This is a genomic window from Cohnella boryungensis (genome assembly GCF_042651945.1).
In the GTDB taxonomy this organism is placed as follows: Bacteria; Bacillota; Bacilli; order Paenibacillales; family Paenibacillaceae; genus Cohnella; species Cohnella boryungensis.
Map to the genome: position 1 here is coordinate 1 of NZ_JBHSED010000071.1, position 57671 is coordinate 57671.

Here is a 57671-nt window from a genome sequence, read left to right on the forward strand (position 1 = left end):
GCTGGAACAACTGACTTCACGCCTTTCGCTGTAATACTTTAATTATACAGCAAAGAAGGTACTGCTCTCTCAATGTAATTGAGGAACGTTACCTTCTTTTGGTTGAAAGACTTTTTCAGTGGCCTCGGCGTGCTGCCGGGACTGGCGGCTCTTCTTCGCATCAATCGAACAAGTCTCCGAACATGTCCATGACGCTCTTCTTTTTCTTCTTGTACGGCGAGTAGGGAGAATGGCCGTGCGGGTGCTGCGGATATTGCTGGTGCTGGGGCGGATAAGGCTGCTGCGAAGGAGGGTAAGGCTGCTGTTGAGGCTGCGCCGTTCGGGCTCCCTCCTGTCTGCCCTGTGAGTCTCCGTAGTACCATTCGTTGTAGTCCTGGCGAACCTCCCGAACATCCTGCATCAGCTTGTCCAATTCTCCGCGATCCAGCCATACGCCTTTGCACGTCGGGCAGATATCGATGAGAATTCCGTTCTTCTCTACCTCTCGCATGCGCGTGTCTTCACAAACCGGACAATTCATCCCTATTCCTCCTTAGTTATCGTTTGCCTTCCCAGTAATACGAGGAAGCTCAGGCTTGGTTTCTGGAAAAAGTGGACGGTCCGACTTGCGCGGACTGCCTGGCTATGTGGACAAAAGGAGCGTTATCCGCCCCCTCTTCGCGCCTTGCGGCACCTCAAATCGTAGCATCTTCCGTACCCCCTCGCGTAACGCACGATTCTCCGCAGCATGGCCTTGTCGGACAGCTTCGTAAACGGACATGGATCGGGACGCGTATTCACTTCCAGCACCCAGCATTTTCCTGCCCTGTCTACGGCAATATCGAGCCCCAGCTCTCGCATTCGGGGATAGGCATGCGAGAATCGAGCGGCGGTCGCCCTCGCTAAAGCTTTGAACTGTCCGAGCGTCCGCGCCGCCCGTTTGGTCCCCGTAACCCGCCTCAGCAGCGTGCGCGCGCCGTAAATGGTTCCTCCCTGGCTCCCGTTCGTGACGGCCTTGCGGGGAGGAGCGACTCTCGCTGCCGTTCCGGTGACGGTCCATCGGGTCTTGCCGCCCTTCTGGATCATTACGCGAAAGTCGATCGGCCTTCCCCGCCAGCGAATCACGCGAACTCCCCGCTGCGCGAGATAGGGCCTGCCATTCGTTGACGAGCGAAGCCACTGGAACAGGGCGCGATAAGCAGGGAACGTTCTGCGCCGCGCTCCCGAGTGGACAATCCATCTCCGCCGGGTTTGCTCCAGCTTCATGACGCCTACTCCGCAGGAGCCCGTGTCCGGCTTGACATACACCATCCCGTACCGTCGCAGCATTCGCTTCAGGGACTCCCCCGACAAGCGCCGTGTTTGCGGAATATGCGCGTTCAACAACGCGGATCGGGTTAGCAGCTTTGTTTTCGTCCATTTGCTCGATACTGCCGTGCGATTGTCCATTCGTTGCCTCCAGTTCCTCGCTCTCGGATAGAGCAATGTTCGTCTAGGATAAGGTATGGCAATCCCGGCAAGAAGGCAGGGCGGCAGCCTAAGCGGACGGAAGAACGCCAGCCTACGGCGAACATATATATAATTATCACCGTCTTTCAGGCGGACGAGGGAGGAACAGGCCTTGCGCACATCGCCCTTGCACGACAAGATCGACCGAGCCGTCGCTTTCTTCCCTTGGTACGGACAGCTCCTGAAGGAGAGCGGAATTGACAGGAGCGCCATTCGATCGATCGAGCAATTGCCGCTTGTGACATCCGAATTGCTGGAGCGATTCTACTATGGCCGAGACCGGCCTTACTCCGAGCCTTCCGGGGAGCTGGAGAACACGGCCGGCCGAGTGTCCTGCTACCGTACTTCGGGAACCAGCGCCAACCGCCGCAAGACGATCTACTATTCCCCGGAGGATGAACGGAAATATATTCGGATAAAAGCCGATCTGTTCCGGCGCCTTCTCGCGGATTCGAATATCCGCACCGCGCTCTCGGATATGGGAACAGGGCATGCAGCCAGCACGGCTATGGAGGTTTTCTCCCGCCTCGGCGTGAAGGCCGACTCGATCCCGTTCGAGCTGCCCATCGCCCGCCATCTCGAACGGCTGAAGACGCTGCGTCCGCAGGCGCTCTATACGATGCCTTCCATTCTGGATCGTCTGTTGGCCTCGCCGGACGAGGATGCCGCTTCCTGCGGCATTCGCCGAGTCATCCTTGTCGGAGAGATCGCCGCTCCTTCCTGGCAACGAAGCGTCGCCGAACGGCTCGGGCTGACCGATCGCGACATCGTCGACACGTACGGCTCGATTGAAATCGGTACGATCGCTTATTATTCGCACGAGCACGGCCGTTACTTGTTCGTCGAAGGAATCAAGCCGGAAGGCATTCCCGCGCACGCGCTGGGGGGCGATCCCGAACCGCTGCAGGATGGGGAAGCCGTGCTCGTTCTTACCTCGTACGCTCGCGAGCTGTTTCCGGCGCTTCGTTACGTCACCTACGATATTGTGCGCGATCTGCGGCCGATTCGCGTCGATGGCGTATGGAGGCAAAGCTTCCAAGCCATCGTGCGGCGAATCGGTCCGGAATTGAAGCATGGCGAGAAGATTAGCGTCTACGATATCGAGGACGTCGTCTACCGGCACTTGCCCGAAGCCCATGCGAGCATTCGCGTGCGCGGGCGCAAGCTGGCCGTGCTTGTGGATGGCGGTCAAGGAAGCTCCGAGCTCTTCGAGCGTATCGAAAGCGAGCTGATGGACCGGATTCCGGAGATCGGAACGATGATCCGGGGAGGGCTTCTCGACGCCATTCAGGTGCTTCCGGCGGATATTCCCCTGGAGGACAAGTCGATGAAGCAGAAGAAGGTTTTTTACGACTGAGGGGGCGGTGCAGGTGGACGACGGCAACCGTTGTGACGGCTTGGGCGAGGACAATCCAAGGAGTGCGAACAGAAGAGGAGAACATTCGAAAACAGTAAGAACAAGCGCTGCCGACAACGGGTTGGAGCTATTGCTGGAAGATCTGGACGAAGACGAGAATCAGACCGAAGAGAGCCGCGACGGCTGGGCGGCGCTGGAGATCGTCAGCGGAATCGGCGGGACGATCGGCCGCACCCCTCTCGTGCCCTTGCTTCGGGCGTTCTCCGACGTCTCCTTTCGCGTCTTCGCCAAGCTGGAGATGTTTAATCCCGGCGGCAGCGCCAAAGACCGCCCGGCCTTGCGCATTCTGCGGGAGGGCATTCTGACGGGGGAAATCGGACGCCGAACGACCGTCATCGAATCGAGCTCGGGCAATATGGCCGTCAGCCTTGCTCACCTGTGCCGATATCTGGGGCTGCGTTTTATTTGCGTTGTCGATCCCCGCACGACGGAGCTTCATCTAAAGCTGATCCGAGCCTTATGCGGGGAGATCGAACTGGTGGAAAAGCCGGACCCCGACAGCGGAGATTACTTGCCCGCGCGAATCAAGCGCGTGAAGCAGCTCCGGGAGGAAATCGGGGATTGCTACTGGACCAACCAGTACGGCAACCCCAATAACTATCTCGCTCACTATGAAACGACCATGCCGGAGATTCTGCTGGCGCTGCCGCAAATCGATTATTTGTTCTGCGGGGTCAGCTCATGCGGAACGCTTCGGGGCTGCGCCGAGCGGCTCAAGGCCGACGGGCTGTCGACAAGGATCATCGCCGTGGATGCGGTCGGAAGCGTCATCTTCGGGGGCGCCAAAGGCCCGCGCCGATTCCCCGGCCTTGGCGCGGCGATGGTTCCCTCTCTTGCCCGCCGCTCGCTCGTCGATCGGATCGTCTATGTGTCGGAGCAGGACTGTGTCGCCGGCTGCCGCGAGCTGTTGCATGCCGAAGCGATTATGGCAGGCGCCTCCTCCGGCGGTGTAATCGCGGCAATTCATTCGATGCAGGATGAAATCCCGGCCGGCTCGGTGTGCGCGGCCATTCTGCCCGATCGCGGAGAGCGTTATCTGGACACCGTCTTTGACGACGAATGGTGCGAAAGCATGCAATAAGCCATCAATCGAACAGCCGAGCTTCATCATTGGAGAAGGGGAAAGGGAGCGCGGATAAGCGATGATTTATTTGAATGACCGGGATATCCGGCAGATCGGCATTTCCTGGCCTCTGCTGGCGGAACGCATTGAACGAGTTCTGGCTTTAAGCGGCTCGGACGAGGTCGTCCAGCCCTTGAAGCCTTATTTGCGCTTCGGGAAGCCGGGCAACCGGATTATCGCCATGCCCGCCTTCGTGGGCGGAGATGCGCCTATCTGCGGCATCAAATGGATTGCCAGCTTTCCGGGGAATCTGGCCGATGGCCTGCCGCGGGCGCACGGCACTATCGTTCTCAATCACCCCGCGAACGGAGTCCCGGCAGCGATCCTGAACGGAGGCTTGCTTAACGGCCTGCGCACGGCTGCCGTGAGCGCCGTCATGCTTCAGGCCTTTCTTCGTCTGCGACGGCGAGCAAGGTATCGGATCGGGCTGATCGGCTGGGGCCCGATCGGGCGCAGGCAGCTGGAAATGACAATGGCTCTGTTCGGAGACGCGGTGGAGGATATCCGGCTATTCGACATTCGGGGGATCGAGGAAGACAGCTTGGACGAGAAGATCCGTTCCTCCGCGACCCTGTGCGCTTCCTGGCAAGAGGTTTTTCGCAACAGCGACATTCTGTTCACCTGTACAGCGGCGACCGAAAGCTATATCGACGAGCCTGCCCTGACCGGTTCGCTTCTGATGAACGTCTCTCTCCGCGACTATAAGCCGGGAAGCGTTCGGGACGTTCAGCCCGTCGTCGACAACTGGCAGGAGGTGTGCCGGGAAAATACCGATATCGAGCGGCTGCATCTGGAAGCCGGACTCGCGGAGAACGATGCGCTTACGCTAAGGAGCGTTGTTCATGAAGACGCCCTACACACGCTGGACCCCGAGCGGCCGATCTTCTTCAATCCTATGGGCATGGCGGCCTTCGACATGGCGATCGCCGCTTATTACTGGAGGGAAGCCTTGCGGCTGGGCATCGGGACTCGGCTTGAGTAAGCAGGCGCGTTCCCCTTCCTTTGGGTTTCGACCGAAAATTTGCTACACTACTCTTTGTGTTGCAGCACAATCGAAGGGGGATTACCGTTATGATCGTTGCCATCAATACGATTAAGATCAAATCCGGACACGTGGCCGAGATTGCCGAGCGCTTCAAGAATCCGAAGGGCGTTCAGCATGCGCCGGGCTTCGTTCGCATGGAGCTGCTGACCGAATCGCTGGAAGAGCACGACGAGCTCAAAGTATGCACGACCTGGGAAAGCCGGGAAGCGTTCGACGGCTGGGTGAACAGCGATGCGTTCAAGCAAGCGCATGCGCACTCCCGTCCCAAGCCGGAGAGCGGCGCTTCGGAACAGCCGCCGAGCCATGACGGACAACCTAAGCCGGGCGCAGGAATCATGCTGGGCGCCAAGCTGAGCGTTCATGACGTCGTTTTCGCCTATCCGCAGCAATAAAGCATACGGCCATTCCTCCGAAATCGGCCCTTAAGACCGACAAAACCGGCCCGCTATGCGGGCCGGTCGGTTTATCCTCTTCCATTCTTGTTCTCCGCAATCTGCTCCGCGAGCTCGTTCAGCTCCGTCCAGCGCTCCAATAAGCGATCCAGCTCGGCCTCCAGCGCATGCTGATCTCCCAGCAGCTGCTGCAAGCGAGACGAATCGCTCGACGCGGCATCCATCTGGGCCGCGATTGCGCTTAGCGCCTCTTCCTTCTCGGCGATCCAGCCGTCAATCTGCTCGAAGTCCTTCTGGTCCTTGTAAGACATCTTCAGCAACGGACGTTCCTTGCGCTCCGGCGCTTTCGCCTCCGTCGTCTTGGCCGGCTGCTGCGAAGCCTGCCGTTCCGCTCCTTGCCGCTGCACATAAGCTTGATAATCGGAGTAATTACCCGTGTGCTGCGTGACAACGCCGTCTCCCTCGAACGCCAGAATCCGCTCGACAGTCCGATCCAGAAAATATCGGTCATGCGACACGACGATGACGACGCCCGGAAAATCGTCCAGGTAGTCCTCCAGCACCGTGAGCGTAGCAATATCGAGATCGTTGGTCGGCTCGTCCAGCAGAAGCACGTTGGGCGCCTCCATCAGCACGCGAAGGAGCTGCAGCCGCCGCTTCTCTCCGCCGGACAGCTTGGAAATGGCCGACCACTGCGCCGCCGGAGCAAACAAAAACCGCTCCAGCATCTGCCCGGCGGAGATGGTCGTGCCGTCCGCCGTCTTGACCTGCTCGGCCCCCTCGCGAATGTATTCCATTACCCTCAGCGACTCGTCCATCTCTTCATGCTCCTGGCTGAACCAGCCGAGCTTCACTGTCGCGCCCAGCTCCACGCTGCCTCCGTCCGGCGCAAGCTTGCCGGCGATCAGCTTCAGCAGCGTCGACTTCCCGCTCCCGTTGCGACCCACGATGCCGACCCGATCCTCCGGCACGGCAATATAGCTCAGGTCTCGAATCAACGCGCGACCCCCGAGCTTCTTCGACAGATGCTCGATCTCGATAATCTTCCTGCCCAGCCTCGTCGAAGCAACCGCCATGTCCAGCTTGCCTGACGACGCTTTCGGTCCCTGCTCCTTCAGCGCTTCGAATCGGTCGATCCGCGCCTTCTGCTTCGTGGAACGCGCCTGAGCGCCCCGACGAATCCAGGCCAGCTCGTTGCGCAGCAGATTTTGGCGCTTCGCCTCGGAGGCCGCCTCGCGTTCCTCTCTCTCCAGCTTCAGCTCCAGAAACCGGCTGTAATTCGCTTCATAGAAAAATGCCGTCCCCCGATCCAGCTCGATCACCCGATTGCTGACCCGATCCAGGAAATAACGGTCATGCGTAATCATGATCAACGCGCCTTTGCGCTTTTGCAGCATGCCCTCAAGCCATGCCACGGAGTCGTTGTCGATGTGGTTGGTCGGCTCGTCCAGAATGAGCACATCGGACGGTTGAAGCAGCGCCGCCGCCATCGCCACCCGCTTGCGCTGACCGCCTGAGAAGGTTGCCACCTTGTCCATCACGTTCGGGATGCCCAGCCTCGTCAGGGCCGTCTTGGCTTCGCTTTCCAGCTGCCATGCATCCAGCTCGTCCATACGCGCGTTTGCGGCGATCAGCCGCTCCTGCAGCCCCGCATTCTCGGGATTCAAGGCAAGCGCCTCAAGCACCTCGGCATGCTCCCGCACCGCCTGCAGCCGGGGGGTATTTCCCCCCAGCACATGCCCGAGCGCTGTCTCCTCCGGCTCGAATACCGGATCCTGGGCCAGCATGCGCATCACGACTGAACGGCCGACAGAGATTTTGCCCGAATCGGCAGGCTCCAGTCCGGCGATCACCTTGAGCAGCGTCGACTTCCCTGTACCGTTGACGCCGATGATGCCGATCTTGTCTCCGGCCTGCACGCCGAACGTCACGTTGTCGAACAATACTTTTTCGCTATAGCTTTTCGATATATTTTCAACAGATAACAAATGCACTTGTATCTACCCACTTTATCGCCAGAATACGGACCCGCTCTCCGTATCATACCATATTGCGCGAAGCCTTTACTTCAGCTTGGAAGCCCGGACCAGATAGATGCCCATTATTCCAAAGATGACCGCCATAAGAAAAAGTACAAACGCCCAGCCCAAAGAGGCGCTTCCCCCATTAGCGGAATCTACGGTTTGCCATTCTATCCAGACGAACGTCACTGCAAGCGCCAGATTCACCCAGGCCAGCATTTTGCGCGAAAGCAAATACTGTCTTGCCGCATTCTCCATAGTAATCCGCACCGGATAATTATAGTGATGGGGATATCGGCTGAGCAGCGCCATACCTGCGCACAGAACGACGCCGATCAGCGGAAGAGCGGTCAACGTCCATTTGCTCCCCCACCCGTCAGCCTCGCCCTTGCCGTTGAAATGAATCGGAATCCGATCCGGCAAGCTCGACCACTGCATCAGCAGATAGACAATCCCGCACGCAATCGTCAGGAAGGTCAGCGTATTCAGCAACCGTTCATGAACGGTAACGGGAAGGTTAAGCTTTGGTTTGTCGGCGTTTGTCGGCAATGCTTCCGCTCCCTTCTGTTACTGGCTTATTTTGATTAACTATACCAAAATCTCCGATGAAGGGCATGTCAACGAATGGAAAAACCGTCTTGGATGCACAATATTCTGCAGATGCGGCAAGAGGGCTGTCTCGCGGTGCCAAACGGAGCCGCTTCCGGTTTAGCAGACGCCCGGATCGGGTTATTGATCATTACGACAACCGACAAGGAGGGGTTTCATGCTTTTTAATCATATTCTCGTGGCATACGACGGATCTGAACCATCCGCCAAGGCGCTGGACAAGGCGAAGCAAATCGCAGCGCGCGAGCCCGATACGAAGCTCACCGTAGCCCACGTCATTAATCTGCAGCCGGTCACCATTGCGGATGTGACCTTCGTTCAGCCCGACTTTTATCAGGAGCAGATCAAGCATCAAGGGGACGCGCTAATCGAGAAGGTCAAATCCCTGACCGGGGATACGCCCCGCGCGATTATCGTTGTGCTGACTGGCTCGCCTGCGGAAGCGATTCTGGACTATGCCGACAACAGCGATTGCGATCTCATCGTGATGGGCAGCCGCGGCTTAAGCTCCTTCAAGGAATTCATGGTCGGCAGCGTGAGTCATAACGTCATCCTGCATTCGCGCATTCCCGTAATGGTTATGAGGTAGCCGCTCCATAGGCTCCATCCCATACAGCTCCCGAAGTCCCTCTGACGATCAAGGTCAGGGGGACTTTTTTCGAAGCAAAGAGGCAGACTCCGGCTGCAGGTTCAATATCCAATCCATCCAATAAAACGCATTGAAGGAAAATAGCGGAGTTCGTCGAATGGTAGTATGAAGAAATTATTCCGAGGATTGGATTGGATACTATTGATCGCATCTACAGCCAGACGAAGGATTCGTCCCGATCTGCTCATTGCCGCGCTGCTCCTGCTTATCCCTGCAGGCGTCGCAACCTTCTGCTTTCTCCCCCGTTATTACTCCTTCTATGCTCCCGGAGAGATCGTCTCGGTGCAGGAACTGGGCGTGAACGGCTCCGTTCGGTTCTGTTATGTCAGGGAAGGAGTGACCCGGAACCTGTACGAACGCTGGAGCGTTCAGCGGGCTTATCCCGGTACGCAGTTCACCGCTATCGACCGCTCTTCGCTGGATGAGCTTGAAGACACCAAGGAACTTGGCGCCCTGCTGAGAGACGAGACCATTCGCAACGCGCTCGTCAACGCCGATGAGCTTGCGGCTGAGCCGCACGAAGAAACGCAGACGGATATGCGTCTCGCCGAGCTGATTGCCGAAGCTGAGGATTACTACGGGGATTCGTTGGGGCTTATGCTGGCCATCGGCCTGGTCGAAGAAGCCCGGCAAGAGGATTTATCCGGTGGAGGACGGTATGTCATCTCGGGAACCGGAACGATGGAAGCTGACCATACGGTCGGCTCGGTAGGCGCCATCCGAGAAAAGCTTCAGACCGCCGAGCAATACGGCGCCGATTATTTTTTGATTCCCGGAGATCGGGACCGATTCTACTATGAAGGCATAAGCAATGAGGAGGAAGCTCAACTTGCGGTTAAGGAGTTAGGCTTGAGCCTCAAGCTCATACCTGTGGATTCGTTGGAAGAGGCCCTGGATTTTCTAAGAAATTTAAATTAACGCTGGAAAGGAAAAAGCGACAATGCCGAAGCTGTACTCCGAGGTTCTATCGGGCGTGCTCAAAATTTTGCTCATCTCGCTGGTGACTCTGGCTTCATTAAGCTGGCTGGGAACGCTGGCCTACAGCTTAAACGAAGCTTTCTATGTGAACTACGTTTACTCTGTGGACAATTTCATCCAAATTTTCGCGAACGTTCTGTACTATATCGTACTCGTCCTCTACCTGATCTGGATTTATCGCGTACATATGGATTTGAACCGGCTGTTCCCCCTCTACCTGCGCTCTCCCGGCATGGCGCTCGCCTGCAACCTGATCCCTTTCTTCAGTTTTTACGGCATCCCTTCGGTATACAGCCGAATCGGCCATGCCTTTCAGGGTCAGCCCTCCACCTCGCGGGCGGGAAGCCAAATCCGGGGCCTGGCCGGTCCCTTGATCATTCTGCTGATCGCCTCGAACCTGACGAATCGCTTGGCAGGGAACCAGAACGATCCTACCGTCGCCGGGCTGCTCGTGGCCGGGGGGCTGAGCATCCTTCTGTATGTCGTATTCCTGACTCTCTGCCTGCTCGTGTCGAGGAGCGTGAAGACCGCATCTCTGAGAAGCGCCTATTCCCCGGTCCCCGATCCGGAAGCCGAGGAATGGGCCGACGACAGGCTTGGGAGCAACACCGGCTCTCCTCTACAAGGATAGCCGCACGCGCACGGCCCCTGGCTATGGCTTCTCTTGCGCATAGGGAACGGCCGACGCTATTTGCGGCTGTTCCTCATTCCCGCCAGCACCTTCAACCGGGCATCCTCTCCGCCGGCAAAGCGGTCATACGCCTCCGACTCCCGCGCAACCAGCGCAACCTTGCCTTCCTCGTTGAAGTGCAGCCCCCACCCGTATTTCTTGGGCAGCATGGACGCGCGCATACACGCCATCGGCTTGGAGAAGAACGCGCTGCGAATCTCTGTCCCGCGAAGCGCCAGCTCCTCCTCGGAGATCCCCTTATGCAGCACGTGAGTCTGGAACATCAATTCCTTCTGCGTGAACGTGTAGGGCTGGTTATGCACCATCTCATATTCGATTCTCGGCTTCGACTTCCCGTTCTTCTTCTCCGGCGGGATCAATCCTCTCTCGGTCGGACAGTCTCCCGATACGGTAATGAACGTATTGTAATAATTCCATTCCACGGTTTACGCCCCCTCTCGCATTAAAGAATCGCTACATCCGCTCGTCTTCGTCCACCAACTGGAGCAGTTCGTTCCAGTCTACGATCCGAGGCATATTCAGCTCCCGGTTATAAGAGTTGTCCTTCACGTACACCGCCAGTTCAAGCTCTCCAAGCGTATCCAGAACCTTCGGCTTATCGTCGAAGTAATAATCCAGGCCGAGCTTTTTGATAATGTGCACTTTCTCCAAATCTCCCATGCCGCAGAAGAAGCGTCCTTCCCTAACGGGAAATCCGATCTCGGCGATCGACCGCCTCGTCCGCTCGCAATATTGAGCGGTTCTGGCCGTAATGTAGTACACCTCGTGACCGCGGCGGTCCAGCTCCCGCAGAACCTCGACCGCATTCGCGAAGGGGGCCGCCGTATCGTAGATCTCGTCCCGGTGGCGGTCCCACATCGCCCGGCCCTCTTCGCTCGTCAGGCCGAAGGGCTCGTGAACCGAAATGCAGGTCAACGCATGAAAAGCTTCTATATCCACCTGCCGGTTCAGCTTGGCATTATAAATTCGGAAAGCCTGCTCCCTTAAATTCAGCAAAGTATCGTCGATGTCGAACCCCAGTTTCATCTGCGCATCGGCTCCCTCTGTCTTTTTGCGCCGTAAAGCGCTTCCTATCCTGAATTATAACATTTCAACCGGGAAAACCAATGATGCAAGCGAATCCAGCCCCGCGCGACCGCCAGCCGCTCCGTTCCAACTCCGCATCCGAAATCCCTTCCATGAGCCCTGAAGGGCCATGCAAGCGTTGCGGCCTGATTTTTGATAAAATGGAGATTACGTGCGAAAGAGCGGAGGTAAAAAGTTGGACTATATTATTCTGGATATTGAGTTTAACGGAAGAAAGTTCGCCAGCGAGCTTCCTATGGAGGTCATCGAGATCGGGGCCGTCAGGCTCGATTCCTCGCTCCGACTTAAGGACGAATTCTCGTCCCTGATCAAACCGGTCTATTTCTCCAAGCTGAACAGCTTCATCAAAAAAAAGACGGGCATTCCGCAAGAAGAAATCGACATCGCTCCGGGCTTTCCGAGGGTGATTGCCGAATTCGAGGAGTGGCTTGGGCGCAGCGAGAACTGCCTCCTGGTGACCTGGGGAGGGGAGGACATGAAACGAATCGTGTTCGACACGCGGATGCACAAGCTGAACGACGCTTTCTGGATGGGGATTCATTATTTCGACCTCTTGAAGGGCTACCTGCGCTACAAGAAAGTCACCAACGATGTGAGTGTGGAGGCGGCTCTGCTCGATCTGAACCTTGCGGCTGAAGGCTCTGCTCATCGGGCGCTCGACGATGCGAGAATGACCTCCGAGGTGTTCCGGGCGGTCTTCGCCGAGTTGGATTTTGATTACAAGCAGCAATACAAAGACCAATACTCCAATTCGAAGGAACGCAGAATGATCAAAAACGCGGTTCGTTCGATGATGGCTCAGAAGAAGCTGCAAACCTGGGAGTCGTTCGTCGAAAGCTATCTGGCGGAGAAAATCCCCTTGACCGACCCGCGCAAAGCCAAAGAACTGCAGGAGTACTTTCATTCGGAGATCGAAAAGGCCGCCCAGGCCAAGTCAAATGCATGAAGGAAGTCCGCCGAAGAGCGGACTTCCTTCATCAGATACGGACAATTGGTGGACACATTCGCAAAACGATTTATTCGTCCTCTCGGCTCGAAAGGACGCCCGGAGAGCTCTCTCCAAGCCCCAGCTCCTGTACGAAAGCCTCGGGCTCATCCAACAGAAGATAGATCGTGTCTACCTGGGTCGATTGAAACAGAAGACCCTCTACCTTCATGCGCTCCTTCAGCTCGATCTTTACGTTCGGAGCGCCGAAGATCGGCCCCGCCGCATGTTTCATCTCCTTCGGGTCAAGCTGGAATTCGCGAGAGCTTGAGACGGCGGCTATCGATGCCAACGGAATATCGCCTTGAATTCTCAAGCCGTAGCGTAATCTCAAGCTATCCTCCTTCAGCTTGACCGGCTGCAGCGCGGAGGCGCGGCAATCGGACCAGATCAGGGCCAATAGCCATACATCCGCTATCGTAAGAAGCCATGCCGCCCAATGGGACCATTGCGATACCAGCAGATGAACACAAACGCCTTCAATCAGAATGATTTTGGTCAGAATGGCCGAGTACAGCGTCTGATTCGTCTTCTTATGATAGGTAAACGTCCGTTCCGCCTCACTGCGGGCTGCGGGCTTTTTTTGTCTCCAGGACAGCAGCAAATAATAGATCATGCTGCTTTCATGCAGCAGAAGAGGAGCCAGCTTGGACCCCGCAAATCTGCTGTGGATCGCCGAGCGCCACGCTTCCATCGTATCCGCCTCTGTTCTCGCGGCAGTACGATAATCCTTAGCCAGCCCGTAAATCCGTCTCGCCCCATAAGCAATATAAGCGATTTCCGCAGCCAACACCGCCAGCTTGACCGGCCACGACGCTCCCCATACCAGCTCCCGCTGAGACATCGGCGTCAGCAGCCATGCCGCAGCCGCTCCCAGCAGGGGGAACGCCATAATCCCTCCAATGGACTTGCCTCTGGGACGCAGCACCATAAACCAGTACAGAACCGGAAGAACCAGCATGAGATCCAGCATAACGGCATAAACAAGCGCAGGCTCCTCCAGACTCAGCGACAACAAGCGCAAAGCCGTTACGTCCGCAAGCGCGATCAGCGTCGCTGCCGCTATGAATCCGTAGGTGATCCGTTGAAGCCTTGTCGCGGTCATAGATTCTCCTCCTAAAGTCAAACCTCTATTAAATGCCAGAAGGGTTGAACAGTCCCATCTGTTCAACCCTTCTAAGCAATAAGCCCCTCTTCAGGGAAGCTTGTTTCATCGATTGTCCGCATTCGCGGAAAGCCCCTTCCATCGGGACTTACGAGACTAGAATGTACTGTAGTCCATGTTCATAAAAGCAAAGAACGCGAGCAGGGCAATCAGAATGATAACAGCATAGATAGCCGTAGCGACAATTCCGCACACAAGTCCCGCAACCGCGAGTCCTCTCCCTTGCTCCTGATTCCTTTTAATTTCCTTAAAGGAGATCGACGCAAATACGATGGCGATAATCCCAATCAAAAAACCTACGTAAGGAATGATGAGAGCCAAGATCCCTAACACCAAGGAAGCGATGGACTTGCCGTTCGTCTTAGGCGTTATTGGGGGAGAAGGCGGGGGCGGTACCGAAGGGTAACCTCCGTATTGCTGGGAATTATGTTGTTGATAATCCAAGGAAGAGCCTCCCTATTCATATGAATATATCCATTATACTCGATATTGACTAGGAAGATCACCCATTTTTAACGAAGAACGGCTCGTGTAAGGGACAAAATTTAAGGCACGGAAGGTCTCCACCCCCGTTGAAGCTCGCCGATGGAGTAGCCGAAGTCCATCTGCAGGTGAGGGTAATCGGGGAACCCCTCCCAATCTCCGCCCCACGTAAATCCGAGCTTCTTCGCCAAAGAGACCACCTCCATCCAGTCGGCTTTCCCGTTGCCGTTCCCATCATACTCGATATCCCAAAGCACGTCGCCGTCCGAGGTTCTCAATGCGAAGTCAATCGCCAGCCCATAGTTGTGATAGGAGCCCCCGCCCTTTACCTGCGTGACAATGGGACCTTCCTTGCTTCGACCTTGGCGGTACAAGGCATCCTGCTCCTCCGAGCTGCGGAAATCATCGGTTATAAGCACATCAATGCCGAGCTTTCGACTCTGGGCGATCAACTGGTCTCTCTTCTCGGCAACCGTCGGGTGAAGACCGGTCACGGGCGCTGCCTCGCGAAACCACTCTATCGGCAGCAGCCGCTCCAGCGCCTCCCTGTTCGCAAGCAGGTAAACGACGGCAATCGCTAAGAGGGCCAACAAGAACCGCCTGCCGCGTTTGCCGCCTCGGGAATCGCGCCTTGCCCGCAGTGCGGCTGCCTCCTGATTCGCTGTATTCGTATTTACATTCGTATACATAGTCTGATTAACCTCTGCCTTCCTCTACATTTCTCAAAACTACTATTCTCTTCTACTAGAGTAACCAATCCGCCGCAGCGTTATCCTTAATTTTCTCTTAAGCTTTGGCCCCTGGGCGAAATTATCGGGAAATGCGCCCAGCTTTCACCGGTGTCACGGTTGCATGCGCGCTTTCGCGAGAAGCGAAGGACCGCGCTGTTTCCGTTTCTGCGAAAAATCGGTAAAATAGAGGGCAGGCCTGTTTGGCAAGTGCTGAGGAAATCGGCAATTGAGTTTAGAGAGGATTCGACGAATCATGATTATCAAACCAAGAACGCGCGGCTTCATCTGTACGACCGCGCATCCGCAAGGCTGCGCCGCCCAGGTTCGGCGGCAAATCGATTACGTTCAAGCCTTGCCGGCCATTCGCGGCCCGCGCAACGCGCTGGTCATCGGAGCATCGGCCGGATACGGGCTCTCCGCCCGCATCGTGGCGGCCTTCGGCGCGGGAGCGAACACGGTCGGCATCTATCGGCAAGGTGAACGTTCCGGCGGACGAACCGCTTCCGCAGGCTGGTACAATTCTGCCGCCTTCGAGGAAGCCGCGCAGCAGGCGGGACTGAAATCGTTCAGCGTTACCGGAGACGCCTTCACGGACGAGACGAAGGCCAAAGCCGTGGAGGTTATTCGCCGGGAGCTGGGACAAGTCGATCTGGTCGTTTACAGCGTAGCTACCGCCCGCCGTACGAATCCGCGCACAGGAGAAATCTCGACGTCGGTGCTCAAGCCGATCGGTCAGCCGTATACGAACAAAACCGTTAACTTCCACGACGGGGAAGTAAGCCTGGTCACGCTGGAGCCGGCGACAGAGGAAGAAATCGAGGGTACCGTCGATGTCATGGGCGGCGAGGATTGGCAGCTCTGGATCGATGCGCTGAGAGAAGGCGGCGTGCTGGCGCCGGACGCCACGACAATCGCTTATTCCTATATCGGACCGGAGCTCACGCAAGCCATCTATCGCCAAGGCTCGATCGGTCGGGCCAAGGATCACCTGGAGGCGACCGCCAAGCGTCTGCACGAGCAGCTCGGCAGCGGCGGAGGACGTGCTTACGTCACTGTCGGCAAGGCGCTCGTGACGCAATCCAGCTCGGCTATACCGGTTGTGCCGCTGTATATTTCCGCGCTGTACAAGGTAATGAAAGAGAAAAGCCTGCATGAGGGCTGCATCGAGCAAATGTATCGGCTGTTGGCCGACCGCCTCTATTCTCCAAATAGAGACGGCGTCCCGGTAGACGAGCAAGGCCGCATTCGTATCGATGATTGGGAGATGCGCGACGATGTCCAACGGGAGGTTGCGGAGATCTGGAACGCCCTGACCACGGACAACATCTACGAGCTGACCGACCTGATCGGGTATCGCCGCGAATTTTTCCAGCTCTTCGGCTTCGAGACCGACGGCATTGATTATGAAGCCGAAGTCGAACCGAATGTCAGCATCCCTAATCTAAGCTAATCAAGCGCAAGACGCGACAAAGTCCCGGTGTTCCGCATGTTTTCGTGCGGCTGCCGGGACTATGTCCGTTCAAAGCTTAATAACCGAGCGTGCCCTTCGTTTTGTTAAAGACGTCATTCGCCATATCCGCGTAGCGGTCGCTTCCGCAGGCGGAATGGACGGTTTATCGGATAAAGCCGATGATCCACCTCTTTCCCTACTGGGATTTCTCGGGCAATCAGCTCATTGACGTGCGGGTCTGCTCCAATGCGCCCAATCATCCTCTGCGGGCATTCCCCACTGGACCGGAATACGATTCACCTGTTGTTCAGCGGGCCGGAGGGAGAGTCGAGACAGCTGGTGGAGTTCACCCGTTCCGAGGGGTACTGCGAACGGGAATTCGCGTTGGAGCGTATCTCCGGTCCTCAGACCGTTACCTTCGTATTCCTGCCGGGCAGCGAATTCGATTTGAAATGGTTCCGCTTCCTGCCCGCAAGCGCAAGCGAATGTCCCTAAGCTTGGGAAGCGACTTATCGACAGACAAGAGGCAGCGCCGTCCTCGACGGCGCTGCCTCTTCGCGTACAGGTTTATAGAAAGGAATGAATCCCCCGAAGCCGAAACAATCCGAGCACCTGCCCGACCGTCAGCTTCGCCTCGGGCCGGAAGTCTTCGCCCGTTACGTAGTTCAGCAATTCGCCGAACAAATAAGCGCTCTCGGGCCGCTTCCAATCTGCGGGCGCACGGAAGGCCAGGCTCGATACGAACAGCCTGCCTTGGCCGACTTGCGCCTCGAAGACGCTGGCCAGCCGCTTGGCCCGATTGAAATTGTCCACGATCTCGACAATCGGCTTGACGTGCGGAACGGTATCCAGACAGATCGCAGGAGTTCCATTGAACAGGTGGTACCATTGCCAATCGGAACAGCCGTCGTGCGGAAAGCCTCCCAGAGCGGGATGCGCATGCATCATCGCGCCCATCGTTCCCCCCGCTTGCTCGGAGAACATCAGATAGTTCCAGAATACCGGCAAGTATTTCGTCATCGGAGCGTCGTACAGCTCGCTCTCGCCCGCCAGCAGCCACACGCTTCCGCCCCCGACAAGATACTGCAGCACATTCGTCGTCAGACGCTCGACGATGGCCAGACGGACTCCGCGATGAGACGGATACGTGAACGGATCGAACTTGTGATTCGGCTCGTGGATTGCTCCGTACAATGCCGTCTTCATCGACGGCACGCTGCTCCAGACAGCCGCAGCTTGCTCGTGCCGGACGCGGGGGAACGACCAGAACGACCATTCATTGCGAATGGAGCGCGAATCGCTTAATCCCCCGACGTCGATCCACCAAACCTCCAGCGCCATCTGCACCGCGCTTTCGAACGATTCCGTCCCTACGGCGACTGTGCCGACCTCCGTCACGCTGCCCCGAGCTATACCGTCCGCCGTAAGCTCCCCTTCAACCAGCGTCCGCGTGCCGCTGCTTAACCTCCAGCCGACGCGGCCCGTCAAGCTTGGCTCCTCTCCGTAATGCGAGATCATCAGACGGACCTTCATCGTCTCCCCTGCGAACAGCGTACGTCCCTCGCAGGCCATCAACAGCACGGTGGGTCCGTTGAAATCCAGCACTCTCGCGGGCTCTATCGTCCCCTTGCTGTCCCAGAATACGTCGAGCAGTCCCGTCGTCGCATGGCCCTGCCCGGGAAAATCCCGAATGTCGAGCAACTGCACGCCCGCAGCTCCCGGCGTACGGCGCGTCCGCTCCATCGACTCTTTCAGCGCGCGCGCCTGATGAACGCCGGTCGCCTCGATCCACTCCTCGACCCTGCCATCCAGACCTTTGTCCCGCAGCGTTTCCTCAATCGTGTCCAGCCAGGTCGGCTGAAGCACTCCCGTATACTTCTCCTTCTCCTTCGGCCGGGCATACATCGTGAATTGCGCATGCTCGTGGCCGATAACCGGCTTGGCCGTCAGCCCCGCGACAGCGGAGAAATCCCGATTAGTCGCAGGCATCGCGATCTCTTCCGTCTTTAACGGCGTGTGCCAATTAAAGGAGGGGATGAAGAAATCCCCTTCGCGGTCCTGCTCCGGCAGCTGTCCGAAGCCGGTATTGTCCGTAACCAGGCGCGTCGGGTCGATACGCTTGGCCAGCCGGACAAGCTCGTTCAGCCGCACGCTGCCGTTGTCTTCGACCAGCTCGTTGCCGAGGGCGAATAACACGAAGGAAGGATGCGCGTTCAAGCGCTCATAGATTCGCTCCAGCTCCGCTTGAAGATAAGCGTCCGCCGCCTGCGGCGGCTGCGCGTCCCGCGGCTGATACAAAGCCGACCAGTGAGGCAACTCCGTCTGCACGAGCATGCCCGCTTCATCCGCCGCCTCCCAGAAGGGCTCTGGCGCGCTCCAGGAATGAAGCCGTACGTGATTAAACCCGTAGGACTTCGCAACGCGGAATTGTCGTTCATAGTGCGCCTTGTCCCACACCGGGTAAGCGGTCAAGGGGAATATGCAGCAATCGACATAGCCGCGCAGCCATACCGGTTGCCCGTTCAGCTCCAGCTGCTTGCCCGAGGCGGCAAGTAGGCGCAGGCCGGTCCGGCGCGTCATCCGGTCCAGCTCGACTCCTTCCCGCTTCAGGACGAACTCCGCTTCGTAGAGCTGCGGAGCGCTGTCGGACCAGAGCGCGGGAGCGCTTCCGACCGAGCAGACCAACTCAACGGCTTCCGCGTCGCAGGATACGGACGCCTCGAACACCTCTCCGGCGGGCGACCGAAAGCACGCTTCGATCGCCATTCCCTCGGATTCGCCACCGTCAAGCTTCGTTTCGATCCGGCACCGGAAAGCCCCGTTCGAAGGGTCCGGTATCACCGTCACCCGGCGAAGGCCGACGCGAGGTCGGGCTTCGAGCCTTGCTCCTCCGGTAATCCCCCCCCAGGTCGTGGCGGTATGTCGGGTATGAATGTGACTGTCCTCCAGCGGCAGCCGCATCGAATTATCTACGCGGATGACGAGCTCGTTGTCCCCCGCCTTCAACGCCCCTTCCAGCTCATGCACATGCGCGACCGACAAGCTGTCCTGAATGCCGATGAATGCGCCGTTCACCCATACTTCCGTCGTCCAGCGAACGCCTGCCAGCGTCAGGCTCCAGTCCGTACCTTCCGCAGCCCGGTCGATATGGATGAGCTTTCTATACCAGGCCGCGCCGTGATATTCCCGCTTCTTGGTCCACGTATCGATCTGCCGCAGCCGCGGCTCCTCTCCGTAGCCCTGCTCTTCCCAGGAGCCGGGCACGCGGATCGTCCCGTCGCCGAAGCGCTCGGCGGCCGGAGGCCCGGCTATATAGTCGTTGTCGGGATCAAGCAGAAATTGCCACTGTCCATCCAATACGATATTCCGTCTTGCCATTCCCAGCACCCCATTTTCCGGGACGGCCGCCTTAGGCGCTTGCGCCGGGCTTGTCCCTTCTCCTGCCTTGCGAATCTTACGAACGAAGGCCTTAACCTTTCACCGCGCCCGCAGTCAAGCCTTTCATGAACGTTTTCGAACCGAGGATAAACAAAATCAGCACCGGAATCGTGGTCATCGTCAATGCGGCCATCCGAGCCGCGTAATCGGTGCGATGCACGATACCCAGATTGGAAATGAAGATAGGCAGCGTGTACCACTCGGATTTATTAATGGTGACCAGTGGGAGCAAATAGTTGTTCCACGACCACAGGAAGACAAGCGTCGCGAGCGTAGCCAGACCCGGCTTCATGATCGGAAGCACGACCCGCAGGAAAATGCCGGGCTCGGAGCAGCCGTCGATCCGCGCGCATTCCAGCAGGTCGTTCGGAATCGAATCTCTCATGAATTGGATCATGAAGAATGCCCCGAACGGGAACGCGGCCCAGATCAGAATGACCGGCCACAGCGTATTGCCGACGCCGAGATGCCTCATTTCGATAATGTAGCCGATCAGACCGACCTGAGTGGGCACCATCATCGTAAGGATGACGAACATCTGCAGCCCTTTGCGAGCGCGGAACTCGAACTTCGCCACCGCATATCCGATCAGCGTACTCGTCAGGGTCGCCAGGACGACGGAGGCGACGGATACGATCAGGCTGTTGCCGTAGACGTGCAGGAAATCGGCCTGCATGACGGTCTTCAGATTCTCTCCCCAGTAATTTCCGGGGAGCAGAGGAATTCCTTTGAACAAATCCTCGCTGTAATGCGTTCCCATGACAATCATGATATAGAACGGAAAGAGCGAGAGCAGCGAGATGATAAGAAGACAAATCCACATGACCGCTTTCATCGTTTGTCCTCCTTCGGTGCCGTCAGACGATAGCTGAGAATCGAGAAGATGACGATCAGTAAGAACAGAGAATAGGCGATCGCCGAAGCATAGCCAAAACGCGTATTGGAAATGAACGATTCGTCCACAAATTTCCAGATCATAGTAAGCGCCGTATTATCCGGACCGCCGACTTGCGCGGAACCCGACCAGCCGCCGTACAGCAGCTTCGGCTCATCGAACAACTGCAGCCCGCCGATGACGGACGTTACGATGAGAAAGACTGTGATATTGCGAAGCAGAGGCATCGTAATTTTACGGAACGTATGGAAACCGGTCGAACCGTCGACCTTGGCGGCTTCGTATACGTCCTGGGGAATGACGGTCATGCCCGCCATGAAAATAATCATGAAGTAGCCGAGATTGCGCCATACGACCATCAAAGCGATAATCGCTCTGGACCCCCACTCGTCCTGGAGCCAGTAAAAGCCTTCTTCGAGCAAACCGATCTTGGTCAGCAGCAGGTTCACAAGCCCCGTCTGCCAGTCGAACATATATGAGAAAATAAAACCGATCGCCACCGGAGTCGTAATATACGGCAGCACGTTAATCGTCTGGAACAGCCGCTTGCCGCGAACGAGATGGAACGTCCAGTAGGCCAGCGTCAGACCCAGGATGAGCGTCAGGGGAATAAACATCAGCATCATAATCAGCGTGTTCCAGATAGACTTGATGAACAGCGGATCGTTCGTCCACAGCTGAATATAGTTCTTGAAGCCGATATATGTCTTGGCGCCGATGCCGTTCCAGTCATGCAAGCTGAGTACGAATGAATATAGGACTGGATACAATTGAAACGCCGCATAGGTCAGCACAAACGGCAGTGCGAAAAGATAGGGCCACATGCGTGGCCCCCATCTGCGTTTGCGGGATACGGCGGGAGCAGTGTTCATGCGTTCCGCGTTCACGGTCATCCCTCGTTTATCGAAAATTTACTTGATGGTCGCGTCGGAAGCTTTGTTTTTCGTCTCCGCAATGAATTTGGCCAGCGCGGATTCGGCGTTCACAGAGCTGTCCTTCGTCCACAGCGGATACAGGGCGTTGAATACGGAATCCACGACGGAATCGTATTTGGACTGCGGTTCGCCTTGAACGCCCGGAACGATCTGCTCGATAAAGTATTTCGCCAGGTTTTGGCCGCCGAAGAACTCGTCATACGGTCCTGGAGCTTCGATGAGCGCCTTCTGGGTTTCATAGAACGACTTGGAGCTGGTCATGTTGCCGAAGGTCTTGAAGTTGTACGCGGCGCCTTCGTCGGAAAGATACGCGTATTGGATGAACGCCCAAGCGGCTTCCTTGTTCTTGCTGTCCTTGTAGATTCCGATTGCTGTGCCGCCGCGCGTAAATCCGCCCTCTGGCGCCTTCACGAGACCCCAACGGCCCGATCCGTCCGGATCGTTCGCGGAAATATGCCATTTCGCTCCCCATGGCGCCATCGGGTAGAACATATATTCTCCCTTTGCCATCGAAGCGGACCAGGCCGGCGTCCACAGTTCGTTCTTGCCCAGGATGCCTGCGTCGCGCATCTCGAACAACCGGTTCAAAGGCCGCTGCAGCTTGCTGGTCAGATCCACATTGGTGCCTTCAACATAGCCTGTGAAGTTTTGGCCCTTCAAGGCGATAAACGCATCTCCGAGACCCGGAAGCATCAGCACCTTGCCGCCGCTCTTCTCTTTCAGTTCCTTGCCCTTGGCGATGAATTGATCCCAGCTCGCGAGCTGAACCGCGAGCTCATCCGGATTGTCCGTTCCCCAGTACTCCTTCGCCAGATCTCTGCGGAAAGCGAAGCCGGCAGGAGTCAGCGTCTGATCGACGGCGATAACCTCGCCTTGAGCGTTGGACACGAAAGGCACGACATAATTGAGAACAGTGCTCTTGTCGAAGTTGTACGGAGCCGCCTCCAGGTTATCCAGAACGCCGAGATCGAACAGCTTGCCGCGATAAGCCGACTCGCCCAGAATGACGTCCGGAACGTCGGAGCCGGAAGCAATTCCGCTTTGCAGCTTCTGCAGATAGTCGTTCGGATTTACGACAGTGACCTCGACCTTGATGTTCGGATACTTCTTGTTAAACTCCGCGATCATGCCCTTCTGGAAAGCTTCGTCCCAATCCCATACTTTAACGGTTCCGCTAAGCTGTGTCGGATCGGCGCTGCCCGATGCGGACGGTGACGCTCCCGCGGAAGCGGAAGGCGCCGCGGAAGAAGGCGAAGCGCTGTTGCCGTTATTGTTGCCGCCGCAAGCTGCCAGCAGCCCGGTTACCATGACAAGCGATACGAGTCCGCCCGCCCATTTAGTCCATTTTCTGTTTTTCACGATCGTTAGTCCCCCTAATAATCATGTTGTAAGTGCTTGCATCGTTATCGTAACCCGGGGGTGCCTAACTCGGTAACGAGCCAAAACGGGGATTTTGTATAAAATCCGGCGATCGGCTCCTGTTCCCCTGACTTCATTTCCTAACCTTGCCTGGGCAGCCAAATGCTTACCCGAGTGCCGCTGCCAACTATGCTGCACACCTCCAGCCGGGCGGAGGCGCCGAAATGCGTGCGCAGCCGCTCCTGAATGTTGGACAGGCCGATGCCTCTCGTGCGCTCCGGCCCCTGACCGACGCGAAGCGACCACCCTTCCGCAGGCACGGTCATCCCCTGGCCATCGTCCTCCACCTCCAGGCGCAGCTCGACTCCCTCTCGGCAGGCCCGTACAACGATCGTTCCCTCTTCGCGATCCGACGGAATAATTCCATGCACGATCGCATTCTCGACAAGCGGCTGCAAAGCCATGCGCGGCACCGGCTGGTCGAGCAGCATGTCGTCCACCTCCCATATCAGTCGGAACCGTCCGGGATATCGGGTTTGCTGGATGACCGCATACTTGTCGACAATCCGCTTCTCGTCTGCCAGAGGAGCCCGCATCGCCCCTTCCCCCGTCTTAATCGTATCCTGCAAAATTCCGATCAGCGCCTGCGTCACCTCGATTGCTTCGCCGCTGCGCTTGGCATGGGAGAGATAGATCACCGTATTCAGCGTGTTGTACAGAAAATGCGGGTTGATCTGGGCCATAAGCAGATCGATCTGCATTTGTCTTTTGAGCGCTTCGTTCTGCACGGAGGTTTCCATCAGGCTCTTCAGGTCTTCAACCATGCGGTTAAAGCCGGAGCCCAGCACCTCCAGCTCGTCCCCGCTGCGAATGCGAATGCTGGTCCCCAAGTCGCCGACGGCTACCCTCTTCATCGCATTCGTAAGCCGGATGAGCGGCTTTGTCAGGTTGACGATGATCGGCAGCATCACAACAAGCGTGAAGACGATGCCGGACATAATGATGATGATGTAGAAGTAAAAGACGCGATTGATTTTCTCGAACAACTTGCTCTTGGACAGCAGCGCCGCCTGCCTCCACCCCTGCGTCATGGCGTCGTCCGTCAGCACGATACGTTCCGCGTCCTCCGCGAACGCCTCTCCTGAGAACAGAGCGTCGCTCATAAAGTCTTGGTCCGGACCCGTCAATCTGTCGTTAGCGGCGAGCAGCAACGCCCCCGCACCTGTGTACAGCTGGATCTGCTCGAAATCCTGGGCGCTCTGCAGAAAGACATTCGAAAGCTCGGAATAGGCGATGTCGATGACCAGGTAGCTGTCCGCCCGTTCCCCCTCTCCGATCGGCCGGAACTTGAGCACGTAGCTGAACACCTGCCGGTTGCCGCTGATGAAGAAGAACGGATGAGGCTCGCTGTAGCCGTTGCGCGTGTTCTTCATTTTCACAAACCAATCCTGCTTCAGATACTCGGAGAAGTAATCCTCGTATCCGCTGTAGTTGGAATAGGTTTCCCCATTCGGCGGAGCGATGACCACATTCAGAATAAAATTGCTCAGCGCGACGAATCGGCCGAGCTTCTCCTGCACCGCCTGCTTGCGGAAGTAATTTTCCTCGATGTCCGCAGTAGCCGGGGCATAGACGAGATCGGCAATCTCCTCGTCGGACACGATATATTCGGCCGTCTTCACGACCTGCTCCTGAATCTTCCTCAGCTGAAACGAGATTTGCGCCAGCTTCGTCCGGCTGTCCTTGATCGATTGCTCCCGTATGATTTCCTTGGCGTAATCATAAATAAAGAATCCGCTGAGAATAAGCGACAGGGACACGACAAGCGCGGTGCTGGCAATAATCTTCGTGCGAATCTTCATGCGCATCGGCCGTTCACCCTCGTCTTTCCATGTAATCCAGCGGAGTCATGCCGGCGACCTTGCGGAACACCTGGCTGAAATATTGACTGCTGCGAAAGCCGACCCGCTCTGCGATCTCGTAAATCTTGTACATTCCTTCGTCGAGCAGCTGCTTGGCTCGCTCTATCCGCATATCCGTAAGGCGATCAAGCACGGTCATGCCCGTCTCCTCCTTGAACAGATGCCGGAGATGGTCGCGGCTGATGCCGAGCTGCCGCGCAATCGCATCGGCATCCAGATCGGGGTCCGCGTAATGCTTGTCCATGTGCTCCATCGCTTGGCGAACCTTGCGCGACATGGCGGACATGCCCGCATCCGCGGCGGCGACAGTTTGGATTTCCGTCAGGAACAGCTTGCAGACGCCGTCGAACGTCGTCCAATCGGCATCTGCGACAGCCCCTCCCGCCCAGGCCTCCGCGACGGACGGCAGACCGCAAGCGGATCTGCTTCGGTTCAGGGCCGCGATCAATTGGCGGCAGAGGTCGGCCAAGACGCTGCGGTCTCTGGCTTGGCCCACCTGGTCGAACAGCTGCGCCGCTTCGCGCGAAGCCTCCTCGTACTTCTTGTCCGCAAGGAAGCCGCGTACTCCGGCAAGCCCTTCCTCCCACTCCCAGTGAGCCAGCCGCCGTTCCTCGTGAGCAGGAAGCTCGTTTAATCGGAGCCGTTGGCGGGGCCCGACGAAAAACGACTGCTCCAGACGCTTCAGCGCTTCGGCAAGCTTCTGCGGCACTTCCTCGCGATGGAGCAGCGCGTACGCCATTGCCACGGACACGGTTCCCCCCGTTGCGTCTTCCAGCCTTCGCCGGTCTTCTCCCGCCTTCTCTTCAAGCCGCTCCCGCATCTTGGCTTCGCCTCTGCTGCCATGATCCCCGTAGATCAGCACGAAGCAGCCCTCCAGAAATCGAACGGCGGCCAGCAGTACCGCTTCCTCTTCGCCGGGCCATTCGGCGGGCAATTCGGGTGCCTCGGGACTAACTCCGGGCAGTACGGGAAAAGCGCGATCCGGCTGAAGCACGAGCAGATGGAAGCGATCGAACGTCCCGCTGCCGCCCGTGGCCGCTTGCCATTGCGGGTCCGTCAGGGGCCTTCCGCCTAACCAGCCGACGAGCAGCCTGCCCTGATCGTTCTTCCGCTGCCGCCGCTGGTTTTCGATCTCCTCCCGCAGCCCGCCCAATTCCCTCTTGACCGCCTCGGCGTCCATTTCGTGCTTCACCCAGTAGTTCGAGACGCCGAGCTTCACCGCTTCCTTCGCATATTCGAATTCCTTGTACGAGGTGAGCAGGACGATCTTCAGCGCCAGTCCTTCCGCAAGCAGCTCGCGGCTCAGAACGAGCCCGTCCGTTCCGGGCATCACAATATCCATCAGAATTAATTCCGGACGATGCTCCCTGGCTAGCTGAGTCACCTGCGATGGCTTTGTTGTCGTGCAGACGATCTCATATCCCAGACTCTGCCACCCGATCAGCTGACGCATATGCTCAATCGCAAGCACCTCATCGTCCACGATCATGACTTTTACCGGATTCATTGTCGCTTGGCTCCTCCTCTGTCGATCTCATGTTGTGTTCTTCAGCCTTTCGGAATTTGCCGATATTTGGTGGGAGAGTGCCCCATCATCTGCTTGAACAGCCGGGAAAAATAGTACGGGTCGGACAGGCCTATGGCGCTTCCCACCTGCTTGACGCCAAGATCGGTAAGGTCCAACAGTTGAGCCGCCCGCTGCATCTTCATTCGCAGGAAATATTCAATCGGCGGAAAGCCCGTCTCCTGATTGAACAAGTAAATCAGATGCTGCTTCGATACTCCGGCGTGCTTGGCCAGCTCGGATAGCTTGACCGGCTCCGCCAGATGCTCGGATAGATAACGAAGCGCCCGCTCCAGGCCGTTCTCCCTTCTCCGGCCTCTTGCCGCGATTTCCGCGCCGAAGCCGATGCCGCTGATCAGATGACGAACGGTTTGCGATACATGCACATGCGACGAGAGCGAATACGTCCTGTCGGCCAGTATCTCGTAGCATTGGCGAAAAGTCTCGACAAATTGACTGTATGCGCCGATCGACAGCCGCAGGGGGCCTCGGTCCAGTCCATATTGGGCGATAAGCTCGGCTGCGTGTCCCCCTTTCAGATGAAACCAGTATATGCTCCATGGATCCTTCTCGGATGCGCCATAGCGATGAGGCGTGTCCGCAGGCAGGACGCAGAGCTGGCGGGCATTCACCGGCATTTTGGAACCGCTTTCCAATAGCTCGATCTCGCCCTCTCCTTCGGCGCAGAGCAGGAAAATATGGGCGTCGCAGCCCTCCCGACGCTCTCGGTAATGGAAGCGCGCATGCGGAAAGTATCCGATATCGCTCACGAACAGCAAACGGGTCAGCTCGGTCTCGGCCAGCTCCTTCTGCCAGTAATCGGGGAGCACGAAGAGCTGCTCGCTCTCGAAGCCGTCAGGCTTGAGCATCACATCCATCGGTCTGTCCTCCAGTCGAGTTGAAATACGAATATCATCCATCATATCCCGCATTTCGTCAATTGGAAAGTCGGCTCTCCGGCCTTAAAGTAAAAGCATGCGAGTGACTGAGAATGCAGGAGGGATCACCATGACTACAAGAGAGCGCCAAGCCCGCACATGGGAAGAAGAGGTTATGATTCCCACTTACGATGTCGGAGCACCGGACAAAAATCCGATGTTTCTGGACAAAAGAATTTATCAAGGAAGCACCGGTCGCGTCTATCCTCATCCGGTCATCGACAAGATCGCCGATGAAAAAGCGCCTCAGGCCTACAGAATGGCCATACTGGAGAACGAGTATTTGCGCATCGAGATTATGCCCGAGCTCGGAGGACGCATCTACCGCGCCCTGGACAAGACCAACCAATACGACTTCGTCTATTACAATCGGGTCATTAAGCCTGCGCTTGTCGGCCTTGCCGGACCTTGGATTTCCGGAGGGATCGAATTCAACTGGCCCCAGCATCACCGTCCGAACACTTACGGCCCCGTCGAATATCGCCTTGAAGAGAAGGAAGACGGCAGCGCCACGGTGTGGGTAAGCGAAATCGATCGCATGTACGGGACCAAGGTAACCGCAGGCTTCACGCTGTACCCAGGCAAAGCGTATCTGGAGATTTCCGCCCAGCTATATAATCGTACGTCGGAGCCGCAAACCTTCCTCTGGTGGGCGAACCCGGCCGTTGCGGTCAACGACAACACGCAATCCGTGTTCCCGCCGGATGTGACCGCCGTATTCGATCACGGCAAACGCGACGTGTCGCGATTCCCGATCGCCACGGGCACGTATTATAAGATGGACTATTCCGCAGGCGTAGACATCTCGCGCTACAAGAATATTCCCGTCCCGACGTCTTATATGGCCTACAAATCGGATTACAACTTCGTCGGCGGCTACGATCACGGCGTGCAGGCCGGACTGCTGCATGTGGCGAACCATCACATTTCCCCCGGCAAGAAGCAGTGGACTTGGGGGAACGGCGACTTCGGGCAAACGTGGGACCGACACCTTACGGATGAGGACGGCCCTTATATCGAGCTGATGACCGGAGTGTATACGGACAATCAGCCGGACTTCACCTGGCTGCAGCCGTATGAGGAGAAATCGTTCAAGCAATATTTTATGCCCTACAAGGACATCGGAGTCGTCAAGAACGCGTCCATCGACGCAGCGGTCAATCTCGAAGCAGACGAAGCTTCCCGGCAAGCGACATTGCTCGCCTACGCCACCTCGGTGTTCGAGGGAGCGACGATCGAGCTGAAAGGAAGCCGCAGAACGTATTTCAAGGATACGGCTACACTCTCGCCGACGGACACCTTCAAGAAGATCGTTCCGCTCGATGAGGACGATGCTCCGCATGATCTGATCGTTTCGGTGAGAGATGCGGGCGGACGCTTGCTCATTTCCTATCGCCCGGCACGCCCCGCGATCGAGCAAGTGCCGGATGCCGCCAAGCCGCTGCCTCCCGCGCAGGAGCTGCAAACGACCGAACAGCTGTACTTGGCCGGACTTCACCTGGAGCAATATCGGCATGCCACTTACGAACCCGAGACATACTACTTGGAGGGTCTTAAACGCGACCCGAGCGATATTCGGCTGAACACCGCATACGGAACGCTGCTCCTGCGACGCGGGCTGCTTAAGGAGAGCGAGACGCATTTCCGTCGGGCCATCGGCTCCTTGACCTGGCGCAATCCGAACCCTTACGACAGCGAGGCTTATTATCTGCTGGGCATGTCCCTCCGACGGCAGAATCGGCTGGAGGAAGCATTCTCCGCCCTGTACAAGTCGGTATGGTCCGCCGCCTGGCAGGATGCCGGGTACCTCTCGCTTGCCCAGATCGCCGCAAGCAAAGGCGCATACGAGGAAGCGCTGGAGCTGGTCGAGCGCTCTCTGATCCGCAACTCAAGAAACTATAAATCGCGGCACTTGAAAGCCGCTTTGCTTCGCAAGACCGGTCGCCCGGCTGCGGCGCTTGCCTATGCGGAAGAGACGCTGACGCTGGACTGCGCGGACTTCGGCTCGGCCAACGAGCGGATTCTGGCTTTGCGCGCCCAAGGGAACGAAGCGGAAGCGACGGCTGCCATGACGGAGCTGATGCGGCTCATGCGCGGCGACGCGCACAATTATCTCAGCCTGGCTGCGGACTACGCCGGAGCAGGCCTGTTCGAAGAAGCGATCGAGGCCGCCAGCCGAATCGCGCCGTCTGCGGAGAAGCCCGTCTATCCGATGCTCCATTACACGCTCGCCTATCTGTACGAATCCATAGGTCAGAGCGACCAGGCATCCAGCCATCGCCAAGCAGGCAACGCGGCGTCGCCGGATTATTGCTTCCCGAACAGCGCCTTCGATCTGATGGTGCTGGAAGCCGCCCTCGCCGCGAATTCCGAGGACGATAAAGCCCACTATTATATGGGCAACCTGCTATACGACAAGAAGCGCTACAACGATGCGATGGCCCATTGGGAGCGTTCCACTGCCATTCTCGACAGCTTCGCAACCGTACACCGCAATCTGGCTCTCGGTTACTACAACAAGCAAGGGAAGGCTTCCGCCGCTTTGACCTCATTGGAGAAGGCCTTCTCTTGCAACACCAGGGATGCCCGCGTTTTCTACGAATTGGACCAATTGTACAAAAAGCTCGGGCGCGAACCCCAAGCGCGGCTGGACAATCTGGAACGCTACAAGCCGCTGGTCGAGCAGCGAGACGACCTGTACGTGGAATACGTCACGCTGCTCAATCTTCAGGGCGCTCACCGGGAGGCCGTAGATGCGCTGTCCGCCCGCCGTTTCCATCCATGGGAGGGCGGGGAAGGCAAAGTAACCGGACAATATGTTCTCGCTTACGTGGAGCTTGGGAAGCAAGCGCTCGCGGAAGGCCGCTTCGCGCAAGCCGCCGAGCTGCTGACGCAAGCGTTGACCTATCCCGAGAATCTGGGCGAAGGCAAGCTGGCCGGCGCTCAAGAAAACCATGTGTACTATTACTTGGGCTGCGCTTACGAGGGACAGGGCGAGTCCGATCAAGCGAGACGCTGCTGGACGCTGGCTTCACAGGGCCTTGAGGAGCCGGCCAGCGCAATGTTCTACAACGATCAGCCGCCGGAGATGATTTTCTATCAGGGGCTGGCTTGGGAGAAGCTTGGCAACGAACAGGAGGCCAAGCGTCGCTTCAATAAATTGATCGACTATGCGGAGAAGCACCTGTTCGAGGAAGTGAAGATGGATTACTTTGCGGTATCTCTGCCGGATTTCCTCGTGTTCGACGACGATCTGAACGCGCGCAATCGGCTTCATTGCCGCTTCATGAGGGGTCTTGGTCTCATCGGCCTCGGAAGAACCCGGGAAGCGCTGGCCGACCTGGATGAGGCGCTGGAAGCGGAAATCGGCCATCTGGGCGCGCGAATTCACCGTTCGCTGTGCGACGGAGCGCATTAACCCGAAGCATGTTGCAGATTCGCAAATAGAACCTGGGCACACATCGCCTTCTCGCCAACAAGACAGTCTCCTTCGTCCATCGGACATGGGGACTGTCTTGTTCGCATAGGCTTTCTACCAGGATTGACTCCCCCCCTCCCTAGGAGTATCGTAGGACGAGTATTCGCTTGCGCAGCGGTTCAGCCGCTATTCGAACGCAATAGGGAGGCACGAGCCGCATGAAAACCGCGCAAGGCATTGCCGCTGCATTTGTCGTTGCCCTGGCTTCCGGGGCTTTATTCTCCTGGATGGGCCTGCCTATCCCCTGGCTGCTCGGGCCTATGATCGGCGCATGCCTCGTCTCCAAGATGCTCAAGTCCGTCAAGCTGGCTTGGCCAACCCCCTTCCGGGATACCGGCTTGATTATCGTCGGCTACACGATCGCGCTTTCCTTCACGGGCCGGACGCTGCGAGACTTCGCCGCCCAGCTGCCCTCTATGCTGCTGTTGACCTTGCTGCTCTTTCTCCTCAGCGTTCTGATCGCCTATGCTATCTCCAGGTGGACGGGAATTCCGTTCCCTACCGCGCTCAGCGGCAGCATTCCGGGGGGATTGACGCAGATGATCGCGCTGGCGGAAGAAACCCGCGGAATCGACGTTACGGTTGTCGCCTTTCTGCAGGTATCCCGGTTAATGATGATCGTCAGCGTTGTCCCCTTGCTTATCTTCAGCCCGATTACTGGCGCATCCCATCCTGTAGAGGCCATTCTTCCCTCAGCGGGGCTTGCGGGCTGGCCGGGGTTGTTCCCGGAGATCCTCCCGTACGCATTCGTTTGCGTGGCGGCCGCCTTGATCGGCAGAAGGTTTCGCTTCCCTACGGCCTTTCTTCTGGCCCCTCTGCTCGCCGCAGCCTCGCTTAAGCTTGCCGGGTTGCCCGCCCCGCCTTTGCCAGGCTCGATGGTCGGCGCGGCGCAGCTTCTGATCGGGTGTCATATCGGACTTATGCTGCGCACGGAGCGTCTGCCGAACAAGCTTCGCATCGTTACCTTGTCCATAGCCGGAGGAACGGTTCTCATTGCCGGCGCTTGCGGGCTTGGCTATCTGATGACCAAGCTGCATTCCGTCTCCGCCGCAACTGCTTTGCTCAGCCTCTCTCCGGGCGGAATGGACCAGATGGGCATTATCGCGCATGAGATTGATGCCGATGTCGCAACCGTCACCGGCTATCAGCTGTTTCGCACCTTTTTTATTTTTTTTGCGGTACCTCCGCTGCTCCGTATCCTCTTCAGCCGGCTTTCCAGAAGGAGACGCAGAGACGCCGCACCCTGAATTCCGCACAGCCGCGCCGTTCTCTTCGAGGAAGAACGTCGCGGCTTCCGCCGCTTGCCCTCAGCCTGTGAGGAATGTTACAGACAAAGCAACCTCGGCACGGTATAGATAGGTATAACCATTCCATGGAGGGCGCGAGAATGTGCCATGCAATCAGCGATCAGGAAGACCGCATTTCCGTTTGGCTAATCGGGAGCATTGGGGTCAAGGAAGCGACATCTATTCGCCAAGAGCTGTTCCCGCGCATCCAGGCAGGTTTCACACACATTACTTTCCACCTCGGCGAAGTCACGGATATGGACAGCTCAGGGCTCGGATTACTGCTGGCCGCCAAGAAGATCGCCTCCGATATCAACGCCAGCGTCACCTTCTTGGAGGTCCCGACACCGCTTCGGGAGCGTCTGATCCTGACCGGAATTATCATCTGATCCGACAGGCATGGGAGAGCAGCAGAGAGGGGTTCTAACATGAATCTGCATTGTAATTCCCTTAAATATCCTCCGACACCCGATCATCTGGCTTTGCCCTATACCCGGATTTTTCGCGATTCGCGGGAAGCAATCATGGTTACCGATCGTTACTCGCGGATTCTAAGCGTCAACCCCGCTTTCATGGCCATTACCGGCTATTCCGAAGAAGAAGTGACCGGCAGAACGCCCGGCCTGTTGAAATCGAACTTTCATCCCACGGAGTTCTATGTCGATATGTGGGCCTCCATCCATAAGGACGGAAGCTGGCAAGGAGAAATCTGGAACCGCAGAAAAAACGGCGAGATCTATCCCGAGTGGCTGTCGATCAGCTCCGTCAAGGATGACAACGGCGATCTGATCAATTATGTCGGGATGTTCTCGGACATCACGCAGCGCAAGAATACCCTGTCCAAGCTGCGCTTGCACGCGCAAGTGTTCAGCAACGCCAGCGAAGGCATTATGATCACGGACAAGCAGCTGCGAATCCTCTCGGTCAATCAGGCGTTCACGACGATGACCGGCTACACGGAGGAGGAAGCCGCCGGACATACGCCCCGCCTGCTGCATTCCGGAATTCAAAACCAATTGTTCTACATTAAAATGTGGGAAAGAATTCATGCCTCCGGCACCTGGCAAGGGGAAATCTGGAATCGCAGAAAAAACGGCGAGGTCTACCCCGAATGGCTGTCCATCTCCACGCTGCGGGACGAGAACGGCCTCATTACGAACTACATCGGTATGTTTACCGATATTACCGAACGCAAGCAATCCGAAGAGCATCTCAAATATTTGGCCCATTTCGACACGCTTACGGGGCTGCCCAACCGCACGCTGCTGAATGAGCTTGTTCTGGATGCGACAACCAAGGCCATTCGCACGAACCAGAAGCTGGCCGTCTTCTTCATCGATCTGGATCGCTTCAAGATGGTCAACGACGCGCTGGGGCACGCCGCCGGCGACCGATTGCTGCAGCAGGTCGCCGGCCGTCTGAGCGGCGCTGTGGGCGAGAACGATATCATCTCCCGGTTAGGCGGAGACGAGTTCATTCTCGTGCAGCGGCATCCGCAGAAGCCGGACGAGGCGCTGGCTTACGCCCAGAGGCTTCTCGCGGAGATGACGCGTCCTTTTGTCGTGGACGACAACGAGCTCTATGTGAGCGCCAGCATCGGAATATCGTTATACCCCGAGCACGGCGAAAACCTGGAAACGCTGGTGAAGCATGCCGATCTGGCCATGTACGAAGCGAAGCTTCAGAAATGCGGCTATCATCTGTTCAGCGCGGGAATTCTGGATACCTTCAAGCGCAAGCTGGAGCTGGAGAACGAGCTTAGGCGCGCCATCGACAGACAGGAGCTGCATATCCACTACCAGCCGCAGATTTGCGCGTCTTCCTGCCGAATAGAAGGCATAGAAGCTCTGCTTCGATGGACGCACCCCACTCTGGGGAAGGTTTCGCCCGGGGAGTTCATCCCTATCGCCGAGGAAACCGGGATCATTATGGATATCGGTAAATGGGTGCTGAAGGAGGTTTGCGCACAGCTCTCGCTGTGGCAGGCGGCGAAGCTGGACGTTCCGACGATTGCCGTCAATCTGTCCGCCCGGCAATTCATGGCGAACGACCTCGTGGCATCCGTTCAGGATATTGTGAACGGCACCCCCTGCGATCCTCGCCAAATCGTTATCGAGATTACCGAAAGCAGCAGCATGGGAGACATTGAATCGGTGCTTCCCGTTCTGTACCAGTTCAAGTCGCTCGGCTTTCAAATTGCCATCGACGATTTCGGAAAGGGATACTCCGCGCTGGGGTACATGAAGAAGTTCCCTATCGACATTCTGAAGATCGACAAAAGCTTCATCCAGGAAATTACGAGCGACGCCAAGAGCGCCGTCATTACGAAAGCGATTATCGACATGGCGCACGGCATGAAGCTTAAGGTCATCGCGGAGGGCGTAGAGACTCCCGAGCAATTGGAAACGCTGCGAACGATGAACTGCGATGTCATTCAAGGGTATATCATAGACCCGCCGCTGCCCTCGGACAAGCTGGAATCCCGATACTTAACAGGAGAGTGCCTCTCATGACAAGTAAAGTGAACCGCCCGCTTGCCGAGCAGTTCGAGACGATCGTGACCCTTGTTCAGCATATATCGGCTCAGACGCGTCTTCTCTCGTTAACCGCCTTCGGTACGACCGCCATCACCGACGATAACTCATCCACGCTCGTCTCCCAAACCGAAGAAGTCAGGCAGCTTGTCCAGATGACCTGCAGAACCGTCCAGAAGCTTGACCTGCTCATCCAACAGGCTCATTCGCTTTCCGATCAATTCGTCCGCTCCGTATCCGCAGACGACCTTGAAGCTGCAGAAGACGGCTCTGATCCTTCGTGGCAAGCCAAGGAAGCGCTGGACTTCTTGCTTCAACTGCTGGAAGGCCGTATTGAGGAGATCGCCGAGGTCGAGGACGAGCTTGAGGCGACGCTCCGCGCCGTTCGCGGGAACGCTTCTACAGCGGGGAGTCCGACTACAGCCCTTCCCCGTAGCTAGCTCATGCGGTCAGGTGAGGATACAGGAGATCTGTATCTTTCCTTTCCGGTCGTAAAACAAGGCCGCATAGCCTCCTTGACGGAGTGCCTGCGGCCTTTAATCCGAGCTAACTATTCTGCTGACGAAGCCGCTCCAATGCAACTTGCATCTTCTCGATATAGGCGGGCTCATTTCCCGTACACATGAGCTGAACCTCGCCGGTCCCCGTTCCGGCGACCGCGCCGTAGCGGCTCAGCAGCGCGGACAGCCTGCGAATCGTTCCGGCGTTGCCATCGACGATCTGTATGTGCGGAGGCAATATCTTGCGAAGAATGTCTTTATAGAAAGGATAATGCGTGCAGCCCAGCACGACAATTCCATAGTCGTCCAGATTATAGTCCGCCAGCTTCGCATGAAAGTACTCGTTCATGACGCTTTGATCGAATTGCAAATCCTCGCAATAACGAACCAGCTCCGGCAGAGGCAGCGAATCGACGATGCCCCCTTCGTCCACCCGGGAGACAAGCGCGTAGTATTTCGGCATCGTCAGCGTGAGCGGAGTGGCGAAGACGAGCACCCGCTTGCCCGTGGCGCGGTTCATTTCCACCGCCGGCTTGACCGCCGGCTCCATGCCGACGATCGGAATCGAATAACGCTCCCGGAGCTCGTTGACCGCAATGCTGGTAGCCGTGTTGCAGGCGATAACCAGCGCTTCGATGCCTTCGCTCAGCATCGTCTCTACGGCTTCGAGAACATAGCTCCGTACAGCCTCTTGCGATTTTGTCCCATAGGGGACGTGAAGCGTATCCGCCATATATAAGTAATCCTGATCGGGAAGCCGCCGGAGCGATTCCTCCAGAACGGTCAATCCGCCAATCCCCGAGTCGAAAAATCCGATTTTCATAGGTCATCTTTTCCTAGTTATGTGATATTGGAAGATTCCGTCTATACTGACCCTGTAATTGTCTTTCCTTGCGCATACTCGTTAAGCCTGATCCTCTTTAAGGATAGCCAGTTTCCGAGCAAAAAACAATCCGTAAGTCTGCCGATCGACGAAACTATGATACACTGTGAAAAAACAAGGACAAGAAGCAGAGAGGAAGAGAAGCATGAGGCTGGTATCCTGGAATGTCAACGGTCTGAGAGCTTGCGTAAATAAAGGATTTCACGATTACTTCCGGCAGGTCGGCGCGGATATCTTCTGCATTCAGGAGACGAAGCTGCAGGAGGGGCAGATTCGCATGGACATCGGGGAGGACTACGAAGGGTATTGGAATTACGCGGAGAAAAAAGGGTACTCCGGCACAGCCGTCTGGACCAGAGTCAAACCGTTGTCCGTTCGATACGGCATCGAAGAGGATCGCGAGCCCGAAGGGCGGATCTTGACTCTGGAATTCGAAGCCTTCTATCTGGTAACCGTCTACACGCCGAACGCCAAACGCGACCTGTCCCGTCTGGATTATCGCCTGGAATGGGAGGACCGGTTCCGGGACTACCTGGTTTCCCTGGATGCGCTCAAGCCGGTCGTCGTCTGCGGCGACTTGAACGTCGCCCATCAGGAGATCGATATCAAGAATGCCAAGTCCAACCGGGGCAATTCGGGCTTCACGGATCAGGAACGGGAGAAAATGACGCGGCTTCTGGGCAGCGGATTCGTCGACACCTTCCGCCATCTGTATCCCGAACGCACGGATGTCTATTCCTGGTGGTCGAACATGCCGGGCGTCCGCGAACGGAACGTGGGCTGGAGAATCGACTACTTCCTTGCCTCGGCCAGACTGACGCCTGCCATCACCGATGCCTCAGTCGACTGCGATATCCGCGGGAGCGATCATTGCCCTGTCGTATTGGACCTTGCAGTTCACGGTTGACCGGCGCCCAGCCGTTCTGCCGCTAGCCGCCTTTGCGACCGTTCCTTACCCGCTCCGCGTAACGGACCGTTCTGGCTTCGGGGCTGGCATTTAGCTCGTCCCGCAGCAGGTTCGCGTATCGATCATAATAGTCAAGCAAGCCGTCGTCATCGCCCGCCTGGGAGAACAGCTCCAGAATACGGAAGCAAATCTCGTCGGAGTAGGGATCGTGGGCATGAAGCGCGACCAGCCGTTCGATCCCTTCCGCCATGCGGCCGGACATCGCCTCGAAATTGGCCACCGCATGCGTCAGCCTCATGTACTTCTGCCTGAGCTCGTCCCGGCGCGAGACCGCCCACTCGTAATCGTGCTCCCCCAGATATTCCCCTGTGTACAAGTCCAGCACGCGCAGGGCGTTCTCCCTGTCCGCTTCCGATTGAACCTTCGCTTGACCCGCCCCGCGCTCGAACAGCTCGCGATCTACGGCTAAGCCGTCTCCGGTCAACCGATAGCTGTCCAGCGCGAATTCTACGGACGCCTTCAAGTCCCACTCCCTGAGCAGCTTCCGGATCTGATAGACCGACGTGTGCAGCAGCACCATGCCTTTCTCGTAAATGCCGCCCGGCCAGAGGATCTCCATAAGCTGATCCTTGGAGATCCATTGCTCCTTGCGATGAATGAAGTAGGCGAACAGCTCCTGCGCCTTTAACGTACGCAAAACCCGAAATTGCCTCAACGAGGTTCCCGATCCGCCATCGTAAATTCCCAGTCGCGTGAACGTCTTGACGAGGGGCGGGGGCGCCGTCTTCTCGGGAGCTGCGCGTATTCTCTCGAGATCCTCCAGAATTCGCGTGACCGTCTTCTTGAATCGCTCGGGATGAACCGGCTTCAGCAAGTAATCCAGCGCATGAAGATCGAACGCCTCGATCGCATATTCGGAATAGGCGGTAATGTAGACGATGCGAATGTCCGCACGGAATTGACGCAGCTGCTCCGCCGCTTCCAGGCCGTTCACCCCGGGCATCTCAATGTCCAGGAAGACGATATCCGCATGGTTCTCGGAAAGATAGTTGATCCCCTCGCGGGCCGAAGTGAATTTCGCCGCAACCTCGAGTCTGCCGTCTCGCTCCAGCAGCCATTCTATCTGCGCCAGCGCCGGCTTCTCGTCATCAATCAATACCGCCCTCATCGCTCTTGCCTCCTCTGCTCGACTCGACCGGCGGTTGCGAAGCCTGCTTCAGCATCCGGCAGCGGAACACAAATCGATTGGATAGAATGCAAGAATAACATTCGGTTCTAAACCCATTCTGAACCGATTTTTGTCGTCCATCGCCCTACGCAAAAGGGGCCTATACGGCCCCCGCTCTCAGCTTGCTTAGCAGCGCAATCAGTTGCTGCTGCTCCTCCTGGCTCAACCCTTCCATCCGATTGCCTACGACCGAGCGGTTTCCCGGAAGAACATCCCACAGCAGGCTTTCTCCCTTCGGGGTGAGCACGATTGTCCGTTTGCGCCCATCCTCCTCATGGCTGGAGATGGAGATATACCCCTTTTTCTCCAGCGGCACGAGCAGCACGCTGATGTTGGCCTTCGTTACGCCGATGCGCGCTGCCAATTCCGAAGGCAGAATGGTGCCGCCCGCCTTCGCCATTTCCGTCAGCAGCCGTACCCGGGCTCCGTTCAGCCCCAAGGACGCCCAGTATTTCTCCGAGAAGCTGATCAGCAGGGCTGTCGTTTCTACAAGAGCGAAGAAGGTCTCCGTCCCCAGCGGCTGTTCCGTAACATACTTTTGAATGTCAATCACGTCGATCGCCTCTTGTCGTCAAGTAGTCAACGATAACGAATTTCTCAGAACCAACCATTCAGCGCTATAAATTAATTATTTAATATAGCTTCCAAGAAAGGCTCTGTCAACCTGCAAATCTCTCTTCCCCTGCCGAACGGAAAAAGACCGGGAGCGTCTCCCCAAGGAAGCTCCCGGCCTGCGTTGTCCTAGTCTTTAGTTTGCAAGCAGCTCTAGATCGACCTTCACTACCGCCTTTTTAATCCGGGCCGGGGCTTCCCCGCATACTCCAGGGCGATGCAGATCCTCGGGAAAGAAAATCGCGAACGTCCCCGGCTTCATGGTTAGCTCCATCTCATCTGCCGGGTCGTCATACAGCGCATAATCCTTGTTCGCCAGCTCATCCTCACAGACCGCGTGGCTTGCCGACTTGCGTGTATAACCGATCCGCTCTTCACCCTCGATCAGCCACTGGATGTCCAGGTACCGTCGGTGCGATTCAAGCTTTTTCTCAGCCTTCGGGGCCGTCTCCATCTCTTGCAAGAGCAGAAAGACGCGTTCTCCGTCCCATTCGTGCTTGCCCGGCGACAGCGCCTGGAGGTCAGTCCCGGCCAGCTTCAGCAGCGCTTCCCTCAGAACAGGATGCAGCGCGCGGAGCTCGCCCGCGGTCAGCATGCCTCTATCCCCAAATATCATCGAAGCCACTCCGTTTCTCCATGTCTCTCGTACATCTCCGTCTTGACGAGGCTCATTCTACCATGAGGTCAAGCCGCCGTCTATGACCAGGTTATGCCCGACGGTATAATCGGAGGCTGCCGAGGCCAAGTAAGCGACCGAGCCCTTCAGATCGATGCGATCCCGCCCCATCCGACCGAGCGGAACCAGTCTGGTGTAATTTTCCACGAATTGTTCCGGCTGCTTCCGGTAGAACCCTCCCGGCGAGATCGCGTTCACGTAGATGCCGAAGGGCGCCAGCGATACGCCAATGCCCTTCGTCAGATTGATCACGCCGGCTTTGCTCGCCAGATAATCCGGGACAGTCGGAGAGAGCCCCGAGCCGGGATAGATTCGCAGGTCTCTTCCGACGATGCCGTCGATGGAGGCCATGTTGATGATTTTGCCGGAACGCGCCCTCTTCATATAAGGAGCCACCGTGCGGCAGCCCAGGAATACGCTGGTCAGATTAGCATCCATCGTATACTTCCAGTCCTCCAGGAGACGCGTCTCCAGAAACTCGAACGAGGGATCCTCCTCCAGCGTCTCTGGAACGACCGACACTTTGCGCCCTCCCGCGTTATTGATAAGAATATCGATCTTGCCGTAACGGTCGACCACTTCGGCTACCGCCCTTTTCCAGTCCGCTTCATCGGTCACCTCCAGCTCCACGCCGATGACCTCCGCGCCCGTCTCCGCCGCCAGTCGCGCCGCCGTCTCATCGGCTTCGGCCTGCCTTCTCCGGGTTACCGCGACGATCGCCCCCAGCTCCGCCAAAGCTTCCGCCGCGTCGTAGCCCAGATTGCTGCCTCCAGTCACCAACGCGACTTGGCCTGTCAGATCGAATAGCGCTTTGACGTTGACTCTCTCGTTCACCGCTTCCTCGCCTCCTCCGTTCATGCTCTTAGCCTATATTCAAGAATGGGAACCGCTTCGCCGTCTCGTAGATGTCCGCGCGCTGCGCCTGGCTGAGCTGCTGGATCGGCTTCCGGGGCAGGCCCGTATCGAAGCCTTGAAGCCGCAGAATCTCCCGCTCGAAAGCGATAAAATCATACTTGAGCAGCTCGTTAATGACTCGATTAACCTCGTATTGAATCGCCCTTGCCTCTTCGAGCTTACCCTGGCGGAACAGCTTGTACAGCTCGACGAACTTGGCGGGCATAATGTTATAGGTTGATCCGATCGCCCCGAAGGCGCCCATCGCAAGTCCCGCCAGGCAGCTTTCGTCCGGTCCGTTGAACACGAGGAAGTCCTCGCCGCATACATCCATAATCTGCTGCATCTCGAACGTATTCATAGAGGTAAACTTCAGACCGATAATGCCGTCCACGCTCGATAGCTCCCGGTAGAAGTCTGCCGACTGCTTCGATCCCGTCATATCCGGGAAGTGGTACGCGATAAGCGGGATATCCGCCGCTTCCGCGATATCGATGTAATGCCGCTTGATCTGCTCGGAGCCGTGCTTGTAGTAAAACGGCGTGACGGCGGACACGGCGGTCGCCCCCGCCTCGTACGCATGCTTCGTCAATCGGACGGCGGTGTCGGTGTCCATGGCGCCCACATGAGCGATAACCGGAACCTCTTGCTTGACCTCGTCCATCACGATCTCCAGAAACGTCTGTCTTTCCTCAATCGTCTGCAGGAAGCCCTCTCCCGTGCTGCCGCTGAGATAGAAGCCGCTGACGCCTTGGGAGATCAGATGCCGGACCAGCTTGCGGGTCAAGGAATCGCTGATTCGGCCGTCCTCTCCGTAGGGAGTGATCAGGGCGGGAAGAATGCCTTGCAAATGCGCGTATTTCGTACGGATTGAGCTCATCGATGATTTCTCCTGTCTTGAGTGGATTTTGGACTTGCGTTGCCGGCATCCCCCGGCTTTTGTCTAGCCTTTAATGCCGCCTGCCGTCAAACCTTCGATCAGCAGCTTCTGAATGAAAGAGAAAATGAGAATGATCGGAAGGATAACGATGACGCCGCTGGCGAGAATACCGCCCCAGTTCGCGGCTCCCATACTCTCCATCACTTCGGCAATGCCGACCTGAACGGTTTTCGCCGCCAGGGAGTTGGTCAGAATGAGGGAATATTGATAATCGTTCCAGCCCAGAATGAACGAGTACAAGCTTACCGAGACCAGGCCCGGCAGCGCCATCGGCACCATGATCTTGAACAGCGTCTTGAGCTTGGTGGACCCGTCCATGTAGGCCGCTTCCTCCAGCTCCTTGGGAACGCTCTTGAAAAAACCGCTCATTATCCATACGGCCACGGGAATCGTCATCGTGTTATAGATGAGCACCAGCACCGTCTTCGTGTTCAAGATGGAAAAGGCGGAGGCAAGCTTGTACCACGGAATCATGATCAGAGGTCCTTGAATCATCTGGGCTAGAACGAACAGCACGATAACGAACCCGATTCCGGGAACCTTGAATCTGGCCAGGCCGTAACCGCTGACGCAGGCGATCAGCCCGGTGCACAACGCAGTCAGCGTACATACGATTATCGAGTTGGTCAGCAGCTTGCCGATGTTCATGCCCTGTTCTCCGACCGCCCAGGCATAATGCTCGAAAGTAAAATTGGAAATGAGCCACGTCGGCGTGGATGCGAACATCTCTTCCGTGCTCTTGAACGTCGTATCCACGAGCCACAAGAACGGGAACAGCGTGAACAGCATCAGCAGCGCCAGACCGGCATATTTCATCGTTCGGAACGACAGCGTCTCTCTCATGACTTCACCTCCCCCTAATCCTCATTCCGGCCGAACAGCTTCGCATAGATCGCCACGAGCACCAGCACAACGACCATCGACAGCGCCGCTATGGCAGAGCCTCGGCCCAGATCATAGTAAACGAAGGCGTTCGTGTAGACATAGGTAGGCAGGATGCTCGTCTCGAAGCCCGGTCCTCCGTTGGTCAGGGCCCAGATCATCTCGAATTTCGTCCACGAGGAGACGATCGATACCATCCCCGTCACATACATGATCGGCTTCAGAAGCGGCAGCACGATGCGAATCAGCCGTTGCCAGGGCGTTGCCCCGTCGACCTCGGCAGCCTCCATCATTTCTTTGGATATGCCCGTCAGCCCCGAGAGCAGCATCAGTGCGATATAGGGGAAGCCCTTCCATACGGAAGTGAGCAATAGTGCGGGCCACACCCAGAATTCGTCGCCCAGCCACACAATGCTTTCCTTGATGAGGTTCCATTCGGTCAAGTAGTGGTTGACAAGACCGTTGTGTCCGTCGTAAATCCATTTCCATACGATTCCGATGATGACGACCGGAGACACCCAAGGGACCATCATCAAGCCCCGCCATAAGCCCCGGGAGCGAATCTTGGCATTTAAGATCAGCGCGGCCGGAATCGCGACCGCGAATTGGAACACCGTCGAGCCGATGACCCAGACAAGACTGTTCCGCATGATTTTCCAGAATTTATCGTCTTCAGTCAGAAAATAAACGTAGTTGTCCAGCCCGATGAACGACATCGCCCGATTCGAGATCAGGGAGTAATCGAACAGACTCAGACGAATCGTCTCGAACAGCGGATAGAACTGAAAAGCGACCAAATACAGCACTGCGGGGGCCAACAATAGATAACCAAAGCCGTGCATTCTTATCCACTTGCGGGTTAACATGCTCTCTCTCCTCTCCCTGTCCATAGCTGCGCGTATAAGAAAGGGGACTCCGGATAATGGATCGTTGGAGCCCCCAGACTGCTGATTTCTCTTTATTTCGCGTACTTGGCGGTAACGGCGTCAATGCCTTTCTTGATCTCGGCATAAGCCTCTTCCGTGTCCAGCTTGTTCGTCACCAGCTTGACCATGATATCCTGAACGACCGTCTCCATCTCCGGCTGTCCGACAATGGTATTCATCGGAACGCCCGACTTGTCGACGATCGACAGGAAGTCCTCGATGACGCGCTTGTGTCCGTCAATTGCCTTCGGATAAATGTCCTCCGCCTTCTTGATGACCTCGTCCAGACTGGTCGCCTTCTCGGCGGAGATGTTCAGAATTGCCGCTTGCGTGCTGTTGAATTCCGGGGACAGCAGCTCCTCGATCAATCTCCAGGCGACTTCCTTGTTCTTGCTGCCCTTGTAGATGCCGTACCCGGAGTTCGCCACAGGCGTCTTGGCTGCTGAGCCCGACGGCCCCTTAGGGTAAGAAATCGCCCGAGACACATTAATGATATCCGGATTGATGCTATAGACGTTCGCGGAGAAGAACGTACCGGCCGGGATCATCCCGACTTCTCCGTTGCTGTAGGCTCTGAACATTTCCGGGTAGCCCCACGTCAGGTGCGCTTTCGGCTGGAACGCTTCAAGCTTCTTGAAGTGGTTCAGCAGCTCGATGTACTTGGCCTTGCTGGCTTCGGACGTGTCGGATACGAGCAGATCGTTGCTGTAGCCCGCCGTGAACGGCACGCGGAATGCAAAGCGCGCTACGCCCAGCGGATAGCCGAAGCCGTATTTGCCGTCCTTCGTCATCAATTCCGCGGCTTTCTCCACATCCTCCCACGTTTGCAGATCCTCCAGCTTCATGCCGGCGTCGTTCAGCATCTTCTCGTTGACCATCAGGTTAAATGCGTTTGCGGTAGCCGGAGCCGCGTAGATCTTGCCGTCAATCGTGGAATAATCCAGCGTGCCCGGAAGGAAGCTGTCTGTCTTGACAGTCGAGCCTTCGCGCTGCATGTAAGGCGCCAGATCCTCCAGGCCGTCCATCTGCACGAAGTTGGTCACGTCCTGCGTCGTCGCGATGTCCGGCACGTCGCCGGTGCTGATCATGACGGAGATTTTCTTCTCCATGTCTGCCCAGGACAGATACATGAATTCGATGTTAACGTTCGGATATTTCTCCTTCATTGCCGTCTTGAAATTTTCGGCGAACAGCTTCTCGGATTCCGAAGTGCCCGGATAGACGAAGCGGATGTCGGCCTTTACCGTCTTCCAATCGATCTCTTGGCCTGAAGAGGCGGATTCGGACCCGTTCGGGCTGCCGGCCGGAGAGGCCGACGGCGAGGCTTCGTTCTTGTTGCCGTTGGAACAGCCGGCGAAGATCAGACTGAATATCAAGAGAAACCCTATCCATTTGGCCGCGCCCCTGTTGCGATTCATCATGCTTTTGCCCCCTGTGGAAGTAGATTTCGTTGCTTGCACATTTATCATAGTCTCTCCCGCAACAGCCTCACAATGTGACGACTTCAAGATTTGGTGGACTTAATCTAGAACTCTCGACCGGGAAATCCCCCGGCGATTGTCACCCTATTTTTTTTCTGATAAGCTGTCCACCATAAGCATCCTTGTCAAACCTCCGGGGAGTTGAACACCCAGTGCGACTGTTTCAGAAGCTGCAGACGAAAATATTCCTTTACTTCATTCTGGTCGTGCTGATCCCTTTGGTCAGCCTCGGCATCTTCTCTTATTTGAATTCGACGAAGCTGCTGGAGAAGCAGGTGCTGCACCAGCAGAGCCAGACGATCGGCCTGATCGAAAACAACATTCAACTCATGCTGGACGACGTGCAGGACATCTCCTCCTATATCATGAACAACGAGACGTTTCAGAACCTGCTGAATCAGCCAAAGCCGGACGAATACAGCCGCTCCCAGCAGACGATGCTGGCTTACCTCTCGAATCTGAAGACCGCCAAAAGCTATATTTCCTTCATTATCGTGTACGGGGAGAACGGCTTCGTCTATCGCGACTTCAAGGATTTCTACCGGGAGGTCGTTCCCTATCAGCAGTTGATCGAGACTCCTACCTATATCGCCACGGCCGCCAAGGAGGGAGAAGCGAACTGGATGTTCTCCAGCGACCCCCTTTTCCCCTATCTGCAGCAATATAACGAGGTGATGGTCGGCCGGAGGGTAACGAATATTTACGATGCGGACCAGAAGCTGGGCATGCTCTTCATGGGCATTCGCCGCGAAGCGCTGCTCGATTCCATTCAGGACATCGAGATCAGCGCGACGACCCACCTCCTGCTCGTCGACGACAATTACAATCTTGTCGCCAGCAACCAGAAGAGCCGGGACATCGAATATTACCGCGATGGCGATCTTGATTTCAAGAAAAGGCTGCTCAACCCCGGACAGGCTCCCGTTATTCGGGTGAACGGGCTGGATTATTACGTTTCGACCGCGCAGGTTGAGCCTTACGAATGGAAGGTCGTCAGTCTGACGCCGCTCAAGGAGATTCGCCAGCAGCATCAAGTGCTGCTGAAGTTCACGTTGATCGCCTCCATCTCTCTGCTCCTGATCGTTGCCTTGCTCTCCATCTTCCTGTCGCGCAACGTGACTTCGCCGATTCGGAGGCTGCTGCGCTCCATGAATGATTTCAAGCGCGGAGATTTCAATCAGAAGGTGGCTGTGGAATCCAGGGACGAGGTCGGACTGCTGACGCAAAAATACAATCAGATGGTCGCCGAGCTGAACGAGCTGATTCAGAAGGTCTATATCAGCCAGACCAACCAGAAGATGATCGAGCTCAAGACGCTTCAGGCGCAGATCGAGCCCCATTTTCTGTACAATACGCTGGACTACATCTTCCTTAACTCCAAGATTAACGGGGACGACGACACTGCGGAGGTTGTTCGTTCGCTCAGCCAGCTGTTCCGCATCTCCCTCAATCGGGGCAGCGATTACTACAGCCTGGAAAATGAAATCAATCAGATTAAAGCTTACGTCAACATCCAGCAGGCCCGCTTCCCACACCGGTTCAAGACCGAATATGCTATCGATCCGGCCGTTGAGCCTTACTTGACCTCCAAGCTGCTGCTTCAGCCGATTGTCGAGAATGCAATCATCCATTCGTTCGATTACAAGGAGAAGGGTCAAGGTCTCCTGCGCATTGCCGGCTTCCTGTCGGAGAAGTGCATCACGTTCACGGTAGAGGATAACGGCAAAGGCATGACGGAGCAGCAAGTCGCGACTCTGCTGGAGGTATCCGCACAAGGCAGCGGGGGCTACGGCATCAAGAATGTAAACGAACGGCTGACGATGCTGTTCGGAGAGGATTATCGCTTGCATATCGCAAGTACCATCGGCACAGGCACGACTGTCACCATTCGATTGCCGATCATTCACAACGAAGAGGAATGGGTGAGCTTATATGAAAGTCATAGTCATCGATGATGAGCCCATCGTGAGCGTCGGTCTGCGCAAGCTGGTCCCCTGGGAGAAGCACGGGTTCGAGTGGCTGGGAGCCGCGGAGAACGGCGCCGAAGCGCTCGAACTGATCGAAGCGAAGCGCCCGGACCTCATTATCGTCGATTGCCGTATGCCCATCATGGATGGCTTGCAGCTGCTTCGAGAGATCAACGTCCGCGCTATTCCGCTGAAATCCGTAATCCTAAGCAGCCACGACGAATTCACTTACGCCCAGCAGGCCTTGCAGCTCGGGGCTTCCGACTACCTGCTCAAGCCCCCAGACCTTGAGCGTCTGCTTGAAGTCATTCTCCGCGTCAAGAAGGAATGGGAGAATGAGAAAGCTCTCAAGCAGCAGATGAAGGAGAACTTTCCCGTCATGGTGGAGCGATTCCTTCACAGTCTGGTCGACGGCACGAAGCAGAAAGAGGAGATTTTCCGGGAAAAAACGCACTATTTGCAGCTCCCCCTCCGTCCCGGACCGTTCCGAGTCGGCTTGCTGGAGATGGAGGACGAGACGGGGAGACTGGATCAGTATTCGGTGGAGGATCATCACCTGATCCACTTCGCCGTCGCCAACATCATCAAGGAGACGCTGGAGGGCTGGGGGAGCAAAGCGCTGCTGCAGGAGCAGTCCCGCAGATTCATCCTCTTGCTTAACGACGAGGATGCGGAGCAGATTGCGGCGCTGCGCTCCCTGCTTCGACAAGTCATCTCCAATCTTCAGACGACGCTTAAGCTTGGCGCCACCGTAGGCTTGTCCAAGAGATATCCCAGCCTGATCTCCGATTGCAAGGCCGCCTACGACAATGCCAAGACGGCTTTGCGCTACAAATACTATACAGGCGCGAACCAGCTCATCTGCATGGATGATCTGGAGGCCGACCAAGGCCTGACGAACGCGCATACGAAGGACCATGCCCTGCTCAGTGAAGAAGAACTCCTGATGTCGCTCCGGGTGTGCAACGAAACCGGCCTGGAGGCGTGGCTCTCCTCCTTCCTTGCCTTCTTGAAAAGCGAGACGTTATCCCAGCACGAAACGAAAACGATAAGCCTCCAGCAGATGATTGCCGCAACGCATGTTCTTGTAGAAATGCATCCCCAGCTTCAGCTGGACGAGCTGTTGTCCGCACAAGATATGGAACGAATCTTCCGGGCGGGAACGCTGGACGAATTGTCCGATCTTCTTAGAGCCTTCATGCTCGGATTGCTGGCCAAGACGCAAAGCTTGCGCAAATCGGGCAAAAACGCCGTCATCGAGAAAACCAAAGGCTATATTCAGGAGCATTATGCCCTCAACCTGACGCTTGAGACGATTGCCGCCGAGGTGTACCTGTCGCCGGTTTATCTCAGCTTTCTGTTCAAGCAGGTCGAAGCTATGAACATTACGGATTACATTACTCAGGTACGCATCGACAGAGCCAAGGGTCTGCTTCACGGAACGCATCTGAAAACCTATGAAATTGCCGGTCTGGTCGGCTATCAAGACGATAAATATTTCACGCGCATTTTCAAGAAAAGAGTCGGCATGACTCCCACGGAATATCGCGCCCAAGCTTGAAGCCGGAGAGGAGCGAACGCTCCTCTCCTTGTATTTTCCCCTGTGTTCTCCCCCATTTCCCGGCCAAGACCTCCCAAACCAAGATCAAGCCCGTACCGCAACGAAACCTAACGAAACACAAAAACAAAAGAAGACAATAAATGTTAATTCAGCCTCTATAAATTCCAATTTGAAGCGTTACAATTTTTATTGAAGCGCTTACAATTTGTCGTATGCATAGAGGCGTTAGGGAAGGGGGGGATCGCGCTTCAGCGATCGGCTCAATGAAGGCTTGCGCACTACGTTCGTAACTGGCTTTCAATAACGAAGGTAAAGGAGAATCAATGTGAGGAAACGTTATCGGATAGGACTGGCATGGGCTCTCATGATGGTTATGATCTCCGCTTTATTCTCTTCCGTCGCCTCTGCGCAGAGGGGAGCTTCCAGCAGTGACATCGCCGGCTCGACTAACGGCTTGATTGCCTGGGAAGGCGAATGGGGAGGCTGGCAAGGCGAGTGGGGCGGATGGCAAGGCGAATGGGGCGGATGGAACGGCGGTTGGGGCACGAATCCGCCCGTGATCTCGCTGGTCGACCCGAACGCGACGGCGGCAACGCGCTCTCTGTTCGTCTACCTTAACGAGATTCGCGGCAGCAAGGTGCTGTTCGGGCACCAGCACGCTACGGATGAAGGCCTGACCCTGACGGGTTCGGGCAGCGGCCTGCAATCCGAAGTCAAAAACTCGGTCGGCGACTTCCCCGCCGTCTTCGGATGGGATACGTTAAGTCTCGAAGGCAAAGAAAAGCCGGGCGTTGCAGGCAACCTCGTCCAGAGCCGCAATAATCTGATCGCTTCAGTGAAAGCCGTTCATCAGATTGGCGGCATCGTCGCATTAAGCACGCACTTCCCCAACTTCGTCACCGGGGGCAGCTTCAACGACACGTCCGGCTCCGTCGTCGAGCATATCTTGCCGGGAGGCGACAAAAACCAACAATTCAACGAGTATCTGGATATGATCGCGCAGTTCGCCAACAACGTCAAGGATGACAACGGCAAGCTGATTCCGATTCTGTTCAGGCCGTTCCATGAACAGAACGGCGGCTGGTTCTGGTGGGGCGCGAAGACGACCTCGACAAGCCAATACGTTGAAATCTACCGCTATACGGTTGAATATCTTCGCGATAAGAAGGGCGTTCGCAACTTCCTGTACGTCTTCTCTCCGAACGGCACATTCGGAGGCGCGGAGAGCTCCTATCTCGCGACCTATCCCGGAGACGATTACGTCGACGTACTGGGCATGGACCAATACGACAATCAGCAGACGCCGGGAACGGCCAGCTTCCTCAACGGGCTGGTTGCCGATCTGAAAATGATGTCCAAGCTGGCCGACCGCAAAGGAAAGATCGCCACGTTCTCCGAATTCGGCTACAGCCCGTCGGGAATGCTGACGGCCGGAAACGGAGATACAAGCTGGTTCACCCGCCTGCTTGCGGCAATTAAATCCGATCCCGACGCCAAGCGCATTTCCTTCATGCAGACGTGGGCCAACTTCGGTCTGGGGAACAATCTGTACGTCCCTTACCGGAACGCGTCGAACGGTCTCGGCGATCACGAGCTGCTGCCGGATTTCATCGCTTATTACAACGATCCCTACACCGCATTCCTGAACGAGATAGGACAGCCTTATAACAAACCTTCTACAACGGCTGCCAAGCAACCCTTTATGCACATCGTTTCTCCGACCGACAACGGTACGGTCAAATCCGCTTCGACAACGATCCGCGCGCGCGTATTATATGCCAATCCGACCCAGGTGACCTATTCGATAGACGGAGAAGCAGGGGAGCATCCGATGACGCTTGATGCCGATAATTTCTTCTACCGGGCGAACTGGATGCCGCCCGCGCGGCTGAACGGAAAGACGGCCACGCTGACCGTCAAAGCCTATTTGCCGAACAACACCGTTCTTCAGGACACCTACACCGTGTTCGTAAAAGTAAACGAGATTTTGATGAAAACCTACTCGTTCGATCAAGGGATTGCCGGCATTCAGAACAATGGCACCTATCCAGGTACGATGAGCCTCTCCTTGTCCCATGGCAGTCTCGAAGGCAATGGCTCGCTTCGGATGGATGTCGCCGGGGCCGTTCATACCGATACGTGGCAGGAGCTCAAGCTGGAGCTCGCCGGCCTGTCATCCGATATCGATGTTCCCGATGTGAAGAAAATCAAGCTGGACGTCTGGATTCCGTTGTCTGCGGGCAGTCAAAGCACGGATGCCAGCATCCAGGCCGTCGCCATGCTGCCGGATGATTGGGAGACCAAATACGGCATGAATACGACGCGTGCGAAGCTGTCGGATCTGCCTGCAGTCACGATCGGGGGTATCGGATATGCCAAGTATTCTCCCGTGATCGAATTGAACGACCCCGACAAATCCGCTGCGGCGACGCGGCTGGCCCTCTCTCTGGTCGGCAGCGGGCTGGAGCTGACCGGGGCGATCTACGTGGACAATCTCCGTCTGTACAACGCTTATACCGAAACCCCTACGGACCCGGCCTTGGTCGATGACTTCGAAGCCTACCAAGGCAGCGATGCCGCTCTGGCGACCAAATTCGTTCATGCCGGGGGCGATGCGACGACAGCCACCTTGGATGGCAGCCACAAGAGCGGCGGCAGCTACGGCTTGAAATTCAGCTATACGCTGGCCGGTTCCGGCTATGCCGGCATTACCAAGACGCTCGGTAGCGTCGATTGGTCAGGCTTCAATAAGCTGAAATTCTGGCTCCACCCCGATGCCTCCAACCAGAAGCTCGTTATTCAACTGAGAGTGGACGGGATTTCCTTCGAGGCTTATCCTTCGCTGGCCGGCAATACCCCCGGTTGGGTCGAGCTTCATTTCAACGAATTCGAGGTCGCTCCGTGGGATACGGGGAACGCAGGCAAAAAAATCAATAAGACCAATCTTAAGAATGTTCAGGAATTTGCGATCTACGTGAATAGCGTCAACGGGGCTGCCCTGAGCAGCGCGCTGTACTTCGACGACATTAAAGCCATTAACGACGGCACAGGCGGCGTACCGGGCGGCAACGGCGGTTCGACGCCGGAAGGCACGCTTTACGGCTTCGAAACCGACGCTTCGGGCTGGGGGATCGAGGGTAATCAGGCCGGCGCTTCAGCAGTAGCCGTGACGGCCGATGAAGCGGCCGAAGGCTCGCAATCGCTGTCCACGACCTTCTCGTTAAGCGGGACCAGCTTCGAAATATCCAAAATCGGCGCGCTCGATCTGACCGAGGCTAGCGCCATCAGCATCAAAGTCAAATTGTCCTCCGGCCAAGCCAATGCCCGGATGTATATCAAAACCGGAAGCGCCTGGTCCTGGTATGACAGCGGAGCTCCGGCCGTTATCGACAATACTGGCTTTAAGACGCTTACCGTTCCGCTCGCAGGAGCGAGCAATCTCGATAACGTTCAATCGATCGGCGTTCTCGTCGAATCGATCGGCGGCGGAACGGAAACGGCCGGCCTCTACGTAGATGACGTTTACGTAACCGGCTTGCAGGCCCCGGGGGTCAGCTACGGCTTCGAGACGTCCGAGGAGGGATGGGCTATCAATAACGATAATGGCGGGGCTTATAATACGGCCTCTGCCGCCGGTCTGGCCATCACGGCGGCCGAAGCGGCCAGCGGCTCGCATTCCTTGAAGGCCGATTTCAGCCTGGGCGCGGGAGAATTCCAGATTCGCCGCGCCTCCGCACTAGACCTGAGCGGCGCCTCTGCTCTTACTGCCAAGGTGAAAATCGTCGCGGGAGCCGGTTCAAGCCTGGGAAGCGGAGTGAAGGCAAAGCTGTTCGTACAGACGGGAGCCGGCTGGAGCTGGTTCGACTCCGGGGAGATTCTGTATACGGGGACGGATTTTAACACCCTTGCGTTTGATCTGTCCGGCGTGGCAGACAAGAGCCTGGTACAAGCGATCGGCATTCAATTGCTCGTTCCCGCCGGCTCCTCCGGCACAGCCGCCGTATACCTGGACGACGTTGCCGCACAACCTTAATGACATAACAGAAGAGCCGGAACTCCTGTTGGGGAGCTTCCGGCTCTTCCTGCGTCCTCTAATCCGCATCGTCGCCTTGCCATAGTCTGCGGAACGATTCGCTCTTGGCAAGCAGGCTCTGTGCGTCTCCCTGCGCCTCTATTCGCCCTTCCTTCAATACGAGAATATGATCTGCGCGAGCCAGAGCGGCCCTGCGATGGGAGACGACCAGACACGTCGCATCGCCCCGATCCGCGAACAAGCGCTGCCACAGCTTCCGTTCCGTCTCTACGTCAAGAGCGCTGGAGACGTCATCGAACACGTACAGCTCGGCATCGCGAGCCAGCATTCTCGCAGCGGCGGCACGCTGAGCCTGGCCGCCGGACAGTCTAACGCCGCGCGGCCCGATCAGGGTATCCAATCCGTCCTGCAGGTGCCGCAGGTCCTCCTCCAGCACCGCCGTGTGCAACGCGCGTTCCAGCTGACCGTCCCGATTGACTCTGCCCAGCAGAATATTCTCGCGAAGCGTATCGCTGTACAGCCTCGGCACCTGTGCCGAATAGGCGCTGCGAGGCGGCGAGAAAAATTCCCCCGGATCGGCCACTTCTTCTCCGTTCCAGCGAATGCTTCCGCTATCCTTCGGAAGCAGACCGAGCAGCGTCCGCACGAGCGTTGTTTTACCCGAACCGATTGGACCTGTGATCACCGTGAACGACCCTCTGGCAAGCGCAAGATCGATTCCCTCTACCCCTCTTCCGGTTTCCGGGTAGCGATAGGACAGCCCGTCAGCCTCCAGCCGCACCAGCCGCTCCTGCGGAGACAGGCCGATCATAGGCGTATCGGGGGCCAGCTCCTCCGTCTTCTCGCCGAGAGAGTTGGACTTGGTCAGCACCTGATCTGAAGCCCCTTGCAGCAATCCGGTCAACCGCTGCAATGCCACCGTCATCTGCTTGAAATAGGTCAGGAACTTTCCGAAATTGGAAATGAACTGCGTAACGAACGTCAAGTAGTAGACAAACAGGGAAAAGTCGCCTACCGTAAACCCGCCTTCGCGCATCTTGTGCGCGGCCAGAAGCAGAATTAGACCGGTCCCCAGATTAACGGTGTTGGAGAAGATCGAATCTAAAGCCTCGTTCATCAGCTTATCCTTAAGCATGGATTTGCGGCGATTGTCGTTGAGCTGTCTGAATCGTTCCGTCACGCGATGCTCGGCACCTGCAACCTGAATCGCTTGCACGCTGCCGAACATCTCGCTGATTGCCCCGGTCACCTTGGCCGTAGCTTCCCGGCTTGCCGCGCGATACTTCTGCAATCGGGTCGTTGCCAGTTGGGCGATCACGATAACGAGAACAAGCGGCAGGAACACCAGCAACGTCATCTCGGCATCGATGCGGATAAGAATAAAGCACGAAATCACGGCGAAGCAGGTCATTCCGAACACATCCACCGACCAGCTCACGGCTTCCTCCGACTGATCGACATCGTCGCGGAAGTGACTGATGGCTTCTCCCGGCGAGCAAGGAATCGCTTTGGCTCCGGGCCGCTTGAGAATGTGCTCCAGAACATTCCGCCGCAGGAGCATCCCCATGCGAAAACGGAAATTCACATCTGTAATAAAACCGATATAGATACTTGCACACCGCGCCAGCGTAAATCCGAGCAGCAAGGCGATCAACGCCCCAATGCCAAACCCCGTCGCGGATTCGCCCGCAAGGGAATCGAAAAACTCCTTCGTGATCAATCCGGGAATGATCGGCATTAAGTAAATCCCCGTCCAGACGATTGCATTCAGGAAATACCAGCCGGGACGGTAACGAATCAGCTGCCACATATACGTAAACGTGCTCATGCCAGCACCTCCTCAAGCCCTGCGGCAAGCATGCGGCTGAAGCGCGAGCTTGGATCGGCCGCCAGCGCAGCTCTAGATCCGCTCTCCAGAACTCGGCCTTGTTCGAGAATGAGCAGCTTATCCGCACGCTCAATCGTTTTCAGCCGATGCGCAATAATAATGCAGGAACGATTGGCCAGCAGCTTGTCAACCGCGCGCTCCAGCCGATGCTCCGTCAACGGATCCAGACGGGACGAGGCCTCGTCCAGAATGACCAGCCCCGGATCGGCGAGGAATACCCTCGCGAAAGCGAGCAGCTGCGCCTCTCCCGCCGACAGACTGCCTCCCCCCGAAGCAAGCTGAGTGTGCAGCCCATCCGGCAAGGCATCATACCAGTCTCCAAGCCCCAGCTCTCGAAGCACCTCTATAATCCTCTCATCCGGCACGTTGGCATCATAGAAGGTAAGGTTGTCGTGTACCGAGCCTTGCAGAATTTCAATATTTTGCGTGACGAGCGCTACCCTCGTCCTTAGCTCTCCAAGCTTGCACTCCCGAATATTGACCCCGCCGAGCTCGATGCTCCCCTGTTGAGGATCGTAGAATCGCAGCAGCAGACGGGCAAGCGTTGTCTTCCCGCTCCCCGTCCGGCCCAGCAAGCCGAGCACTTCGCCTGGCTCCAGTCTCAGGTTGAGCCGCTCCAGCGTCGGCTGCTCGTCGTATCCGAAGGTCACGTCATTAAGCGCGACGGCAAGCGGCCCTGCGGGGAGCGCAGCGCCAGGTCCGTCTTCGATCTTCGAGCGCGTGCCGAGCAGATTCCGGATTCGCAACAGACTGGCATCCGCTTTCTGCAGGTCTTCAACCTGAGTACGAATTTTCTCAATGGGCTTGGCCAGCAGCTCGGTGTAATAGAAGATCAGATACACCGTCCCGATCGTAATGCTGCCCTGCTTCCACAGGTAAGCGCTAATGGCGAAGGCCATGGCGTTACCCAGCGCAAACACGATGATCGTCGTGATCCACATGGAAGCGAAGCCAAGGAAGGCCTTCGTGCGAAGCGGCAGCATGCGCCGAAGCAAGCCATAGAATCGATTCATAACGAAGCCGGTCGCCCCATTCGCACGCGTATCCTCGGTACCCTCCAGATGCTCGCCGATAAAGCCGTAGAAATCTGCATTGATCTGCCGCCAATTGGTCCATACCGGAAGCGTGAGCTTCCGAATCCATTGAATGGCGAACACCGCGAAGACGACGAACAGAAGCATCCCCGCTCCGATCAGAATATTTTCGCGAAAGAGCAGAATCAAGATGCCCAGCATCAACAGCAAATTGCCGGCCAGATGAATAATGAAGCTGGAGAAGAAATTGGCCAACGCATTGACGTCGCCGTCCACCCGTTCGATAATCGACCCTGTCGTATTGGACTTGTGGAAGGAAAGGTCCAGCTTTAAGCCGTGCTCCGCCAAATCTCCCCGCAACCGATTGGTCGTGCGCCAAGCCAGATTCTCGCTGACATAAGTCGCGATAACCGACACAAGCTGCTGAACGAGCGAGAAGCCAATGAACAGCGCAGCGGCGTAATAAAGCGGCTCAAGCGACCGATTCGATTGAGCGGTATCGATAAAATATCGGATGATCTGCGGGTTGATCAGCTGCAAGCCGATCGATGCGAAGAGCAGCACCGCCAAGCTGATCAAGGTTCTTCGCTGCGGCAGCAGGTACCGGCTCAGCATTTCGTAGTACTGGCCCCATGAATTTTTTTTAACGGAATCCGCTGAACGATTCACGACTCGCCTCCTTGCCTTCGAATCCAAATAAGAAAGGCGACAACCGGCCCTGATCAGGGAGGGTATCGCCGCTAATTCGAATGTATCCGAACTCTATTCGCCAGTCAATGGCGGTTTCCTTACGCCAAGAAGATAACGATCCAATCCATAGGCTGCAGCCGCTCCGCAAGCATAGCGCACAAGATCTATCGCCAGGAAACCCTTGCCGAGGATTAACGCGCCCCATACCGTCGCCCGAATATCGTTGATCCATCCCGCCTGATACAGCTGGCTGAATTCGATGGCAAAGCAGAAGCAGACGCTCGCGAAAAATGTCCACCCTCGGGTCTTCCGCAGGAACAGCGTGCGCAGCCCTGCATAGATCATCGCCGCCCACAGCGCGTCTCCGGCATGTTCGGCGAGGAACGCGGGCAACCGATCGGAATACGCTCTGACGCTCAATCCTAACGCGATCACGACCGCAACGCTTGCCAAGTAGCCGAATCGGGCTCGCAAGCTACAAAACCTTCTTTCCCAAAACGTGATCCAGAGGAATAAAGCCGATCGCCCTGCTATCGTCACTGTGATTGCGATTGTCGCCCATTACGAATATATGATTCTCAGGGACTGTCCAACGCTCGCTTTCATTGATGCTCATCGCTCCGTTCAAGTAGGGCTCGTCCAGCGCTTCGCCGTTGCGGTAAACCTTGCCTTGCCTGATTTCCAAGTCGTCCCCCGGCTTGCCGATCACTCTTTTGATATAGAAGCTATCATCGGTTTCGTTCGTAAGCAGCCGAATAAGCGGATTTTCCAGCACGTCGTCAATAAAGCGCCGCTCCCGCTCAACCCTGCTGTCAATGATGACGATGTCGCCGTAGTCGGGATAGTAGGAAAACGTATGGGATAATTTCGACACGAACAGCCTCTGCTTATCATGCAATGTCGGATCCATGGAATGTCCGTCTACCCTGTACGGTTGGATGACGAATACTCCGATAATTAACGAGAGCAGATAGGCGATGGCCAGCGAACCTACCCAGCCTGTCATTTTTTTGGTGAGCTTCTTCATGCGGACACTCCTTGCGCTTTTTGTCTATTCTAGCATGTTCCTCCCTTGAAATCACAGAGGGCGCATTGAGCGGACCCGAGCTTAACCAGCAAAAGGCCGGATCCCCCCTTCAACGGAGAGAATCCGGCCTCTGCTTGCCGCCGATAAGCTTAAGTCGTTGGTGTTGTCCCCGGATCTGCTGGCGGCGCAACCGTCGGATTGGCCTGCTGGGGCGGAGTCAGTGTAATCACCGCGCTTGGAGCCGACAGCTTATTCGTATTGGCGGACACTCCGTCCGCGATAGACAGCACGTAAATCTGATAGGTTTCGCCGTAAGCCAGCGGGGCGAAATCGAAGCTGTAGCTTCCCGTTGACAATTGAACCCCGCTCTGCGACCTGGCTGTTCTTGTGAAATTGCTGTGTCCGCTCGTGTAGGATGCATTGGCCGCTGCCTCTGTCAATACCCCTGATGAAGTCTTCACCGCAAACACCGCATACTGGGAGATTCCAACTTCGCCGGCAGGCAGCGTATAGCTTACATTGAGATTTCCAGATACGTCTTGAATAAGAGATATTCCCCCGACAACCGGCGCAGGCAATGCCGCTGTCGCCAGTGTGATTGGGGCGGAGGAAGCCGAGAGAGCGTTGGTTCCGCTATTCGCTACGGAGAGAACGAATACGCGATACCCTACTCCATTCTTGATTGCTTCCCCATTGACATCAAGGGAGCCCGCTGCCAGACGTTGGACATATTGGGCGCCTCCGTTTTTGGCAATGACTGTATAGAATGACGGATTCGTCACCGCATTTGCCGCATTCAACTGGAAGCCCGCCGCATTAGCGTCCTTGACCACGAACAAGCGGTACTCTCTAATGTTTGTCTCGTCGACCGCTTTGCCGA

General features: G+C 56.7%; 50 protein-coding genes (1 of these 50 running past the window's edge). 20 read left to right on the forward strand and 30 right to left on the reverse strand.

Annotation, left to right across the window (positions count from 1 at the left end; genetic code table 11):
• Positions 1-160 precede the first annotated feature (160 nt).
• Together ACFO1S_RS26745 and ACFO1S_RS26750 are read right to left on the reverse strand one after the other, a co-directional pair.
• Positions 161-520, reverse strand: a complete 360-nt coding sequence (locus ACFO1S_RS26745) for a TFIIB-type zinc ribbon-containing protein (RefSeq protein WP_204604491.1) — start codon at positions 518-520, stop codon at positions 161-163.
• 122 nt (positions 521-642) lie between these two features.
• Positions 643-1428 (reverse strand): YheC/YheD family protein, encoded by a 786-nt coding sequence (locus tag ACFO1S_RS26750; RefSeq protein WP_204604492.1) that lies wholly within the window; start codon positions 1426-1428, stop codon positions 643-645.
• Positions 1429-1600: 172 nt separating this feature from the next.
• Here ACFO1S_RS26750 and ACFO1S_RS26755 point away from each other — a divergent pair, with 172 nt between their 5' ends.
• From ACFO1S_RS26755 to ACFO1S_RS26770, 4 genes are all read left to right on the forward strand, one after another.
• On the forward strand, positions 1601-2845 hold the full coding sequence (locus ACFO1S_RS26755) for a phenylacetate--CoA ligase family protein (protein WP_204604493.1): 1245 nt from the start codon (positions 1601-1603) through the stop codon (positions 2843-2845).
• 13 nt (positions 2846-2858) lie between these two features.
• Positions 2859-3986, forward strand: coding sequence for a 2,3-diaminopropionate biosynthesis protein SbnA (gene sbnA / locus ACFO1S_RS26760; RefSeq protein WP_378127899.1), 1128 nt, complete (start codon positions 2859-2861; stop codon positions 3984-3986).
• A 61-nt stretch (positions 3987-4047) separates the two neighbouring features.
• Entirely contained in the window at positions 4048-5010 is a 963-nt protein-coding gene (locus ACFO1S_RS26765) for a 2,3-diaminopropionate biosynthesis protein SbnB (RefSeq protein WP_204604494.1), read from the forward strand.
• An 89-nt stretch (positions 5011-5099) separates the two neighbouring features.
• A complete protein-coding gene (locus ACFO1S_RS26770; RefSeq protein WP_204604495.1) occupies positions 5100-5465 on the forward strand; it encodes an antibiotic biosynthesis monooxygenase in 366 nt (121 codons plus the stop codon).
• A 71-nt stretch (positions 5466-5536) separates the two neighbouring features.
• Here ACFO1S_RS26770 and ACFO1S_RS26775 read toward each other — a convergent pair whose 3' ends face one another.
• Together ACFO1S_RS26775 and ACFO1S_RS26780 are read right to left on the reverse strand one after the other, a co-directional pair.
• Positions 5537-7459 (reverse strand): ABC-F family ATP-binding cassette domain-containing protein, encoded by a 1923-nt coding sequence (locus ACFO1S_RS26775; RefSeq protein ID WP_204604496.1) that lies wholly within the window; start codon positions 7457-7459, stop codon positions 5537-5539.
• A gap of 69 nt (positions 7460-7528) precedes the next feature.
• Positions 7529-8035 (reverse strand): DUF1648 domain-containing protein, encoded by a 507-nt coding sequence (locus ACFO1S_RS26780; protein ID WP_204604497.1) that lies wholly within the window; start codon positions 8033-8035, stop codon positions 7529-7531.
• A 75-nt stretch (positions 8036-8110) separates the two neighbouring features.
• On the opposite strand from ACFO1S_RS26780, the gene ACFO1S_RS26785 reads away from it, so the two are divergent.
• From ACFO1S_RS26785 to ACFO1S_RS26800, 4 genes are all read left to right on the forward strand, one after another.
• Positions 8111-8263: a hypothetical protein gene (locus ACFO1S_RS26785; protein WP_204604498.1), complete on the forward strand. Its 153-nt coding sequence runs from the start codon at positions 8111-8113 to the stop codon at positions 8261-8263.
• Positions 8253-8684 carry a universal stress protein gene (locus ACFO1S_RS26790; protein WP_204604499.1) on the forward strand — a complete coding sequence of 144 codons (432 nt, stop codon included), beginning with the start codon at positions 8253-8255 and terminating at the stop codon, positions 8682-8684. Before ACFO1S_RS26785 ends, ACFO1S_RS26790 begins: the two co-directional genes overlap by 11 nt.
• A 201-nt stretch (positions 8685-8885) precedes the next feature.
• Entirely contained in the window at positions 8886-9662 is a 777-nt protein-coding gene (locus ACFO1S_RS26795) for a hypothetical protein (protein ID WP_378127902.1), read from the forward strand.
• Between the two features lie 22 nt (positions 9663-9684).
• Positions 9685-10353: a hypothetical protein gene (locus tag ACFO1S_RS26800; protein WP_204604501.1), complete on the forward strand. Its 669-nt coding sequence runs from the start codon at positions 9685-9687 to the stop codon at positions 10351-10353.
• 56 nt (positions 10354-10409) lie between these two features.
• Here the strand turns inward: ACFO1S_RS26800 and ACFO1S_RS26805 are convergent, their stop codons facing one another.
• Entirely contained in the window at positions 10410-10835 is a 426-nt protein-coding gene (locus ACFO1S_RS26805; protein ID WP_204604502.1) for a DUF6157 family protein, read from the reverse strand.
• A 31-nt stretch (positions 10836-10866) separates the two neighbouring features.
• Positions 10867-11439, reverse strand: coding sequence for a 5' nucleotidase, NT5C type (locus tag ACFO1S_RS26810; RefSeq protein ID WP_204604503.1), 573 nt, complete (start codon positions 11437-11439; stop codon positions 10867-10869).
• Positions 11440-11674: 235 nt separating this feature from the next.
• On the opposite strand from ACFO1S_RS26810, the gene ACFO1S_RS26815 reads away from it, so the two are divergent.
• Complete coding sequence (locus tag ACFO1S_RS26815) at positions 11675-12445, forward strand: 3'-5' exonuclease (RefSeq protein ID WP_204604504.1); 771 nt, start codon at positions 11675-11677, stop codon at positions 12443-12445.
• Between the two features lie 70 nt (positions 12446-12515).
• Here the strand turns inward: ACFO1S_RS26815 and ACFO1S_RS26820 are convergent, their stop codons facing one another.
• The 3 genes from ACFO1S_RS26820 to ACFO1S_RS26830 form a co-directional block, all read right to left on the reverse strand.
• On the reverse strand, positions 12516-13589 hold the full coding sequence (locus ACFO1S_RS26820; protein ID WP_204604505.1) for a hypothetical protein: 1074 nt from the start codon (positions 13587-13589) through the stop codon (positions 12516-12518).
• A 156-nt stretch (positions 13590-13745) separates the two neighbouring features.
• Positions 13746-14093 (reverse strand): DUF4190 domain-containing protein, encoded by a 348-nt coding sequence (locus ACFO1S_RS26825; protein WP_204604506.1) that lies wholly within the window; start codon positions 14091-14093, stop codon positions 13746-13748.
• Between the two features lie 101 nt (positions 14094-14194).
• On the reverse strand, positions 14195-14821 hold the full coding sequence (locus ACFO1S_RS26830) for a M15 family metallopeptidase (RefSeq protein WP_204604507.1): 627 nt from the start codon (positions 14819-14821) through the stop codon (positions 14195-14197).
• A 295-nt stretch (positions 14822-15116) separates the two neighbouring features.
• Here ACFO1S_RS26830 and fabV point away from each other — a divergent pair, with 295 nt between their 5' ends.
• Positions 15117-16313 carry an enoyl-ACP reductase FabV gene (gene fabV / locus ACFO1S_RS26835; protein WP_204604508.1) on the forward strand — a complete coding sequence of 399 codons (1197 nt, stop codon included), beginning with the start codon at positions 15117-15119 and terminating at the stop codon, positions 16311-16313.
• A gap of 246 nt (positions 16314-16559) precedes the next feature.
• A complete protein-coding gene (locus ACFO1S_RS26840) occupies positions 16560-16808 on the forward strand; it encodes a hypothetical protein (protein ID WP_204604509.1) in 249 nt (82 codons plus the stop codon).
• 72 nt (positions 16809-16880) lie between these two features.
• Here ACFO1S_RS26840 and ACFO1S_RS26845 read toward each other — a convergent pair whose 3' ends face one another.
• The 7 genes from ACFO1S_RS26845 to ACFO1S_RS26875 all read right to left on the reverse strand — a co-directional run bounded on the left by ACFO1S_RS26845 (position 16881) and on the right by ACFO1S_RS26875 (position 27304).
• Complete coding sequence (locus ACFO1S_RS26845; RefSeq protein ID WP_204604510.1) at positions 16881-19691, reverse strand: glycoside hydrolase family 2 protein; 2811 nt, start codon at positions 19689-19691, stop codon at positions 16881-16883.
• Between the two features lie 91 nt (positions 19692-19782).
• On the reverse strand, positions 19783-20586 hold the full coding sequence (locus ACFO1S_RS26850) for a carbohydrate ABC transporter permease (protein WP_204604511.1): 804 nt from the start codon (positions 20584-20586) through the stop codon (positions 19783-19785).
• Positions 20583-21533, reverse strand: coding sequence for a carbohydrate ABC transporter permease (locus ACFO1S_RS26855; protein ID WP_378127906.1), 951 nt, complete (start codon positions 21531-21533; stop codon positions 20583-20585). Before ACFO1S_RS26855 ends, ACFO1S_RS26850 begins: the two co-directional genes overlap by 4 nt.
• Positions 21534-21557: 24 nt before the next feature.
• A complete protein-coding gene (locus ACFO1S_RS26860; protein WP_378127907.1) occupies positions 21558-22940 on the reverse strand; it encodes an ABC transporter substrate-binding protein in 1383 nt (460 codons plus the stop codon).
• 140 nt (positions 22941-23080) lie between these two features.
• Positions 23081-24808, reverse strand: coding sequence for a sensor histidine kinase (locus ACFO1S_RS26865; protein ID WP_204604513.1), 1728 nt, complete (start codon positions 24806-24808; stop codon positions 23081-23083).
• A 7-nt stretch (positions 24809-24815) separates the two neighbouring features.
• Positions 24816-26369 (reverse strand): helix-turn-helix domain-containing protein, encoded by a 1554-nt coding sequence (locus ACFO1S_RS26870; RefSeq protein ID WP_204604514.1) that lies wholly within the window; start codon positions 26367-26369, stop codon positions 24816-24818.
• A 41-nt stretch (positions 26370-26410) separates the two neighbouring features.
• A complete protein-coding gene (locus ACFO1S_RS26875; protein WP_204604515.1) occupies positions 26411-27304 on the reverse strand; it encodes an AraC family transcriptional regulator in 894 nt (297 codons plus the stop codon).
• Positions 27305-27434: 130 nt separating this feature from the next.
• Between ACFO1S_RS26875 and ACFO1S_RS26880 the strand changes: the two genes are divergently transcribed.
• The 5 genes from ACFO1S_RS26880 to ACFO1S_RS26900 all read left to right on the forward strand — a co-directional run bounded on the left by ACFO1S_RS26880 (position 27435) and on the right by ACFO1S_RS26900 (position 35102).
• Positions 27435-30782: a DUF5107 domain-containing protein gene (locus ACFO1S_RS26880; RefSeq protein ID WP_204604516.1), complete on the forward strand. Its 3348-nt coding sequence runs from the start codon at positions 27435-27437 to the stop codon at positions 30780-30782.
• Between the two features lie 218 nt (positions 30783-31000).
• The gene (locus ACFO1S_RS26885) at positions 31001-32089 is read left to right on the forward strand and encodes an AbrB family transcriptional regulator (RefSeq protein ID WP_204604517.1); all 1089 of its coding nucleotides are present in this window, start codon (positions 31001-31003) and stop codon (positions 32087-32089) included.
• Between the two features lie 140 nt (positions 32090-32229).
• A complete protein-coding gene (locus ACFO1S_RS26890) occupies positions 32230-32517 on the forward strand; it encodes an STAS domain-containing protein (RefSeq protein ID WP_204604518.1) in 288 nt (95 codons plus the stop codon).
• A 39-nt stretch (positions 32518-32556) separates the two neighbouring features.
• Positions 32557-34641: an EAL domain-containing protein gene (locus ACFO1S_RS26895; protein WP_204604519.1), complete on the forward strand. Its 2085-nt coding sequence runs from the start codon at positions 32557-32559 to the stop codon at positions 34639-34641.
• Positions 34638-35102, forward strand: coding sequence for a hypothetical protein (locus ACFO1S_RS26900; RefSeq protein ID WP_204604520.1), 465 nt, complete (start codon positions 34638-34640; stop codon positions 35100-35102). The genes ACFO1S_RS26895 and ACFO1S_RS26900 overlap by 4 nt, the downstream gene beginning before the upstream one ends.
• Before the next feature lie 106 nt (positions 35103-35208).
• On the opposite strand, the gene murI is transcribed toward ACFO1S_RS26900, so the two are convergent.
• On the reverse strand, positions 35209-35985 hold the full coding sequence (gene murI, locus ACFO1S_RS26905) for a glutamate racemase (RefSeq protein ID WP_204604521.1): 777 nt from the start codon (positions 35983-35985) through the stop codon (positions 35209-35211).
• A 205-nt stretch (positions 35986-36190) separates the two neighbouring features.
• On the opposite strand from murI, the gene ACFO1S_RS26910 reads away from it, so the two are divergent.
• On the forward strand, positions 36191-36952 hold the full coding sequence (locus ACFO1S_RS26910; protein WP_204604522.1) for an exodeoxyribonuclease III: 762 nt from the start codon (positions 36191-36193) through the stop codon (positions 36950-36952).
• Between the two features lie 22 nt (positions 36953-36974).
• On the opposite strand, the gene ACFO1S_RS26915 is transcribed toward ACFO1S_RS26910, so the two are convergent.
• From ACFO1S_RS26915 to ACFO1S_RS26950, 8 genes are all read right to left on the reverse strand, one after another.
• A complete protein-coding gene (locus tag ACFO1S_RS26915; protein WP_204604523.1) occupies positions 36975-38120 on the reverse strand; it encodes a response regulator in 1146 nt (381 codons plus the stop codon).
• A gap of 160 nt (positions 38121-38280) precedes the next feature.
• Positions 38281-38733, reverse strand: coding sequence for a MarR family winged helix-turn-helix transcriptional regulator (locus ACFO1S_RS26920; RefSeq protein WP_204604524.1), 453 nt, complete (start codon positions 38731-38733; stop codon positions 38281-38283).
• 195 nt (positions 38734-38928) lie between these two features.
• Positions 38929-39408, reverse strand: coding sequence for a NanQ anomerase/TabA/YiaL family protein (locus ACFO1S_RS26925; protein ID WP_204604525.1), 480 nt, complete (start codon positions 39406-39408; stop codon positions 38929-38931).
• Between the two features lie 57 nt (positions 39409-39465).
• Entirely contained in the window at positions 39466-40302 is an 837-nt protein-coding gene (locus ACFO1S_RS26930) for an SDR family NAD(P)-dependent oxidoreductase (protein WP_204604526.1), read from the reverse strand.
• Between the two features lie 28 nt (positions 40303-40330).
• Positions 40331-41242, reverse strand: coding sequence for an N-acetylneuraminate lyase (locus ACFO1S_RS26935; protein ID WP_204604527.1), 912 nt, complete (start codon positions 41240-41242; stop codon positions 40331-40333).
• Positions 41243-41305: 63 nt separating this feature from the next.
• Positions 41306-42145, reverse strand: a complete 840-nt coding sequence (locus ACFO1S_RS26940) for a carbohydrate ABC transporter permease (RefSeq protein WP_204604528.1) — start codon at positions 42143-42145, stop codon at positions 41306-41308.
• A 14-nt stretch (positions 42146-42159) separates the two neighbouring features.
• Positions 42160-43050, reverse strand: a complete 891-nt coding sequence (locus ACFO1S_RS26945; protein ID WP_204604529.1) for a carbohydrate ABC transporter permease — start codon at positions 43048-43050, stop codon at positions 42160-42162.
• Positions 43051-43142: 92 nt separating this feature from the next.
• Positions 43143-44531 carry an ABC transporter substrate-binding protein gene (locus ACFO1S_RS26950; protein WP_204604530.1) on the reverse strand — a complete coding sequence of 463 codons (1389 nt, stop codon included), beginning with the start codon at positions 44529-44531 and terminating at the stop codon, positions 43143-43145.
• Between the two features lie 212 nt (positions 44532-44743).
• Here ACFO1S_RS26950 and ACFO1S_RS26955 point away from each other — a divergent pair, with 212 nt between their 5' ends.
• The 3 genes from ACFO1S_RS26955 to ACFO1S_RS26965 all read left to right on the forward strand — a co-directional run bounded on the left by ACFO1S_RS26955 (position 44744) and on the right by ACFO1S_RS26965 (position 52152).
• Complete coding sequence (locus ACFO1S_RS26955) at positions 44744-46546, forward strand: sensor histidine kinase (RefSeq protein ID WP_204604531.1); 1803 nt, start codon at positions 44744-44746, stop codon at positions 46544-46546.
• Positions 46524-48119: a response regulator gene (locus ACFO1S_RS26960; protein ID WP_204604532.1), complete on the forward strand. Its 1596-nt coding sequence runs from the start codon at positions 46524-46526 to the stop codon at positions 48117-48119. Before ACFO1S_RS26955 ends, ACFO1S_RS26960 begins: the two co-directional genes overlap by 23 nt.
• Positions 48120-48444: 325 nt before the next feature.
• Complete coding sequence (locus ACFO1S_RS26965; RefSeq protein ID WP_204604533.1) at positions 48445-52152, forward strand: glycosyl hydrolase; 3708 nt, start codon at positions 48445-48447, stop codon at positions 52150-52152.
• Positions 52153-52210: 58 nt separating this feature from the next.
• Here the strand turns inward: ACFO1S_RS26965 and ACFO1S_RS26970 are convergent, their stop codons facing one another.
• The 5 genes from ACFO1S_RS26970 to ACFO1S_RS26990 form a co-directional block, all read right to left on the reverse strand.
• Complete coding sequence (locus tag ACFO1S_RS26970) at positions 52211-53980, reverse strand: ABC transporter ATP-binding protein (protein WP_204604534.1); 1770 nt, start codon at positions 53978-53980, stop codon at positions 52211-52213.
• Positions 53977-55689, reverse strand: a complete 1713-nt coding sequence (locus tag ACFO1S_RS26975; protein ID WP_204604607.1) for an ABC transporter ATP-binding protein — start codon at positions 55687-55689, stop codon at positions 53977-53979. Before ACFO1S_RS26975 ends, ACFO1S_RS26970 begins: the two co-directional genes overlap by 4 nt.
• Before the next feature lie 147 nt (positions 55690-55836).
• On the reverse strand, positions 55837-56238 hold the full coding sequence (locus ACFO1S_RS26980) for a ribosomal maturation YjgA family protein (RefSeq protein ID WP_204604535.1): 402 nt from the start codon (positions 56236-56238) through the stop codon (positions 55837-55839).
• Between the two features lies 1 nt (position 56239).
• Complete coding sequence (gene lepB, locus ACFO1S_RS26985) at positions 56240-56791, reverse strand: signal peptidase I (RefSeq protein WP_204604536.1); 552 nt, start codon at positions 56789-56791, stop codon at positions 56240-56242.
• 149 nt (positions 56792-56940) lie between these two features.
• Positions 56941-57671 carry the final stretch of a stalk domain-containing protein gene (locus ACFO1S_RS26990; protein WP_204604537.1) on the reverse strand. The gene runs 2389 nt beyond the window's last position, so the window shows 731 of its 3120 coding nt (coding positions 2390-3120); its start codon lies off the right edge, out of view; it ends in the stop codon at positions 56941-56943.

Excerpts from the sequence above, each read along its gene's own strand:
- ACFO1S_RS26745 (WP_204604491.1), bottom strand. The coding sequence starts at position 520 with ATGAATTGTCCGGTTTGTGAAGACACGCGCATGCGAGAGGTAGAGAAG.
- ACFO1S_RS26750 (WP_204604492.1), bottom strand. The coding sequence starts at position 1,428 with ATGGACAATCGCACGGCAGTATCGAGCAAATGGACGAAAACAAAGCTG.
- ACFO1S_RS26765 (WP_204604494.1), top strand. The coding sequence starts at position 4,048 with ATGATTTATTTGAATGACCGGGATATCCGGCAGATCGGCATTTCCTGG.
- ACFO1S_RS26770 (WP_204604495.1), top strand. The coding sequence starts at position 5,100 with ATGATCGTTGCCATCAATACGATTAAGATCAAATCCGGACACGTGGCC.
- ACFO1S_RS26785 (WP_204604498.1), top strand. The coding sequence starts at position 8,111 with ATGGAAAAACCGTCTTGGATGCACAATATTCTGCAGATGCGGCAAGAG.
- ACFO1S_RS26790 (WP_204604499.1), top strand. The coding sequence starts at position 8,253 with ATGCTTTTTAATCATATTCTCGTGGCATACGACGGATCTGAACCATCC.
- ACFO1S_RS26800 (WP_204604501.1), top strand. The coding sequence starts at position 9,685 with ATGCCGAAGCTGTACTCCGAGGTTCTATCGGGCGTGCTCAAAATTTTG.
- ACFO1S_RS26810 (WP_204604503.1), bottom strand. The coding sequence starts at position 11,439 with ATGAAACTGGGGTTCGACATCGACGATACTTTGCTGAATTTAAGGGAG.
- ACFO1S_RS26820 (WP_204604505.1), bottom strand. The coding sequence starts at position 13,589 with ATGACCGCGACAAGGCTTCAACGGATCACCTACGGATTCATAGCGGCA.
- ACFO1S_RS26830 (WP_204604507.1), bottom strand. The coding sequence starts at position 14,821 with ATGTATACGAATGTAAATACGAATACAGCGAATCAGGAGGCAGCCGCA.
- fabV (WP_204604508.1), top strand. The coding sequence starts at position 15,117 with ATGATTATCAAACCAAGAACGCGCGGCTTCATCTGTACGACCGCGCAT.
- ACFO1S_RS26840 (WP_204604509.1), top strand. The coding sequence starts at position 16,560 with ATGCGCCCAATCATCCTCTGCGGGCATTCCCCACTGGACCGGAATACG.
- ACFO1S_RS26845 (WP_204604510.1), bottom strand. The coding sequence starts at position 19,691 with ATGGCAAGACGGAATATCGTATTGGATGGACAGTGGCAATTTCTGCTT.
- ACFO1S_RS26850 (WP_204604511.1), bottom strand. The coding sequence starts at position 20,586 with ATGAAAGCGGTCATGTGGATTTGTCTTCTTATCATCTCGCTGCTCTCG.
- ACFO1S_RS26865 (WP_204604513.1), bottom strand. The coding sequence starts at position 24,808 with ATGCGCATGAAGATTCGCACGAAGATTATTGCCAGCACCGCGCTTGTC.
- ACFO1S_RS26870 (WP_204604514.1), bottom strand. The coding sequence starts at position 26,369 with ATGAATCCGGTAAAAGTCATGATCGTGGACGATGAGGTGCTTGCGATT.
- ACFO1S_RS26875 (WP_204604515.1), bottom strand. The coding sequence starts at position 27,304 with ATGGATGTGATGCTCAAGCCTGACGGCTTCGAGAGCGAGCAGCTCTTC.
- ACFO1S_RS26880 (WP_204604516.1), top strand. The coding sequence starts at position 27,435 with ATGACTACAAGAGAGCGCCAAGCCCGCACATGGGAAGAAGAGGTTATG.
- ACFO1S_RS26885 (WP_204604517.1), top strand. The coding sequence starts at position 31,001 with ATGAAAACCGCGCAAGGCATTGCCGCTGCATTTGTCGTTGCCCTGGCT.
- ACFO1S_RS26890 (WP_204604518.1), top strand. The coding sequence starts at position 32,230 with ATGTGCCATGCAATCAGCGATCAGGAAGACCGCATTTCCGTTTGGCTA.
- ACFO1S_RS26895 (WP_204604519.1), top strand. The coding sequence starts at position 32,557 with ATGAATCTGCATTGTAATTCCCTTAAATATCCTCCGACACCCGATCAT.
- ACFO1S_RS26900 (WP_204604520.1), top strand. The coding sequence starts at position 34,638 with ATGACAAGTAAAGTGAACCGCCCGCTTGCCGAGCAGTTCGAGACGATC.
- murI (WP_204604521.1), bottom strand. The coding sequence starts at position 35,985 with ATGAAAATCGGATTTTTCGACTCGGGGATTGGCGGATTGACCGTTCTG.
- ACFO1S_RS26910 (WP_204604522.1), top strand. The coding sequence starts at position 36,191 with ATGAGGCTGGTATCCTGGAATGTCAACGGTCTGAGAGCTTGCGTAAAT.
- ACFO1S_RS26915 (WP_204604523.1), bottom strand. The coding sequence starts at position 38,120 with ATGAGGGCGGTATTGATTGATGACGAGAAGCCGGCGCTGGCGCAGATA.
- ACFO1S_RS26925 (WP_204604525.1), bottom strand. The coding sequence starts at position 39,408 with ATGATATTTGGGGATAGAGGCATGCTGACCGCGGGCGAGCTCCGCGCG.
- ACFO1S_RS26935 (WP_204604527.1), bottom strand. The coding sequence starts at position 41,242 with ATGAGCTCAATCCGTACGAAATACGCGCATTTGCAAGGCATTCTTCCC.
- ACFO1S_RS26940 (WP_204604528.1), bottom strand. The coding sequence starts at position 42,145 with ATGAGAGAGACGCTGTCGTTCCGAACGATGAAATATGCCGGTCTGGCG.
- ACFO1S_RS26945 (WP_204604529.1), bottom strand. The coding sequence starts at position 43,050 with ATGTTAACCCGCAAGTGGATAAGAATGCACGGCTTTGGTTATCTATTG.
- ACFO1S_RS26950 (WP_204604530.1), bottom strand. The coding sequence starts at position 44,531 with ATGATGAATCGCAACAGGGGCGCGGCCAAATGGATAGGGTTTCTCTTG.
- ACFO1S_RS26960 (WP_204604532.1), top strand. The coding sequence starts at position 46,524 with ATGAAAGTCATAGTCATCGATGATGAGCCCATCGTGAGCGTCGGTCTG.
- ACFO1S_RS26970 (WP_204604534.1), bottom strand. The coding sequence starts at position 53,980 with ATGAGCACGTTTACGTATATGTGGCAGCTGATTCGTTACCGTCCCGGC.
- ACFO1S_RS26975 (WP_204604607.1), bottom strand. The coding sequence starts at position 55,689 with ATGCTGAGCCGGTACCTGCTGCCGCAGCGAAGAACCTTGATCAGCTTG.
- lepB (WP_204604536.1), bottom strand. The coding sequence starts at position 56,791 with ATGAAGAAGCTCACCAAAAAAATGACAGGCTGGGTAGGTTCGCTGGCC.